The sequence below is a fragment of the Streptomyces sp. A18 genome, assembly GCF_059026065.1.
The window spans coordinates 56,383-111,310 of the sequence record NZ_JBWLKL010000024.1 but is presented as its reverse complement, the minus strand read 5'-3'; the positions used below and the strand labels follow the sequence as shown (position 1 = coordinate 111,310).

Genomic DNA, 54,928 nt, shown 5'->3' with positions numbered 1-54,928 from the left:
TCGGGGCTTTCTTGCGCTGACATCTGGGATGCCTCTTCTCGTTCTTCGTGCTGTGCGCCGGTGTCCCCCTGTGTGCATCTATCCCCGCGGCTGCGCGGTGTCCAGCCGCCGTCGACCGGGTGGTAGCTGCTCATGTCTCCGACTGTACTCCTCGACATGTCCCAGTGAGACATGTGACCCATTGGGACATGTGATCACTGGGACATCGCCAGCCCTGTCCCGCGGCGTGGCCCTGGGCGTGGTTCCGCGCTGCGGATGGCGGGCGCCTTCGGCGTGGTCCGCGGCGACCAGGCGCCCGCCCCGGACTGACGGAGAACCGCCGACGACGACAGCGGGCCCCGACGGATCGAGATCCGCCGGGGCCCGCTGCTCAGATGCTCACGACCCGCACTCAGTCCGTGCCGGACTCCATCGCCGCACGGTCCAGCATCGTCTCCTCGTCCGTCGCGGCACCACGCGAGGCGATCGCCTCGGCGCCGCCGCCGTCCATGGCTCCGATCAGGCCGGTCGATGCCGCCTGCGCGGCACCGATGGGCATCGGGTGGCCGCCGCCGACCAGGCCGAGGCCCGCGTACTGCTCGAGCCGCGCGCGGGAGTCGGCGATGTCCAGGTTCCGCATGGTCAGCTGGCCGATCCGGTCCACCGGGCCGAACGCCGAGTCCTCGGTCCGCTCCATGGAGAGCTTGTCCGGGTGGTAGCTGAACGCCGGGCCCGTGGTGTCGAGGATCGAGTAGTCCTCGCCGCGCCGCAGCCGCAGCGTCACCTCGCCCGTGATCGCCGTGCCGACCCAGCGCTGCAGGGACTCGCGGATCATCAGCGCCTGCGGGTCCAGCCAGCGGCCCTCGTACATCAGCCGTCCGAGGCGCCGGCCCTCGTTGTGGTACGCGGCCAGCGTGTCCTCGTTGTGGATCGCGTTGACCAGGCGCTCGTAGGCGATGTGCAGGAGGGCCATGCCGGGCGCCTCGTAGATGCCGCGGCTCTTGGCCTCGATGATCCGGTTCTCGATCTGGTCGGACATGCCGAGGCCGTGCCGGCCGCCGATCGCGTTGGCCTCCATGACGAGGTCGACCGCGGAGGCGAATTCCTTGCCGTTGATCGTGACCGGGCGCCCCTGCTCGAAGCCGATCGTCACGTCTTCCGTGTCGATCTCCACCGAGGGGTCCCAGAACCGCACGCCCATGATCGGCTCGACGGTCTCAAGACCGGTGTCCAGGTGCTCGAGCGTCTTCGCCTCATGCGTGGCGCCCCAGATGTTGGCGTCCGTGGAGTACGCCTTCTCCGTCGAGTCGCGGTAGGGCAGCTCGTGCGCGAGCAGCCACTCCGACATCTCCTTGCGGCCGCCGAGCTCCGTCACGAAGTCCGCGTCCAGCCAGGGCTTGTAGATCCGCAGGTGCGGGTTGGCGAGCAGCCCGTACCGGTAGAACCGCTCGATGTCGTTGCCCTTGAACGTGGAGCCGTCGCCCCAGATCTGCACCCCGTCCTCCAGCATGGCCCGCACCAGAAGCGTGCCGGTCACGGCACGGCCCAGCGGCGTCGTGTTGAAGTACGGACGCCCGCCCGACCTGATGTGGAAGGCGCCGCACGACAGCGCCGCGAGCCCTTCCTCGACCAGCGCCGCACGGCAGTCGACGAGCCGGGTGATCTCGGCGCCGTACGCGGAGGCACGGCCGGGCACGGAGGCGATGTCGGGCTCGTCGTACTGGCCGATGTCGGCGGTGTACGTGCACGGGACGGCACCCTTGTCACGCATCCAGGCGACGGCGACCGAGGTGTCGAGACCGCCGGAGAAGGCAATGCCGACGCGCTCGCCGGTGGGGAGGGAGGTGAGGACCTTGGACATAGGAAGAGTATGCATCACTTCGCATGACCATGCAACGTCGACCGCACGGCGACGGTCGCCCGTACGCGCCGCCGCGGTCGTCCGTACGCGCCGCCGCGGTCGTCCGTACGCGCCGCCCGCGGTAGTGGCGACGCAGCTTCCGGTCACCCACCGGGCCGCGGGCCGGCTCGACCAGCGGCGCTCCATGGCGGTGGGGCTCGTGCCCATCTCCGTCGGGTTCGCCCTCGTGGTGCTCCTGCCCGGCCGTGACCGGACCGCGGGCGCGTCAGCCGGCTGACGCGCCGGGCATCGCCGGGGCCGTGAGGGCCGCCAACTCCTCCGGGGTGCGCGGCCCTTCGCCCGCCACGGCCAGCAGGCCCTTCGTCCGCAGCAGCTCCGCGACGGCGATCCCCCACGGCAGGCGAAGGCCCGCCTGCGCGAGGAGGTCGCGGTGGGCCAGCATCCGCGCGACCGGCCCGGTGCGCACTCCCGAGGGGGTGAGCAGCGCCGCGTCGTCGGCCCAGTGGAGTGCCAGATCCACGTCGTGGGTGGCCATGACCACGGTCGTCCCCGCGTCCCGCAGGCCTTGCAGGGTCGTCAGGAGCCGTTCCTGCCCGTCGGGGTCGAGCCCCGCGGTCGGCTCGTCGAGGATCAGCACGCGCGGACGCATCGCCACGGCTCCGGCGATCGCCGTCCGCTTCCGCTGCCCGTAGGAGAGCAAGTGGGTGGGGCGGTCAGCCAGTTCGCCGATGTCGAGCGCGGCGAGCGCCTCGGCGACCCGCGCCCGGACCTCGGTGTCGGGCAGCCCGAGGTTCAGCGGTCCGAAGGACACGTCCTGCTCGACCGAGGCGGCGAACAGCTGGTCGTCCGGGTCCTGGACGACCAGCTGAACGGTGGTGCGCAGCCGCGTCAGCCCCTTGCGGTCGTACGTCACGGGCGTGCCCTTGAGCGTCAACCCGCCCTGGTGCGGGCGGAGTCCGCCGCTCAGAAGACGCATGAGGGTGGTCTTGCCGCTGCCGTTGCGCCCGAGCAGCGCCAGGGCGCGGCCCTCGGTGACGTCGAAGTCCAGGCCGCTGAGGACGGTGGGCCCTTCTTCATACGCGTAGGAGGCGGCGCGCAGGGCGACCAAGGACTCGCCCGGCTCGCGAGGAGCGCTCGGCTCGCTCATGGAAGAAGCCTTTCCAGTACGAGGGTGAGGGCCGCGAGGGCCAGGAGGAGCACCGCGCTCGCGGCCACGAAGCGCCGGGAGACGCGGGCCTCGGGCACGAGCACCCGCAGGGTCCCGTCGTAGCCGCGTCCGGCGAGCCCGGCCTGCAGCCTGCTCGCCCGGTCGAAGGCCCGCACGAACGCGGTGGCCCCGAGCCCGCCCAGGGAACGCCAGGTGGCGGCCCGGGTGGTGTGGCCGAGCCGGGCGGCCTGCGCCTGCCGGATCCGGCTCATGGAGTCCAGGAGCAGGAAACTCATGCGGTACATGACCAGGGCCACGTCCACGACCGGTGCCGGGACGCCCGCCTTCACCAGGCGGGGCAGCAGGTCCGACATCGGTGTGGTGAAGGCGAACAGCAGGACGCCGAGCGAGGCCGCCGATGTGCGCAGGAGCAGCCCGCCGGCCCGCGCGGGGCCGCCGTCGGCGAGCGTGACGAACCCTTCGGGGCCGCCGAGTTGGACGATCAGGGTGAGGGCGCCGGTCACGCAGAAGCCGAGCGGTACGCGGTAGGCGCGCCACAGTTTGCGCGGCGGCACCCCCGCGGGGCCGAGCAGCACGGCGAGCGCGGCGATCAGCACCAGGACGGCACCGGGCCAGGGCGGCAGAGAGACGGCGAGGACCGTGAGTCCGAGCCCGAGCACTGCCTTGTCCACGGGGTGGCGGCGGCGCCAGCGACTGCTGTGCGCCGCCGCGTCGATGGGCAGCACGCGGGGTCAGACCTGCTCGCCATCGGGCTGGTCGGCCTCCACGTCGGTGGCCTGCTCAGCGGGCGCTTCCTGCGATCGTGCGCTCTCCGCGCCCTGGCGGCGCCCCCTGCGCAGACCGAAGTAGTACGCGAGGACGCCCGCGCCGAGTGCCGCCTGCAGGGCGAAGAGCGCCGACTCGACCTCCCCGGACGGCGGTTCGTACAGCGGCGAGAACCACGGCTCGTAGTCCGGCTCGATCTCGGTGATCGCGGTCTCGGCCTGGGCATCGGCCCCGGCGAACGGCTCCTTCTCGTCGTCGCCGAGACCGAGCGCCAACGGCAGCACCGCGAGCGCGGCGACGATGAGGAGGAGCAGAGTGTTGATCTTCGCGTTCCGGCTCATCAGGCGCTGGCCCCCGTCTCCGTCGTCTTCGTCGTGTCCGCCGTCTTCGCCGTCTTCGCGTTCGTCGTGTCCGCCGTCTCCGCCGTCTCCACCGCCTTCGTGGCCGACCGCTTGCCCTGCAGCAGGACGCCGAGCCGCGTCAGCTCACCCTTGCTGGACTGCACGAGCAGCCGCATCACCAGGACGGTGAGCAGCCCCTCGCTGACGGCCAGGGGGATCTGCGTGACGGCGAAGATGCCGCCGAACTTGCCGAGCGCGCCCATGAACCCGCTGCTCGGGTCGGGGAAGGCCATGGCCAGCTGGACGCTGGTGACGCAGTACGTGGACAGGTCCGCGACGAACGCGCCGAAGAACACGGCGACCATGAGCGGCGCGCCGTACCGCTTCAGGAGGCGGTAGACGGCGTATCCGGCCCAGGGCCCGACGATCGCCATGGAGAACACGTTGGCGCCCAGCGTGGTGAGCCCGCCGTGGGCGAGCAGCAGGGCCTGGAAGAGCAGGGTGATGGTGCCGAGCACCGCCATGATCGGCGGCCGGAACAGGATGGCGCCGAGCCCCGTTCCCGTCGGGTGCGAGCAACTGCCCGTCACGGAAGGGATCTTCAGCGCGGAGAGGACAAACGTGAAGGCACCGGAGGCGCCGAGAAGCAGGGTGCTCTCGGGGTGCTCCTTGACCTCACGGGTCAGGGAGCGGACTCCGTGGACGACGAATGGCGCGGACGCTACGCCCCAGGCGATCGCGTGCGCCGGCGGGAGGAAACCCTCGGCTATGTGCATGGCTCAGCAGACCCTCTCCAGCACCTCGTGGATGGACAACGCGCCTTGGCCGGTCTCCTGGCTGACGGGTCGTACCGACCGAACTCCGCCTTCCCGGATGCGTGAGCACCCAGTGGCTGCCGCGAGGGCTGGAGCCGGACTTCCCGATCACAGTGGCGAGGGCCGCACCGGCATCACACCGGATTTCCCGTTCACCAAGGCGTGGTGACCCTAGTGCGCAATCGAGTTGCCTGACAACTTGTGGAGCCACCCCACCTGTGGCACGCGCGGGCGCACCCGAACACGGGCGTGCGCCCCTGGTCAGGGCGCGTCTCAGGAGTGTGTGATCTGGTCCGTGGTCGCGAACACCGCGTGACAGAGGCGGCGTCCCGCGGCTGCTGCGGACGGGGCCGTGTCCCACCTCACGGTCCGGGATGTGATCAGTACTGCCCAAGAGGCCGACCAGCCCCTTAGCCTGACCGGTGCAGCTGGTTCGCCCTGTCCGCCAGACAGGAGCGTCGTAAGAGGGAACCCGGTGGGAATCCGGGACTGCCCCGCAGCGGTGAGTGGGAACGACCGCCGTCATGAGCACTGGATCCGAGCGGATCCGGGAAGCGACGGCCAGTAGGAGCCTGTTTCGGCAGGTGTGCCCGCGAGTCCGAAGACCTGCCCGTTGCCTGTACGTGACCCCTCACGTGCGGACATCCCGGTGACCTCGTGGGCGGGTCGGCGTACAGATCAGGTGGGGCACCGCGCCGCAGGCGCGCGTTCGGTCCGCCCGGTTCGTCATCCCTTCGCGTCCGTGTCCCGTCCCCGGGATCCTCAGGAGTCATCTCGCGAAGGAGATTTCCGTGACACCGAAGTCCGCAGCCGCGGCAGCACGAGCCACCGTCTACGGCTACCCCCGCCAGGGCCCCGACCGGGAACTGAAGAAGGCCGTCGAGGGGTACTGGAAGGGCCGCGTCACCGCCCACGCCCTCCGGGACACCGCGGCGCAACTGCGCCGGGCCACCTGGCAGCATCTGGCCGCCTCCGGCATCCATGAAGTGCCGACCGGTGACTTCTCGTACTACGACCATGTCCTGGACACCAGCGTCATGGTCGGCGCGGTCCCGCAGCGGCACCGCGAGGCCGTCGACACCGACATGCTCGACGGCTACTTCGCCATGGCGCGCGGTACCAAGGACGTGGCGCCCCTTGAGATGACCAAGTGGTTCGACACGAACTACCACTACCTCGTGCCGGAGCTCGGCCCCGACACCGTCTTCACCGCCGACTCCGCCAAGCAGGTCGCCGAGCTGAAGGAGGCCATCGCTCTCGGCCTCGCGGCCCGCCCGGTCCTCGTCGGTCCGGTCACCTACCTGCTGCTCGCCAAGCCCGCGCCCGGCGTTGCCGTCGACTTCGAGCCACTCACGCTCCTGGACCGACTCCTGCCGGTGTACGCCGAGGTCCTGGGCGACCTGCGCGCCGCCGGTGCCGAGTGGGTGCAGCTCGACGAGCCCGCCCTGGTGCAGGACCGCAGCCCGGCCGAACTCAACGCCGCCGCCCGTGCCTACCGCTACCTCGGCACCCTCACCGACCGTCCGAAGCTGCTCGTCGGCTCCTACTTCGGCAGGCTCGGCGAGGCACTTCCGGTGCTCGCCAAGGCGCCGGTCGACGGTCTCGCCCTGGACTTCACCGAGGCCGCGGCCAGCCAGCTGGAGGATCTCGCCGCCGTCGGCGGGCTGCCCGGCAAGCGTCTTGTTGCGGGCGTCGTGAACGGCCGCAACATCTGGATCAACGACCTGGAGAAGTCTCTCTCCACGCTGGGCACGCTCCTGGGTCTCGCCGACCGGGTCGACGTCTCCGCGTCCTGCTCCCTGCTGCACGTCCCGCTGGACTCCACCGTCGAGCGCGACATCGACCCGCAGATCGCGCGCTGGCTGGCCTTCGCCCACCAGAAGACCGCCGAGATCTCCACACTGGCCCGCGGCCTGGCCCAGGGTGCGGGCGCCATCGCGGCCGAACTCTCCGCCAACCGTGCTGACTTGGCGTCCCGCTCGGGCTCGGCCCTCACCCACGACCCGGCCGTACGCTCGCACGTCGCCTCCGTCACGGGCTCGGATGCCCGCCGCACGCACGCCTACCCGGAGCGCGCGGCGGCCCAGCGGACCCGCCTCGGCCTGCCCCAACTGCCCACGACCACCATCGGCTCCTTCCCCCAGACCACCGAACTGCGCACGGCACGGGCCGACTTGCGAGCGGGCCGCATCGACACGTCCGGCTACGAGGAGCGCATCAAGAGCGAGATCCGCGAAGTCCTCGCCTTCCAGGAGGAGGCGGGCATCGACGTCCTGGTGCACGGCGAGCCCGAGCGCAACGACATGGTGCAGTACTTCGCCGAGCAGCTCACCGGCTACCTCGCCACGCAGCACGGCTGGGTCCAGTCGTACGGCACCCGCTATGTGCGCCCGCCGGTGCTGGCCGGTGACATCTCGCGGCCCGAGCCGATGACGGTGCGCTGGACCTCGTACGCCAACTCGCTCACCGACCGCCCCGTCAAGGGCATGCTCACCGGCCCGGTCACCATGCTCGCCTGGTCCTTCGTCCGCGACGACCAGCCCCTCGGTGACACGGCGCGGCAGGTGGCCCTCGCCCTGCGGGACGAGGTCAACGACCTCGAGGAGGCGGGCACTTCGGTCATCCAGGTCGACGAGCCCGCCCTGCGCGAGACGCTGCCGCTGCGCGCGGCGGAGCACCCCGCGTACCTGGACTGGGCGACGGAGTCCTTCCGCCTCACGACCAGCGGCGTGCGCCCGGACACCCAGATCCACACACACATGTGCTACGCGGAGTTCGGCGACATCGTCCAGGCCATCGACGACCTCGACGCCGACGTCATCAGCCTGGAGGCCGCCCGCTCGCACATGCAGGTGGCGCGCGAACTGGCCGAGCACGGCTACCCGCGCGAGGCGGGTCCCGGCGTCTACGACATCCACTCCCCGCGCGTACCGAGCACGGAGGAGGCAGCGGCCCTGCTGCGCAAAGGACTGGAAGCCATCCCCGCCGAACGGCTGTGGGTGAACCCCGACTGCGGCCTCAAGACCCGCGGCTGGCCCGAGACACGGGCCGGCCTGGAGAACCTGGTCGCGGCGGCACGCGAGGTGAGGGCGGAGCTGCCGACGCGTTCCTGACCTGAACGGGCGGACCGGGGCGGCCATTTGAAGGAAGTCGGCCGCCCCGGCCCGCCATGATGGACGCACTGGCCGTTCCGTCGCGGAGCCGGTAGGCGACCGGTGGCAAACTCGACCGACCGCTGCGCACGCACACTGTTCGACGCCCCGGACCGACCGCCCCCCCAGGGGCGTCCCCTCAGCCCTCGTCCGTATGCGCCATCCGGGACAACAGCGCATGCAGCACCTCGCGCTCCTCCGGGCCGAGCGGAGCCAGGAGTTCATCGGTGACGCCGCGGGCCACCTCGTCCGAGTCCCTCAGGAAGTCGTGGCCCGCCGGAGCGAGGGCGACGATGCGGCGGCGGCGGTCGTCGGGAGCGGGGCGGCGTTCGACGAAGCCGAGGCGTTCCAAGTCGTCGACCAGGCCGACGATCGCGCTGGGGTCGTATCCGAGCTCCTGGCTCAGCTGACGCTGGGCCGCGCCCTCCACCGTGGCCAGATAGCGCAGCAGCGCGTAGTGGCGCAGGCGTAGGCCGGATCTCTGGAGCGCCGCGTTGAAGAGCTGCCCCGAGCGCAGGCCGAGGCGGTAGAGCAGATACCCCGCGTCGGCGTGGAGTCCCCGCATCCAGGGTGCACCCTCGTCGACGGACCCTTCCTCGACGGGCTCGGCGGTGGTCTTCCGGCTGGTCATGAGGGGCGGTCTCCCTGATCGGTGGTTCGCGGGCACACAGCGGTCGTCGCTGACAGTGTCCAGCATGCCGCATGATCGATGTCACCAACAACCATTGACGTCAACAATGGTTTGTCTTAGCTTCCTTTCCGCGGGCCGAAACAGACTCCCCCACTCCCGCCCACCCATCCCATCTCGCTGCCTCCAAAGGGGTTTCCCAGTGCTGGACTCATACGCCGTGGACCTGCGCGGCAAAGTCGCCGTCGTCACCGGATCGGGGCGCGGCCTCGGCCTCGCCTACGCATCCGCCCTCGCCCGCGCCGGGGCCGCCGTGGTCGTCAACGACGTCGATGCCGAAGCGGCCGAGCGCGCCGTCAAGACCATCACCGAGGCAGGCGGGCGCGCCGTCGCGGAGGTGGCGGCCGTCGGCGGCAGCGAGGCCGCCGACCGACTCGTGGCCCGTGCCGTGGAGGAGTTCGGGCGGCTGGACGCGATGGTGACCAACGCCGGGATCCTGCGCGACCGGGTGCTGTGGAAGATGACCGACGACGACTTCGACGCGGTGGTCACCACCCATCTGCGGGGCACCTTCACCTGCGCCCGCGCCGCCGCCGTACGCATGCGGGAGCAGGGCGAGGGCGGCAGCCTGATCCTGGTCGGGTCCCCCGCCGGACAGCGGGGCAACTTCGGGCAGACCAACTACGCCGCCGCCAAGGCCGGGATCGCGGCCATGGTGCGTACGTGGTCGATGGAACTGGCCAGGGCCGGCATCACCGTCAACGCGATCGTGCCGGTGGCAGCCACCGCGATGACCGAGACCATCCCCGCCTTCGCCCCGTACATCGAGGCCATGAAGGAGGGGCAGCCGCTGCCGGACTTCCTCCGCAAGGGCGAGGGGTTCGGGACGGCCGACGACTGTGCCGCCCTCGTTCCGTTCCTGGCCTCCGGCCTCGCCCGCGACGTGACCGGGCAGTGCGTCGGCATCGGCGGCGACCGGCTCACCCTGTGGTCGCACCCGCAGGAGGCCTCCGTGGCGTACGCGGACGGCGGCTGGACCCCCGAGACCATCGCCGCCGCCTGGCACACCTCGGTGGGCAGCACCCCGGAGCCGGTCGGCATCCCCGCGCCCAAGATCCCCGGGGCATGAGGGAGTTGGACGCGTTGGACCTCTCCGAACTCACCGCGATCGACGTCCACACGCACGCCGAGGTCTCCTCCCAGGGGCACGCCTCCCTCGACGAGGACCTCGACGCCGCGTCCAGCGCGTACTTCAAGGTCGAGGGGCGCAACCGCAAGCCGACGCTTGGGGAGATGGCCGCCTACTACCGCGAGCGCAAGATGGCCGCCGTCGTCTTCACCGTGGACGCCCAGTCGGCCACCGGCACCGCGCCCGTCCCGAACGAGGAAGTCGCCGAGGCCGCCGCCGCCCACCCCGACGTGCTGATCCCGTTCGCCTCCATCGATCCCTTCCGAGGGAAGGCGGGCGTGCGACAAGCCCGCCGGCTCGTGGAGGAGTACGGGGTGAAGGGCTTCAAGTTCCATCCCAGCATCCAGGGCTTCTTCCCCAACGACCGTTCTCTCGCCTACGCGTTGTACGAGGTCATCGAGGAGACCGGCTGCGTCGCCCTCTTCCACACCGGACAGACCGGCATCGGCGCGGGCGTGCCCGGAGGCGGCGGGATCCGTCTGAAGTACTCGAATCCGATGTACGTCGACGACGTCGCCGCCGACTTCCCGCACCTGAAGATCATCCTCGCGCACCCGTCCTTCCCCTGGCAGGACGAGGCCCTCGCCGTCGCCACGCACAAGCCGGGCGTGCACATCGATCTGTCGGGGTGGTCGCCGAAGTACTTCCCGCCCCAACTCGTGCACTACGCCAACACCTTGCTCAAGGACAAGGTGCTCTTCGGTTCCGACTTCCCCGTCCTCACGCCCGACCGCTGGCTCGCCGACTTCGCGAACCTGGCGATCAAGGACGAGGTCCGCCCCAAGATCCTCAAGGAGAACGCCGCCCGCCTGCTCGGGCTCGAATAGAGGGGGCGCCATGCACAACGAAGGACTCGGCTCCTGGCCCGCTCGCCGGGCCCGCAAGACCCCGCACCGCACCGCCCTCACCCACGAGGGCCGCACCATCAGTTACGCCGCCCTGCACGCCCGCGTCCTGCGGCTCGCGCACGCCCTGCGCACCCGAGGCGTCCGGCGCGGGGACCGGGTCGCCCATCTCGGGGCCAACCACCCCGCCTTCCTGGAGACCTTCTTCGCGGCAGGCGCACTCGGCGCGGTGTTCGTGCCGCTCAACACCCGCCTGACCGCGCCCGAACTCGCCTACCAACTGGCCGACGCGGGAGCCCGCACGCTGATCCACTCCTCCGCGCACACCGCGGTCGTGGCGGAGCTGCGGCAGGCGGCCGGGCAGGTGGACCTCTTCGTCGAAGTGGGCTCGGAATACGAGGAGTTGATCGAGCTCGGCGTCGAGGAACCCCTGGACGAGGCGGTCGGCGCCGACGACGTGTGCCTCCTGATGTACACCTCAGGATCTACCGGTCGCCCCAAGGGCGCGATGCTCACCCACGCCAACCTCACCTGGAACGCCGTCAACGTCCTGGTCGACGCCGACCTCACCGCCGACACCGTCGCCCTGGTCTCCGCCCCGCTCTTCCACGCGGCGGCACTCGGCATGCTCACCCTCCCCGTGCTGCTCAAGGGCGGGCACTGTGTCCTCGTCGAGTCCTTCGACCCGGCCGAGGCCCTTGATCTCGTCGAACAGCAGGGCATCAGCGCGATGTTCGGGGTGCCCACGATGTACGAGCGCCTCACCCGCGAGCCACGCTGGCGAGCGGTCGACCTGTCATCGCTGCGGATCCTGATGTGCGGCGGGGCGCCGGTGCCGATGCCGTTGATCGAGGCGTACGCGGAGCGCGGGCTCGCCTTTCAGCAGGGGTACGGGATGACGGAGGCCGCGCCCGGCGTGCTCTATCTCGACGCCGAGCACGCGGAGCACAAGGCAGGCTCGGCGGGGGTGCCGCACTTCTTCACCGACGTACGCGTCGTACGCCCCGACCGGAGTCCGAGTGCCACCGGGGAGACCGGCGAGGTGCTTGTGCGCGGGCCCCATGTCATGGCCGGTTACTGGCAGTTGCCGGACGAGACCGCCGCCGCCTTCGCCGACGGATGGTTCCGCACCGGCGACGCGGCGCGGGTGGACGCCGACGGCTTCGTCACCATCGCCGACCGCCTCAAGGACATGATCATCTCCGGTGGCGAGAACATCTACCCCGCCGAGGTCGAGAGCGCGCTGCTCGCCCACCCCGACGTGGTGGAGTGCGCCGTCATCGGCGTCCCGGACGCGCGCTGGGGTGAAGTACCGCGCGCCGTCGTCGTGCCGCGCGAGGGCGCTGCCCCCGCCCCGGACGACGTACTGGGATTCCTCGTGGGCCGACTCGCCAAATACAAGATCCCCAAGTCCCTTGTGTGCGTGAGCGAGCTGCCGCGCACCGCCTCCGGGAAGCTCCACAAGCCAAGCCTGCGCCGCGAACACGGCGGCGCGGCGAAACCCGATCCTGAAGGAGAACCACCCCAATGACCGTCACCACCAACGGACTTGACGAACTGCACGCCCTCGCCGGCAGCGAACTCGGCGTCACCGACTGGCTGGAGGTCGGCCAGGACCGCATCGACACCTTCGCCGACGCGACCGACGACCACCAGTGGATCCACACCGACCCCGAGAAGGCCGCACAAGGTCCCTTCGGGGCGCCGATCGCACACGGCTACCTCACCCTCTCCCTCTTCATCCCGCTCTTCACCGATCTCCTCGACGTCCAGGGCGTCACCACGAAGGTCAACTACGGCCTGGACAAGGTGCGTTTCCCCTCACCCGTGACGGCAGGCTCCCGGATACGTCTGCGCGCCACGCTCGCCTCCGTCGACGCGGTGCGGGGCGGCGTACAGATCGCGGTCGACGGCACGGTCGAGATCGAGGGCGGCGACAAGCCGGCCTGTGTCCTGCGGAGCCTGTCCCGCTTCTACGCCTGAGGAGCCGACACCATGACACACCCACCCGCCGGCAGGACCAGCCCCGAGGCCGACCCCGCGGAGAGATCCGGACAACTGCGCCGCGTCGCCCTGTCCGGACTGCTCGGCACGGCGATCGAGTTCTACGACTTCCTGGTGTACGGCACCGTCGCCGCGCTCGTCTTCGGTGACCTCTTCTTCCCCGAGGCCGACCCGGCGGTGGGCACGGTGGCCGCCTTCGGCACGTTCGCCGCGGGCTATCTCGCCCGCCCCATCGGCGGCATCGTCTTCGGCCACTTCGGGGACCGGCTCGGCCGCAAGTCGATGATGCTCCTGACCATGGTCCTGATGGGCGCGGGCAGCTTCCTCATCGGCCTGCTGCCCACGTACGACGCGATCGGCGTCTGGGCGCCGGTCCTGCTCGTCCTGCTCCGCGTCGTGCAGGGCATCGCGATCGGCGGGGAGTGGGGCGGCGCCACGCTCATGGTCGCCGAGCACGCGGGCAACCGGCCGCGCGGCCTGTGGACCAGCTTCACCCAACTCGGCGCTCCGCTGGGCACGGTGCTCTCCACCGGGGTCGTCGCGCTGGTGAGCACGCTGCCCGACGACGACTTCCGGGCCTGGGGCTGGCGGGTGCCGTTCCTGCTCTCCTTCCTGCTGCTCGGCGCGGGCCTCTACATCCGCCTCAAGGTCACGGAGAGCCCGCTCTTCGCCTCGCTGTCGCAGCGCCGGGAGCGGGCGCGGATGCCGCTGCTCGAAGTCCTGCGCGCGCCGAAACCGGTGCTGCTCGCCTCGGCGGTCGGCATCGGCCCGTTCACCGCGCAGGCGCTGATGACGAGCTTCATGATCTCGTACGCCGTCGACGAGGGGTACTCGCGCCCGCAGGTGCTCACCGGGGTGACCGTCGCCTCCTGCGTGGCCCTGGTGGTGCTGCCGTGCGCGAACCTCCTCTCCGACCGCTTCGGGCGCCGCCCTCTGGTCCTCGCCGGGGCCCTGCTCTCGGCGGCCACCGCCTTCCCGGTCTTCGCCCTCGTGGACAGCCACCGGCCCGGTCTGCTGATCCTGGCGTGCGTGATCGGGCACGGCATCGCCCAGTCCGTGATGTACGGGCCGCTGGGCGCCCTGTTCAGCGAGATGTTCTCGACCCGGGTGCGCTACACGGGCGCCTCGCTCGGCTATCAGACGGCGACGCTGCTCGGCGCCGGGTTCTCTCCGCTGATCGCGAGCGGGCTGCTCACCACGTACGACTCCAGCGACGCGGTCGCCCTGCTGCTCACGGCCGGCAGCGCGATCACCGTGCTTGCCGTCTGGCGGGTCAAGGAGACCAACACGCGTGACCTCGCCGTACAGGGCCCTCCGCTCGCGGCATCCGCGCCCCCCGCAACCTCCGTACAGGGAGAATCCACATGACACGCACCCCCCGGCAGCCCGTGGTCGGTCTCGCCGCCCTGCTGCTCCTCGTGGCAGCGGCCCCGGCCTCCGCCACGCCGCCGTCCACCGCCCGCCACCTGGAGGGCACCCTCCCCTCCGGCGCCGCGTACATGATCGACACACCGGACCACTGGAACGGCACCGTCCTGCTCTTCAGCCACGGCTACCGCCCCGAGGGCGCCCCCAACCCGGCCGTGAACGCCCCCGATGGTCCCACCAAGAAGCTGCTCCTGAAGGAGGGTTACGCGCTCGTCGGCTCCTCGTACGCGACGAACGGCTGGTCCGTGGAGCAGGCGGTGCCCGACCAGCTGGCCGCCCTCGACGCGTTCACCGGGAAGGTCGGCGAGGCCCGGCGGACAGTCGCCTGGGGCGAGTCGCTCGGCGGTCTGATCACCACGACGATCGCCGAGCGCCATCCGGGACGCGTCGACGGCTCCCTGTCCATGTGCGGCCTCGTGCACGGCGGGGTCGCCAACTGGAACTCCACGCTGGACGCCACGTTCGCCCTCCGCACTCTTCTCACCCCCCGCTCCGGCGACTCCGATATCCCGCTGGCCGGCTTCAAGGACGCCTCCGAAGCCGCCGCCTCGGCCAAGCGGCTCGGCGCGAGTCTGGGCACAGCGCAGAACACCGCCGACGGCCGGGCCCGCATCGCGCTCGCCGCCGCGCTGCACAACATCCCGGGCTGGAACGACCCGGGCACGCCACGGCCGGCCCCGGACGACTACCCCGCCGAGCAGGAGAACCAGTACACGGCGGTACGCGGCCTGGTGGCGCAGCCGGGCTTCGCCTGGCGGGAGGAGGCCGAGCGCCGCGCCGGCGGCAACATGTCCTGGAACACCGGCGTCGACTACTCGGCGATGCTGGCCCGCTCCTCCCACTACAAGGAGGTCAAGGCCCTCTACAAGTCGGCCGGCCTGTCGCTCCGGAGCGACCTGCGCGACCTCGCCCGCGCACCTCGCGTCAGCGCGAAGCCGGGCGCGGTGCGCTACATGGCCGATCACGCCTCCCCCTCCGGCCGTCTGAGCAAGCCCCAGTTCGACATCCACACCACCGGCGACGCCCTCGTCCCCGTCCAGGTGGAGAGCGCATACCGTCGGACGGTGACCGAAGCGGGCCGCACTCCGCTGCTGCGGCAGGCGTACACCGAGAACGCCGGGCACTGCACCTTCAGCCCCGGCGAACAACTCGCCGCCGTCCACACGATCGACCACCGGATCACGACGGGCCACTGGGACGGCACCTCACCGTCGGCCCTCAACTCCCGCGCCCACCAGGCAGACCCGAGCACCCCGGCCCGCTTCGCGACGTACCACCCCGGCCCCTACCCGCGTCCCTACCAGGGGAGGTCACGGATTGTTCAGCAGGACGTAGCATCCGCACATGCGACCAGCCCTGTACAGCCATGAGGATCTCGAACAGCACTCCCTGCGGCGCCGGGTGTCCGACGAGGGGCAGCGGTCCGGGTTCGAGCACGATGTGGACCGGATCCTGTACTCGACCCAGTGGCGTGCCCTCGCGGGCAAGAGTCAGGTGGTGGCGAGCGCGGAGCTGGGCGCATACCACACCCGGCTCACGCACTCGATGAAGGTGGCCCAGCTCGGCCGGCGGATGGCGGAGCGCCTCGAGCGCAAGTACGGCGGGCCGAATCCGGCGCTCGTCGAAGCTGCCTGCATGGCGCACGACATCGGCCATCCGCCCTTCGGGCACGCCGGTGAGCTGGCGCTGCGCGCCACGATGGACGAACTGCACTTCGCGGGCGGTGTCCTGGACAGTTTCGAGGGCAACGCGCAGACCCTGCGGGTGCTTACCTTCCTCGCCGCCCACAAGTACCCGGGCCATCGCGGACTGCACCTGACGCGCGCCTGTCTGGACGCGTCCACCAAGTACCCGTGGGAGCGGGCGCCGGTCGACCAGGATCCGGCGCGGCATGTGAAGTGGGGGGTGTACGTCGCCGACCGGGAGGCGTTCGGGTGGGTGCGGGCCGGCCGCGGCGACACCGCGGTGCCGGTCGAGGAGCAGGTCATGGACTGGGCGGACGATGTCACCTACGCCTGCCATGACGTGGAGGACTTCTACCGTACGGGCCTGATTCCGCTGGCCGCGCTGTTCCCGCCGGACGGAGCCGCGGGCGGCGACACCGAGCGCGAGACCCGCCGTTTCCTGGACTACGTACAGGCCAAGCGGGTGCGCGCGGGCGAGGCGTTCGACCGTGAGGCGGCGCTGCTGCTGATGGCGGACATCGGCAAGCGGCTCGCGGTGCACGCCCCGTACAGCGGCAGCCATGAGGACGCGGTGGCGGTCAACTGGCGCACCGCCGACCTGATCTCGTACTTCACCCGCGGCATCGAGCTGGAGGTGGGCGGCGCCGCGGCGATCCGGTACGGGGCGCGCCTCGTGATCCCGGCCGAGCGTCGGGCCGCCTGCGACCTGCTCAAGGAGCTGGTGTGGTGCTACGTCATCGACCGCCCGGCCCTCGCCACCCAGCAGCACGGAAAACGGCGCGTGGTCGGCGAGCTGCTGCGCTGGAGCCATGACGCGCCCGAGCTGCTTCCGCAGGACCGCGCCGAAGAGCTGGCGCTGCACGGCGACCGGCTGCGGGCCGCCGCCGACCATGTCGCCTCGCTCACCGAGGACCAGGCACTGGCCCTGCACCGCAAGCTTTCCGGCACGGGCCTGGGCTCGGTGAACGACAATGTGTGGCTGTGACTGTGTGTGGCTGTCACGGGGTATGGCTGTGACTGAGTGTGGCCGGCTCAGCTCTCGGCGGGCTTGAGCACCACGAAGTCCGCGTTCGACGGGTCGAGGCAGACGGCGAGCCTGCCGATGCCCTCCGCGTCGTCCGGCCCCATCTGCACGCTGCCGCCGTTCGCGGAGACCTGGGCGACCGCCGCGTCGCAGTCGGCGACGCCGAAGACGGGGTGCCAGTACGGCCGCCCGCCCGCCACCGCGAGGTCCTCCTCCTGGAGCTCCATGAGGCCGCCCTGCATGCGCTCCTCGGGAAGCCCGGCGGGGGTGACCAGGGTGTAGGTGCCGCCGCCGCCCGGCAGTTCCATCTCGCCGAACTGCCAGCCCAGGACGGTGCCGTAGAACTCCTTCGCGGCCTTGACGTCGGTCGTGAACAGCTCGGTCCAGGAGAGCGATCCCGGCTTGTCCGCCAGCTCGAACCCCGAGTTCGTGCCCGGCTGCCAGACGGCGAACTGGCCTCCCAGCGGGTCGCTGTACTGCGCCATCCGACCCCATTCATCGAGGTCCCTCGGCGCCAGCCGCACCGTACCGCCCGCGCGCTCCACGGCCTGTGTCGTGGCGTCCGCGTCCGTGACCGTGTAATAGATCATCCAGGCCGATCGCGCGCCCTCCTCGGTGAGCTTTCCGAGCCCGGCGACGGTCTTCCCGTCCTTCTGGAACATCCCGCCGTCCATGTCCTCCGCCTCGCCCATGGACTCGTACTCCCAGCCGAGCACCGCGCCGTAAAAGGCGGCGGCGGCCGGAACGTCCGGGGCACCGAGGTCGAGCCAACACGGGGAGCCGGGTGTGAGGTCAGTGGTGATCACGACGAATCCCTTCGCAGATCTGCTGTCACTGCTGCTCTGCTGTACGTACAACCAGCGTGACACCCGGCACTGACAGTCGCGCGTCGGCCGCCGGCGGTCCGCTCTGAAGCGACCGGGCTAACGGGCGAAGGGGCGAACGGGAGGGCGTCCCACCCTGGCAAGTCGGCAGGCCCGGCGGTCGACGCACTGTTCAGCGCACGCGCCCCCGCGCCTTCAACGGCACCGGCGGCAGTTCCGGCGCGGGGATCCGGTCGCCGTCGTAGCCCTTCACCTCGCCGAAGCGGGAGCTTTCCATCCAGTCCGCGCGTGCCCGTGCGATGTCCTCGTTCGACCGCCCGATGAAGTTCCACCACATGATCAGTTCCTCGTCGAACGGCTCGCCGCCCAGGAGCATCAGACCCGCGTCCGACTCGGCGTGCAGCGGCAGTTCGGTCCGGCCGCAGCCCAGGTACAGCATCGAGCCGGGCAGGACGGGGACGCCGTCCACGCGGGTCTCGCCGGACATGCACAGGACCGCGTACTCGAAGTCCGGGTTCAGCGGCAGGCGTACGTCCGCGTCGCGGGTCAGGGTGAGGTCCGCGCCGACGATCGGGGTGTAGGTCGTGCCGGGTGAGGTGGTGCCGTCGACCGTGCCCAGCATGAGGGTCGCCGTCAGGCCGGGGGCCGTGACCAGGGGCAGCTCCGCGTGGTGCTCGAAGCGCGGCTCGGTGTTGCGGTGGACGTCGGGCAGGGCCACCCACAGCTGGGCGCCGTGCAGGAAGCGGGCGTGCGACCTGGGGCTCTCCTCGGAGTGCGAGATCGCGCGGCCCGAGGTCATCAGGCCCAGCTCGCGGGGGCGGATCGTCTGGAGGCTGCCCGTGGAGTCGCGGTGCAGGACCTCGCCGTCGTGCAGCCAGCTCACCGTCTGCAGGCCCATGTGCGGGTGGGGGCCCACCTGCATGCCGGGCTCGTCGGCGATGTCGTCCGGACCGTAGTGGTCCACGAAGCACCAGGCGCCGACCATGCGGCGGCCCAGGTTGGGCAGCAGACGGCGGACCTCCGTGGACTCGCCGAGCTTGACCTTGCGGGGGCTGAGGAGTTCCCGGACCGGTTCGGCGACGACGAACCCGCGCCCGCCGCACAGGGCCGGGACCGCCTCGCGATCAAGATTGCTCATGCCGCACAACCTAGACCCGCGGGGCACCGGACGTCAGGCACGCGCTCCGGTCATTCCGGATGAACCGCTGTCCCGGAGGAATTGAGCAGTGGAATTTCTGACTCCCAGGGGTCGTTGGACCGTCTCGAAGGAGGCAGCAGTGGACATGACGTACTACGACCACGGAACCGCGGCGGAGCGCTGGGAGCGCGCGCGGCAGTTCTTCGACGCCAAGGAGTACGCCACGGCGGCGCGCATCCTCGGCACCCTGGCAGCCGAGGTGCCGGAGCAGGTCGCCCCGCGTCTGCTCCTTGCCCGCGCCTACTACCACTCGGCTCAACTGCTGCGCGCGGAGCGCGAGTTGCGTACGGTCATCGAGCTCGACCCCGTCGAGCAGTACGCGCGCCTGCTCCTCGGCCGCACGCTCGAGCGGCAGGGACGGGACGTCGACGCGGCCCCGCACCTGCGGATGGCGGCGGCCCTCGCGGGGGACTTCGCCGAGGCCTGAGCAGTCCCGAGGGGCCGACAGGGAGCTACGGGCCTGTCAGCCCCACACCGCCTCCGCCAACGCGACGCCCACGAAGACCGCGCCGAGCGCCGCGACCACACTGGCCACGACGTTGACGGCCGCGTAGAACCGGGCGCCGCCCTCGGAGAGGCGCAGCGTCTCGTACGAGAAGGTCGAGTACGTCGTCAGGGCGCCGCACAGGCCCGTGCCGAGGAACAGCCGGGTGTGGGAGGAGGCGGCGCCCGCGACGGTCGCACCGGTGAGCACGCCGAGGACCAGGCTGCCCGCCACGTTGACCGCGAACGTCCCCCACGGGAAGACCGTGTCGTGCCTGGCCTGCACGGCACGGTCGGTGAGGAACCGCAGCGGAGCGCCGATCATCGCCCCTGCCACCACGCACAGCCAGTTCACCGGTCGGCCTCGCCCCGGCCCACGTACCGGATGACCTCGCAGTCGTCGAGGATCACAAGGCCCTCGGTGACCAGTTCGTCGAGCTGCGGCAGGAACGCGCGGGCCTTGTCCTCGTCGTCCACGATCACGACCGCGACCGGCAGGTCCTCGCTCAGCGAGAGGAGCCGCTGCGTGTGGATGAGCGACGAGGCGCCGAATCCCTCGATGCCGCGGAAGACGCTGGCGCCCGCGAGGCCCGCCTTGCGGGCCCGGTGGACGATCTCCGAATAGACCGGCTTGTGGTGCCAGATGTCGGCCTCGCCGACGAAGACCGTCACACGCAGGGCCGTGCCCGTCAGTCTGGTCATGGTCGCCTCCACACCACGGCGCGGCGCGTCGCCCACGCCGCGCTCCACACTGCCGCGAGGGCCGCGAGCAGCGTCAGTCCGAGATAGGCCAGGCCCGTGCCGGCGTGGCCGCGCTCCACCAGGCGCTCGATGTCCACCGCGTAGGTGGAGAAAGTGGTGAAGCCGCCGAGAACGCCGGTGCCGAAGAAGGGCCGCAGCAGGCGGTGCGGCGTCCGCATTTCGGTGAGGAGCACCATGAAGACGCCCATGACCGCGCACCCGATGACGTTCACCAGGAGCGTCGTCGTGGGGAAGGTGTCGGGGGCGGTCGGCCAGATCAAGGTCGCGCCGTAGCGCGCCGACGCGCCGATCGCACCTCCGACGGCCACGACCGCCACCACGGGCCACACGCCGTACTCCCTCACCCGTCCGGAATCAATGGGTCCTCATCGAAGATCGCCCTCAGGCTAGCCGCCCTGCGGCACGTCCCGCAGACCGAGGCGCAGGTGCTCGACGTGGAAGAGCGCCTGGTCGAGGAGTTCGGCCACGTGGTGGTCGTAGAGGGCGTAGATCACGGAGCGGCCCTGCCGTTCGCCGGTGATCAGGCCGAGGTTGCGCAGCAGGCGCAGCTGGTGCGAGCAGGCCGACTGCTCCATGCCGACCGCCTCGGCCAGATCGCCGGCCGCGCAGGGGCCTTCCTGCAGACGGGCGAGGATCAGCAGCCGCGAGGGCGTGGCCAGGGCCTGGAGGGTGGCGGCGACGTCGGCGGCCCCCACGCTGTCCAGGCGTTCACGCGTGGTTGCGGTGCTCTTGTCGTCGACTCCGTGGCCCATGGACGTCATCCTATCGATGACACATGAAAAGCTGTTCATTCATTCCTGTACGGTGAGGGCGTTGCCGTTCCCCAGCCCGTGAAGGGTTCCTTCGCCATGCCCACTGCCCTGCTCCCCCGTTCCGACCAAGGGTCTTCCGCCGGTCCCGCTGCGGCTCCGCGCCGCCGCACCCGCGTCCTGGCCCTGGCCGAGGCCCGCTGGGCGGCGGCGGCCACGGCGGCGTTCCTCATCGCGCTGCCGCTCCAGCTGGCGGGTGCCGCATCGTGGACGTGGGGGGTGCTGTACGCCGTCGCTTACCTCGCCGGTGGCTGGGATCCTGCGCTCGCCGGGCTGCGTGCGCTGCGCGAGAAGACCCTGGACGTGGACCTGCTGATGATCGTCGCGGCTCTCGGCGCGGCCTCGATCGGGCAGGTGATGGACGGGGCGCTGCTCGTCGTCATCTTCGCCACCTCCGGAGCGCTGGAGGCCATCGCCACCGCCCGCACCGCCGACTCGGTGCGCGGCCTGCTCGACCTCGCGCCGACCACGGCCACTCGGCTGACCGTCGGAGGTGGTGAACAGACGGTCGACACGGCCGAGTTGACGGTCGGCGACGTCGTCCTCGTACGACCCGGCGAGCGGGTCGGCGCGGACGGCGAGGTGATCGAGGGGGCCAGTGACGTCGATCAGGCGACGATCACCGGGGAGCCGCTGCCGGTCGCCAAGGAGGCCGGGGACGGGGTGTTCGCGGGGACGCTGAACGGGGCGGGCGCGCTGCGGGTGCGGGTCGGGCGTGACGCGTCGGACTCGGTGATCGCACGGATCGTGGCGATGGTCGAGGAGGCGTCTCAGACCAAGGCGCCCACACAACTGTTCATCGAGAAGGTCGAGCAGCGGTACTCGCTGGGCATGGTCGTCGCGACGCTCGCCGTCTTCGCCGTGCCGCTGGCCTTCGGCGACGACCTGACCGGGGCCCTGCTGCGGGCGATGACGTTCATGATCGTGGCTTCGCCGTGCGCGGTGGTCCTCGCCACGATGCCGCCGCTGCTCTCGGCGGTCGCGAACGCGGGGCGACATGGCGTGCTGGTCAAGTCCGCCGTCGTGATGGAGCGTCTGGGGCAGGTCGACGCCGTCGCCCTCGACAAGACGGGCACCCTGACCGAGGGAACTCCCCGCGTGACCGCCGTCCACACACTCCCCGGCAATGGCCTGACCGACGACACCCTCCTCGCGCTCGCGGCGGCGGCCGAGCACCGCAGCGAACATCCCCTGGCCCGCGCCGTCGTGAGCGCGGCGCGCGCCCGCGGCCTGGACATCGCGACGGTGGAGGACTTCGCGTCGGCGCCGGGTGTCGGGGTGAGCGCCACGGTCGGGGGCGCGGCTGTCCGGGTGGGAGCTCCGGCGCGGCTGCTCCGACCGGGGCCGACGGGCGAGGTCGAGAAGACGGCGGGTACCGAAGTCCTCACTCTCGCCCGGAGGTTGGGCGAGGAGGGCCAGACCGCCGTGCTCGTACTGCGCGACGGGACCCCCGTGGGCGTCCTCGGCATCGCCGACCGCCTGCGCCCGGACGCGGCGGCGACCGTCGCCGCCCTGGAGTCCCTGACCGGCACGGCCCCGATGCTGCTCACCGGCGACAACGCGCAGGCCGCGGCCCGACTCGCGGCCGAGGTGGGCATCGATGACGTACGGGCCGGACTGCTCCCGCAGGACAAGGTCGCGGCGGTACGTGAGGCGGAGAGCGCGGGACGCAGGGTCCTCGTCATCGGGGACGGCGTCAACGACGCGCCCGCCCTGGCCGCGGCCCACACCGGCATCGCGATGGGCCGCGCGGGTTCCGACCTCGCCCTGGAGACCGCCGACGCCGTCATCGTGCGGGACGAACTCGCCACCGTCCCGAAGGTGATCGCCCTGTCCCGGCGCGCCCGCGGACTCGTGGTGCAGAACCTGGTGATCGCCGGGGCGTTCATCGCCGTCCTGGTCACCTGGGACCTGGCCGGCAGCCTGCCGCTCCCCCTCGGCGTACTGGGCCACGAGGGCTCCACCGTGATCGTGGGGCTCAACGGCCTGCGGCTGCTGCGGGACGCGGCGTGGCGGGACGCGGGCAGCGGCTGAGCGGACGACCCGTCCGGGGCCCGTCACGGCAGGGGCGACGGGCCCCGGGGGGGGCAGGCGGCACCGGTGCCGCCTGCGCTCACCCCCGATACGTCTCAAGGAGCCGCAGCCACACCTCACTGACCGTCGGATACGCCGGAACCGCATGCCACAACCGGTCGATCGGCACCTCCCCCGCGATCGCCACCGTCGCCGAGTGGATGAGCTCGCCGACGCCGGGGCCCACGAAGGTCACGCCGAGCAGCACCTCACGGTCGAGGTCGACGATCATGCGGGCGCGGCCTTCGTAGCCGTCCGCGTAGAGGCCCGCGCCCGCCACGCCCGACATGTCGTAGTCCACGGCGCGCACGCGGCGCCCCGCGGCCTCCGCCTCCGCGAGGGTGAGGCCCGCCGATGACGCCTCGGGGTCGGTGAAGACCACCTGGGGTACGGCGTCGTGGTCGGCGGTGGCGGAGTGGGCGCCCCAGGGGTCGGTCTCCAGGAGGGGGACGCCCTGGGCGCGCGCGGTGATCGCGGCCCCGGCGATGCGGGCCTGGTACTTGCCCTGGTGGGTGAGGAGCGCGCGGTGGTTGGCGTCGCCCACCGCGTACAGCCAGGTGCTGCCCTGCACCCGGAGGCTCTCGTCGACCGGCAGCCAGGAGCCGGGGTCGAGGCCGATCGTCTCCAGGCCGAGGTCGTCGGTGCGCGGGGCGCGGCCCGTGGCGAAGAGGATCTCCTCGGCTTCGACGGTGCCGCCGCCGCTCAAGGTCGCCGTGACCGTACCGTTCTCCCTGCGCACGGCCGTGACGGAGACCCCGGTGCGGACCTCCGCGCCCGCCTCCGTCAGCGCCTTCACGACGAGCTCCCCGGCGAACGGCTCCATGCGCGGCAGCAGCCCGTCGCCACGCACGAGCATGGTGACCTGCGAGCCGAGCGCCTGCCAGGCCGTGGCCATCTCCACTGCGACGACACCGCCGCCCACCACCGCGAGGCGGTCGGGCACCTGATCCGCGCTGGTGGCCTCACGGCTCGTCCACGGCTTGACGTCGGCAAGGCCGGGCAGGTCGGGCAGCGCGGCGCGGGTGCCCGTGCACACCGCCACCGCGTGGCGGGCGGTCAGGGTCAGCTCGGTCCCGTCGCGGCCCGTGACCGAGACCTGGCGGGTTCCGGCGATGCGGCCGTGGCCGCGGAAGAGGTCGACGCCGATCGATTCGAGCCACCCGACCTGGCCGTCGTCCTTCCAGTGCGAGGTGTAGTCGTCCCGGTGGGCGAGGACCGCCGCCGCGTCCAGCGGACCCTGCACCGACTGGCGCAGTCCGGGCACCTTGCGGGCGTCCGCTCGGGCGATGACAGGGCGCAGCAGCGCCTTGCTCGGCATGCACGCCCAGTACGAACACTCGCCCCCGACGAGTTCGCTCTCCACGATCGCCACGCTCAGGCCCCCGGCGCGGGCCCGGTCCGCGACGTTCTCCCCGACGGGACCGGCACCCAGGACCACTACGTCGTACGTCTTCGAATCCGTCATGGAAGCCAGTGTGGTCGCAGGTGTGCGACGTGGCCACATGGGTACGCGCGCGGAACGAGCCCGGGTGAGCGCGTGGAATACGTCTGCCGCCCGAGCCGTTGTGCACAACGGCTTCGACCGACAGCAGGAAGAGGGAAACACCATGAGCAGCACGACTGTGGAGCTCACCAAGGAAAACTTCGACCAGACGGTCACGGACAACGAATTCGTCCTGATCGACTTCTGGGCGGAGTGGTGCGGTCCGTGCAAGTCGTTCGCGCCCGTCTACGACAAGGCCGCCGAAGCCAACCCCGACATGGTCTTCGGCAAGGTGGACACGGAGGCGCAGCCTGAGCTTGCTCAGGCCTTCGGCATCCAGTCGATCCCGACGCTGATGATCGTCCGCGATCAGGTGGCCGTGTTCGCCCAGCCCGGCGCGCTGCCGGCGGCCGCCCTGGAGGACGTCATCGGGCAGGCCAGGCAGCTGGACATGGACGAGGTCCGCAAGTCCGTCGCCGAGGAGCAGGCCAAGGCCCAGGCGCAGGAGCAGTAGGGAAGACCCACAGACAGACCCACAGACAGACCACAAGCAGCTGGGTCAGCTGGACTCGCGGTGCACTGCCGTTGCACCGAGCACGTCGTGCACCTCGGGCTCCATGCCCGGGTCGCGCACGACCCGGTCGACGAGCTCCGCGAGCTTCTGACCCGACGGCAGCTCGATGCGGACCGTGCTGAGCCGCGGCCGCAGGAGCCTGCCGAGCATCAAGTCGTCGGCGCCGATCATCGCCGTCCCCTCGGGGACGGCGATGCCTTCGTCCTGCAGCGCCCGCATCAGGAGCATCGCGTACTCGTCGTTGTACGTGAACACCCCGTCGACGCCCAGCGTCCGCCAGCTCGCCGCGAGCCGGGCCGCGGACTCCTCGTCGTAGGCCAGGGGCAGCTCGGTCGTCGTGGCGTCCGGGCCGTGCCGGTCCACCGTGCGGCGGACGCCTTCGGCGCGCGGGCGCGCGAAGGGCTCAAGGCCCCGTTCCTCGGGGATCACGACGCCGATGTGCCGGCGGCCGCGCTCCAGGAGATGCGTGGCGGCGCACTCACCCACCAGACGCTGGTCCATGAGCAGGGCGTGGGCGCCCTCGGCCCCCTGCGGGCCCAGCGTGAAGACCGCCTTGGCACCTGACCGCTTCAGGACACTCACACCGCGCGCGCCGAGCCCCGACGCGGCGGGGGCGAGCACCGCGACCGGGCGCAGCTCGGCCCAGGCGCGGGCGGCCTCGTCGCCGGTCAGGCCGAGGCTGCCGTACTGCACGACGGTGTAGTCGAAGCGGCTGAGTGCCCACTGCAGCTCGTTGAAGAACTCGCTGAAGAGCGGACCCACGGGGATCTGCGGCGTGGGCATCAGGACCACGCGGGTGTGCCCGGCGCGCAGGCTGCGGGCCGCGGCGTGCGGGACGTACCCCAGTTCCTTGGCGGCCTCGTGCACGCGGCGGCGGGTGGGTTCGCTGATGCGGACGGCACTGGTGTCGTTCAGGACGTACGAGACGGTCGCGCGTGAGACTCCCGCCAGACGCGCCACGTCGGCGCTCGTCGGCGCGGAGTACTGCGCGGGCTGCTGTGCGGTCTTGTTCGGTATCTGCACCATGGCGTGGCTCATCTTTCCAGACGGCACAGGAGCGCTCCCAGGCGGGCATCGGGGTGCCCGCGGCCCGCGTCGGGCGCTCCGACGCGGCGTGCGAGGCGTGAACTGCCCTGGCCTCGTACCGCGTTCCTGCCGCGCCGGTTAGCGTGCGTGCACCTGCCCGTCGATCAAAGGTGCCCCCACATGACTGCCGACCGTGCCGACGGCCTCGCGCGCACCGCCCGCGCGCTGGCCGATGGAGAAGTGTCCTCGCGTGAGCTGACCGAGCGGACGCTGGCGCGGATCGAGGCCTCGCAGCCCGTCCTCAACGCGTTCAAGCTGGTGCGGGCCGAGGCCGCGCTCGCCGAAGCGGACGCCGCCGACCGGGAGTTGGCCTCGGGCGGACCTGGCAGGACGCTGCTCGGCGTACCGCTGGCCGTGAAGGACGACACGGACGTGGCGGGCGAGCCGACCGCGTTCGGCTGCCGGGGCGACTTCCCGGCGAAGACGGAGGACGCCGAGTCCGTACGCCGCCTTCGGGCGGCCGGAGCCGTGATCGTCGGCAAGACCAACACCTGCGAGCTGGGCCAGTGGCCCTTCACTGAAGGGCCCGGCTTCGGTGACACCCGCAACCCGTGGCACACCGACCACACCCCCGGCGGTTCGTCGGGCGGCTCGGCGGCCGCGGTCGCCGCGGGGCTCGTCCCCGCGGCGCTCGGCTCGGACGGCGCGGGCTCGGTGCGGATCCCCGCAGCCTGGACCCATCTCGTCGGGATCAAGCCGCAGCGCGGCCGCATCTCGACGTGGCCGTGGCCCGAGGCCTTCAACGGCATCACCGTCAACGGCCCGCTCGCCAGGACCGTCGCCGACGCGGCCCTGCTGCTCGACGCGGCGAGCGGCAACCACAGCGGTGACCTGCACCGGCCGCCCGCCATCAGCGCCTCGGACGCGGCGACCCGCGAGCCGGGGCGGCTGCGGATCGCCCTCTCCCTGCGCATGCCGTTCACCGCGACCCCCAAGCGCCTGCACCCCGTGGTGCGCCGGAAGATCATGGTGCTCGCGGACCGTCTCGCCTCCCTCGGCCACGACGTCGAGGAGGCCGACCCGCGCTATGGCCAGATAGGCCTCGACTTCGTGCCGCGCGCCACCGCGGGGATCACCGGCTGGGTCCGCGAGGTCCCCGACCCGCACCTGCTCGACCCGCGCACCAAGGAGGCGGCGCGCCTGGGCCGTCTGCTCGGCGGCGCTCCGTTGCGCCTGGCCCGCCGCTCCGAGGCCGCCCTGCACCGCCGGGTCGGCGCGATCTTCTCGACGTACGACGTGGTCCTGACGCCCACCACCGCCACTCCCCCGCCCCGGATCGGCGCCATGGCCTCCCTCAGCGGCTGGCGCACCGACCAGGCGATGATCGCCGCCTGCCCCTACGCGTGGACGTGGAACGTCCTGGGCTGGCCCGGCGTCAACGTGCCCGCGGGCCAGGTGGGCGACGGACTGCCGGTCGGCGCGCAGCTGCTCGGGCCCGACGGCAGCGAACCGCTCCTGGTGTCGCTCGCCGCGCAGTTGGAGGCGGACCAGCGCTGGTACGAGCGGTGGCCCGCCTCGGTCTCATGAGCCCTTGGCGAGGGTGCCCCACAGCTTCGGGTCCTCGAAGCCGAGGGCCCACAGGACGGTGTGGCGCACGCCGTACTTCTTCAGGACCGGCAGATGTGCCGCCGTCCCGCGCGCGTCCTGGTACCAGACGGTGCGGCGCTTGCCGCCTTCGTCGTACGTGAAGTGGGGCGTGCTCGACTTGGGGTCGATCCGGTAGGGGGCACCGACGCGGCGGCGCAGGGCCTCGGCTTCCTTCCAGGTGACGTGCTTGGCGCGGTCCTTGCTGCCGACCACCCAGTCCCAGCCGTAGCCGGGCAGGCCCATCTCCAGCTTTCCGGCCGGGACTTCGGCGGTGGCGTTGCGCAGGATCTCCTCGTACCAGGCGGGGGATGACAGAGGGCCCGGGGGACCCAGGGACCAGTGCTGGTCGTAGGCCATGATGCGCAACCGGTCGGCGGCGGCGCCCAGTCGGCGGTAGTCCCAGATGCGCCCGCTGATCCGCGTCTTCGGCGACACCGTGACCACGCACTGCTTACGCAGTGCGTGCAGCCGCGCGCACAGGTCGGTGACCATCGTCGCGTAGCCCGCCCGCACTTTCCCGTAGACGGAGTCGCCGGTGGGCGCGATGGACTCGTAGTCCAGGTCGATGCCGTCGTAACCGCGGCTGCGGACGACGCGCAGCAGCTCGTCGATGTGCTCCGTACGCCGGGCCTTGTCGGTGACGACGGCCGCGAGCGCTCCGGGCGGCATCCGCTCCATGACGGTCGGCACGACCTTGATGCCCGCCTTGTGGAGCCCGTCGATGACGCGGCGCGAGCCGGCGCCGGTGTGGCCCGCCACGCGCCCCGCCGACTTCGCCTCGTACCAGAAGGGGCTGACGGTGTGGAGTTGGTCGGCATGGCGCAGGGCGTTCTTGTACGCGGCTTCCTGGTCCCAGTAGGGCAGCCACGCCGAGACGGTGCGCGGCGGCGGCGCGGAGCGGCCGGTGGGCTGCGGGAGCGTGGGGGCAAGTGCCGTGCCACAGAGGGCGAGCACCGCGGTGATCCGGGCTCGGCTGAGGTGTCGTCGATGCGCCATGGACCGAGCCTGCGGTCCATCGGACGGACCCGCCCCGCGGGTTGGGCCAGACAGGTTCTACCGTGGCCCGCGTGACTGCCAACACCGATGACCCGCAGATGTCCGCGCACCCGGGCCGCACGGGCGACGCCGCGACCACCGAGGCCGAGCCGCGCGAGGTCGGCCGGGTCCAGACGACGTACGCACCCGCCCACGACGGCGATCCCGACCCCGGCGAGATCGTCTGGACGTGGGTTCCCTACGAGGAGAACGACGGGCGCGGCAAGGACCGCCCCGTCCTGGTCGTCGCGCGCGAGGCGCGCGGCACGCTGCTCGCCGTGCAGCTGTCCAGCAAGCAGCACGCGAACGACAAGGAGTGGGTGCCGATCGGCAGCGGCCCCTGGGACCGCGAGGGCCGCGACTCCTGGGTCGCCATCGACCGGGTGTTTCGGGTGCACGACGCGGGCATGCGGCGCGAGGCGTGCGCGCTCGACCGGATGCGGTTCAATCTGGTCGTGCGGCGGCTGCAGGAGCGGTACGGGTGGCGGTAGCCGCCACGGGAGGCGCCTGAACGCCGGCCGCTGCTGAGGGCCCTGGGCCGCGCCCCTGGAACTCCGCACCGAACGCCTCCTCGAAGGCGGCCCGCGTCACCGCCCCGCGCGTGCGGTCGAGCACCCCGAAGACGATGTGCTCGAAGTACCCGTGGAACCGGCCGCCTTCGTCGAGCAGTGCCCGGAACGCGCCCGCCACCTGCGCGGGGTCGTTCTGGAACACCCCGCAGCCCCAGGCGCCCAGCACGAGCCGCCGGTAGCCACAGGCGGCCGCGGTCTCCAGGACCCGCTCCGCGCGCCCGGCCAGCGCGGACGGCAGCTCCTTCGCGCGCTCCGGAGCCTGGCGCAGCACGACGCCCGCGTTCGGCGCCGCCGAGGTCAGGAAGCCGACCGTGTACGCGGCGTCGAGGAGCCGACCCCGGTCGTCGCGGAAGACCGGCACGGCCGGGGAGTGGATCACGCGGTCGCTGTAGAAGGGATCGCGGTGGGCGCGGTGGTGGTCGTAGAACTCCCGGGCCGAGCGCACGCAGGTGTACAGGGCCGAGGCGCGGCACAGCGCCTCCTCCTGGGCCTGGGCGCCGTTCAGATAGCCGCCGCCGGGATTGCGTGCGGAGGAGAAGTTCAGGACGGCCACGGGGCCCGTATCCGCGCCGGAGAGGCGGTGCGCGGCCGCCAAGCTGCTCTCGCCGGTGACCTCGACTACCGTGGAGATCAGCTCGGGCGGCGTCACGGGAGTCACGCGCAGGGCCGCCGGACCGAACAGCCGCGTGCCGGAGCGCGCGGCGTCCACGGCATCCGCGATCAGCACCTCGCGGCCACCCGGAGCTGTGTACCGGCCTGCCGCCACGATCGCCTCGGTCTGCTGCGCGATGCCACGCAGTCGCGCGCTCATGCCCGCTCACCCGCCCCGACCTCTGCGGTCCCGTCCCCCGACTCACACATGAACGCATGGTGAGGTCTTCGCGTCGTCCGCCGCAACAGAATTCCCTGGCATCCATTCGACCCCAGGGGCACTCTTGTGCGATGGGCCGACCTGGTCTTGGGTGGAACGAGCGCTGCCAACTCGGTCCATCCCATATCGAGTTGACCGGGTGGTCCACAACCGCTGGACCAGGCAGAACTTGAACAGGAGGACCCCTGCATGCCCGAGGGCGACTGTACGACGTACCGCGCGAAGTACGGCACCGCGGTATCCGAGTCCGAAGCGGAGGCGCTGGTCACCGGCATCTGCTTCAAGACCGGACCCCCACGTGTCACCGGTGTCGAACTGGAATGGCTGATCCACGAGCCGCACCGGCTCCATCTGCCCGTGCCCCCCGCCCGCCTCGAAGCGGCCTACGCCGCGCTGCGGGCCCTGCCCCTGCACTCCCTGATCACCGTCGAACCAGGCGGCCAGCTGGAGCTCAGCTCGCTCCCCGCCGCCTCGCTCATGGAGTGCGTATCCGCCGTATCGGCCGATCTCTCCCTCGTACGTGATCGACTCTCCGCCCTGGATCTGACGCTCACCGGCCTCGGTGCCGATCCCTGGCGTCCGCCGTCCCGCATCCTCCACCGCCCGCGCTATGACGCGATGGAGAGCTATCTCGACCGCGCCGGCCCCGCGGGCCGCCGCATGATGTGCTCCACGGCCTCCGTGCAGATCTGTCTGGACGCGGGGCACGAGGAACCGGGCCCGCTCGGCTACGGCCGGCGCTGGCGGCTCGCGCATCTCCTCGGCCCTGTGCTGGTCGCCGCGTTCGCCAACTCGCCGGTCCAGGACGGGCGTTCCACGGGCTGGCGCTCCACACGGCAGGCCGTGTGGGCGTCGATCGACCCGGGCACGTCCGGCGCGCCGTCGATGGACGCGGAGCCGCGGGCGGCCTGGACACGGCACGCGCTCGACGCGCCGGTCATGTTCATCAGAGGACAGGACGACGGGGACGACGCGCCCTGGACGGTGCCGGAGGGGCTCACCTTCCGCACCTGGGCCCGCTCGGGCGGGCCGCGTCCGCCGACGCGCGACGATCTCGACTACCACCTGACCACCCTCTTCCCGCCCGTACGCCCGCGCGGCCATCTGGAGCTGCGGATGGTCGACGCCCAGCCCGGCGAGCACGGCTGGATCGTGCCGCTCGCCGTGACGAGCGCGCTGTTCGACGACCCACAGGCGTCCGAGACCGCCTACCGCATCCTGAAGCCGCTGGCCGAGCGCGCGTGCCCGCCCGGCGCGCCCGCGGCGCCGCGCAGCCCGCTGTGGCTGGACGCGGCGCGGCACGGGCTCGCCGACCCGGAGCTGCGCGAGGCCGCGGCCGCCTGTTTCGCGGCGGCGGCCGACGCGCTGCCCCGGATGGGCGCGAGCACCGAGGTGCGAGAAGCCGTCGCCGCGTACGCCGAGCGGTATGTCGCGCGGGGCCGCTGCCCGGCGGACGACCTGCTCGACGGGCACCTGGACGGCCACCTCTACGACCACGAGCACGAGAAGGGCATCCTCCGATGACCGGAACCGTCAGCGACCCCGATGCGCTTCGACGGCGCGCCCTGGCGGCGCTCCTCGCCGCCAGGGACCGCACCTCGCTCCTGACCACGTGCGTGGAGGAGCCCGAACTGATCGCCCAGCACTCGCCGTTGATGTCGCCGCTGGTCTGGGACCTGGCACACATCGGCAACCAGGAAGAGCTGTGGCTGCTGCGGGCGGTGGCGGGCCGTGACGCCATGCGGCCCGAGATCGACGGCCTGTACGACGCCTTCGAGCACCCCCGTTCCGAGCGGCCGAGCCTGCCGCTGCTCGCGCCCGCCGAGGCCCGCGGCTACGCGGCCGAGGTGCGCGGGCGGGCGCTCGACGTCCTGGAGAGCACGCCGTTTCGCGGATCGCCGCTGACCGACGCGGGCTTCGCGTTCGGCATGATCGCGCAACATGAACAGCAGCACGACGAGACGATGCTGATCACCCATCAGCTGCGCTCGGGTCCCACGGCGCTCACGGCGCCGGATCCAGCGCCCGCGCCGCCGTTCAAGGGTCTCGCCGAAGTCCTCGTACCCGGCGGCCCGTTCACGATGGGCACGTCCACCGAGCCGTGGGCACTGGACAACGAACGCCCGGCGCACCACCGTCTGGTCCCGCCCTTCTACATCGACACGACGCCGGTGACCAACGCCGACTTCCAGCGCTTCATCGCCGACGGCGGCTATGAGGAACAGCGGTGGTGGGCCCCGGCCGGCTGGGACATGGTCCGCGGCAACGGCCTCTCGGCACCGCTGTTCTGGCGCCGCGAGGGCGGCCAGTGGCTGCGCCGACACTTCGGGACCGTCGAGCCCGTACCGGCCGATGAGCCTGTTCTGCACGTCAGTTGGTACGAGGCGGACGCGTACGCACGCTGGGCCGGACGGCGGCTGCCCACCGAGGAGGAGTGGGAGAAGGCCGCCCGGCACGACCCGGCGTCCGACCGCTCGATGCGCTACCCGTGGGGCGACGCGGACCCCACACCCGAGCGCGCGAACCTGGGCCAGCGCCACCTCCGCCCGGCACCCGCCGGGAGCTACCCGGCCGGTGAATCACCGCTCGGCATACGCCAGTTGATCGGCGACGTGTGGGAGTGGACGTCCAGCGACTTCCTGCCCTATCCGGGGTTCGCAGCCTTCCCCTACCGCGAGTACTCGGACGTCTTCTTCGGCGGCGACTACAAGGTACTTCGCGGCGGGGCGTTCTCCGTGGACGAGGTGGCGTGCCGTGGCACGTTCCGCAACTGGGACCACCCGGTGCGGCGGCAGATCTTCTCCGGGTTCCGCACGGCGCGCGACGCGGGCCCGACGGAGGCCGTCTGATGTGCCGTCACCTGGCGTTCCTGGGCCCTGAGGAGCCGCTCGGCAAGCTCCTCGTGGACCCCTTGCACAGCCTGTTCCGGCAGTCCTGGGCGCCGCGGCAGCAGCGCTACGGCACGGTCAACGCCGATGGTTTCGGGGTGGGCTGGTACGCCGAGGGTGATCCGGTGCCCGCGCGCTACCGCCGCTCCGGGCCGATCTGGGGCGACCAGTCCTTCGCGGATCTCTCCCGGGTCGTGCGGTCCGGGGCGCTGCTCGCGGCGGTGCGCGACGCGACCGAGGCGGGCGCGGACGGGGAAGCGGCGGCGGCGCCTTTCGCCGCCGGGACCTGGCTGTTCAGCCACAACGGCGCGGTCGCGGGCTGGCCGCGCTCGCTCGCCCCGGTGTCCCGGCTGCTGCCGCCGGAGGACCTGCTCTCCATGGCGGCGCGCTGCGACTCCGCGCTGGTGTGGGCGCTCGTCCTGCACCGGCTCCGCAGCGGCGACGACGAGGGCCAGGCCCTCGCGGACACCGTGACCGAGGTCGCGGGCGCGGCCCCCGGTTCGCGCCTCAACCTCCTGCTCACCAATGGCGAGACGATCGCCGCGACCGCCTGGGGCGACACGCTCTGGTATCTCACCGAACCGGGCCGCCGCACCGTCGTGGCCTCCGAGCCCTACGACGACGATCCGCACTGGCGCCAGGTGCCCGACCGCACGCTGCTCGCCGCCAGCCGTACCGATGTTCTGCTGACCCCGCTCAAGGAGCCCACCGCGTGAGCCCGTTCCAGCTGACCCGCACCCTGCCCGTGGACGCCACCGACGCCGCCCTGCGCGCCGACGTCCTGCACGGCCTCACCCGCACGCCCAAGACGCTGCCGCCCAAGTGGTTCTACGACGCGCGGGGCAGCGCGCTCTTCGACGAGATCACCACGTTGCCGGAGTACTACCCGACGCGCGCCGAGCGCGAGATCCTGCAGACCCGTGCCACGGAGATCGCCGACGCGACGGGCGCGCGCACGCTGATCGAGTTGGGTTCGGGCTCATCCGAGAAGACCCGCCACCTGATCGACGCGCTCCCCGGACTGCACACGTACGTCCCCGTGGACGTGAGCGAGAGCGCGCTCACCGGCGCCGCGAACACGCTGATCGCCTCGCGGCCCTCCCTGAACGTGCACGCCCTGATCGCCGACTTCACCCGCGGCCTCGCCCTGCCGGGCACACCGGGCCCGCGTCTGGTCGCCTTCCTGGGCGGCACGATCGGCAACCTCCTTCCGGCGGAGCGCACCGCGTTCCTGACATCGGTGCGCTCCCTGCTCTCCCCCGGTGACGCGCTGCTGCTCGGCACGGACCTGGTGAAGGAGGAGTCGGTGCTCGTCTCGGCGTACGACGACGGGTCGGGCATCACGGCCTCCTTCAACAAGAACGTCCTGACCGTGATCAACCGCGAGCTCGGCGCGGACTTCGACCCCGACGCGTTCTCGCACGTGGCCGTCTGGGACAGCGAGCACGAGTGGATCGAGATGCGCCTGCGCTCGCGGGCGGCCCAGACGGTGAAGATCCCGGCGCTCGACCTGGCGGTCGACTTCGACCGCCACGAGGAGATGCGTACGGAGATCTCGGCGAAGTTCCGCGAGGACGGCGTGCGGTCCGAGCTGTCCGCGGCGGACCTGAAGCTGACCCACTGGTGGACGGACGAGAGGGCGCGGTTCGCGCTGTCGCTCAGCGTGGCGCGCTGAGCGCTCCGCTGGATGTGCGGTGATGCACCCCGCGGGCCGGTGGGGGCTGGTCGCGCCCACGCGGCGGAGCCGCATGTGTCACAGCCCCGTGCCCCTTACGGCCCGCTCACGTCCAGCTCCTTGGTGATCCGGCGGGACGCCAGCCTCGCCTCCGTCGCCGGGTCACCCCCGCCGAGCACCTTCGACATGTACGCCTTGATGGGGTTGTCCGCCTCCACCGCGGCCCACTGCGGAGAGGCGGGCGTCGCCCGGCCCTGTGCGGCGCCCGCGGCCATCGCGGCGACCCCTTCCTCGCCCGAGACGGCCGACGCGAGAGTCGTCTTGTTCGGGACGTAGTTCATGGTCCTTGCCAGGTCCTTCTGCCACTTCTTGCCCGCGAGAGCCTTGATCACGGCGACCGCGCCCCGCCGGTCGTCCGTCTTCCCGCGCACGACGAGGTCGGACCCGCCGGTGAAGACGGCGCCCGGCTTCGCCGCCGTCTTGCCCGGGATCGGGAAGTAGCCGAGTTTTCCCTTCAGTTCGGGGTTCTCCTCCTCGATGGCCCGCGCCGTCCCCGGTACGGCGACGATCTGCGCCACCTTCCCCCCTGCGAACACCCCGGCCTGCGGCGGATGCTCCTCGTCCGCGTCCTGCGGGCCCTCGCCAAGGACCTGCAACTGCCGGTAGAACTCCATGCCCCGCAGCGCCGCGGTCGTGTGCAGGCTGCCCTCCCACACCCCTCTCGTCCCGTTGGCCTCCGTGGCGAGCTCGCCGCCCTCGTCCCAGATGAAGCCGGCCAGGGTGTACCAGTCCTGACCCGCGAGATAGATCCCCTGGTCGCCACCGGAGTTGAGCCGCTTCGTGTCGGCGATCCACCGTGCGCGCGTCTTCGGCGGCTGCTCGATACCGGCCCGCGCGAAGAGGTCCTTGTTGTAGATCACGACGCGGTTGGCGGCGTACCAAGGGATGCCGTACTGGCTGCCGTTGTACTGGCCGGGCTCGGCGAGACCCGGCAGCCAGTCCTTCATGCCCAGGTCGCGCGCGGACTCCAGGGTGAGGTCGTAGAGCCCGCCCTCGTCGACGTACTGGGCGACCTGGGTGTTGCCGACCTCGATGACGTCGGGCCCGTCCTCGGCCTTGAGCGCGGCCTTGACCTTGCCGCCGATGCCGGTCCACTCCTGGAGGCGTATCTCCAGGTCGATGTCTCCGTTGCGCTGCTCGAAGTCCGTGCGGAACCGCTCGATGAATTCCGCCGACGCGCTGCCCCGCATGAGCCACACGGTGACGGTCCGCTTATCCTCTCCGCCGCCCGGCAGGACGCCGCATCCGGGAAGCAGCGCGGTGGCCGCGAGGACGAGGGACAGGGGCATGGCGGCGCGGCGGTGCGGTTTCACGTGGGTCACTTTCTGCCTGCGGACAGGGGAAGGTCGGCCCGACGTGGGGGTGAGCTCCTGGCTCGAACGGGTACGGCTGGATTTTGGTCTGTACCAATGGGTCGGTCAAGGGGGAATGGCACCGGGATCGGAGATTTCGGCCCCGTTCCCCCACCGCCTCGCGCACCGCCGCGTGGTGGGGCACCGTGGAGTGAGGTCACCACACGGCGGAGAGGAACACTCTGATGTCCGACCACACCTACCGGGTCACCGAGATCGTCGGCACCTCGCACGAGGGCGTCGACCAGGCCATCCGCAACGGCATCGCCCGCGCTTCGCAGACGCTGCGCTCGCTGGACTGGTTCGAGGTCACCCAGGTGCGCGGCCACATCGAGAACGGCGAGATCGAGCACTACCAGGTGGGCCTGAAGGTCGGCTTCCGCCTGGAGGACGGGGACAGCGCCTGACCCCGCCGCCCAGCGGTCACGTCCGCCCCTCACGCTCCTGGGCGTCCTTGAGCGCGGCGGACGTGCTCGCCCAGCGCGCCCGTACGACCGTGAAGCCCGCGCGCTCGGCCTCGTGGCACACCAGCTCGTCGTCGTCCACGAGCACCCTGACGTCGCGGGACCTGGAGATCTTCTGGAGGGTCTCCAGCTTGGTGCGGCGTGCGGGCCGCCGATCGTCGTTGCGGCGCATCCAGATCCGCCCCTCGGGAAGGCCCTGCGCCGCGAGCCACGCCACGGTGTCCTTGCGGCACCGCTCGGGCCTGCCCGTGAGGTAGACGACCTCGCACTCCGCCGCGCTCTCCAGGGCGAGCGCCACACCGCGCTCCAGCGGCGGGTCGTCCGGGGCCGCCGCGAAGAAGGCGGCCCAGTCGCGCGGCTTGCGCTCCAGGAAGCGCTGCCGGTGCGCGGTGTCCGCGAGCGTGCCATCCAGGTCGAACACGGCCAGAGGTCTGCTGTCGTCCGTCACGCGCCCAGCGTAGGCAATCCCCGCGTGCGGCTCGTCGTCACGGGATCCGTGCGACGGCGCCCCAGCCCGCACGCGCGGTGGTGGTGTCCGTGTCGGCGTCGGGCCGCCAGTGGGGCCAGGAGACGAAGCCGGGCTCGACGAGGTCGAGGCCCTCGAAGAAGGCGATGGTCACGTCCGGCTCGCGGAAGATGTAGGGAATCGCGCCGGAGTTGTTGTACTCCTCCTGCACCCTGCGGTGTTCCTCGTCCGACGCGGTGGAGTGGCTCAGGGACAGATGGCTCCCGGAGGGGAGCTTCTCCACCAGGCGACGTACGAGGGACAGGGCGTCGTCCCAGTCCACGATGTGGCCGAGGACGTCGTTGATCACCAGGGCGACGGGCCGGGTCAGGTCCAGGGTCTCGGCCGCGCCCCGCAGGACCGTGTCCGTGTCGCGCATGTCCGCGAGCACATAGGCGGTGGCGCCCTCAGGCGTGCTCGTACGCATCGCGTTCACGTGCAGCAGGACGAGCGGGTCATGGTCCACGTAGACCACTCGGGACTCGGGGGCGATGCGCTGGGCCACCTCGTGGGTGTTGTCGGCCGTCGGTAATCCGGCACCCAGGTCGAGGAACTGGCGGATCCCGGCGTCCCGCGCCAGGTGGCTGACGGTGCGCCGCAGGAAGTGCCGTGACTCACGGGCGAATTGCTCGATCAGCGGATACTTGTCGCGGTAGGCGTCCCCTGCCTGCTGGTCGGCGGGGAAGTTGTCCTTGCCGCCGAGCCAGTAGTTCCAGACGCGCGCGCTGTGGGCGACGGTCGTGTCGATCTCCGGGGGCAGCTTCGTCGGTTCGCTCAACGCCAATTCCTCTTTCGACTCGTGGGAGTGGGGACGAGGCGGTGCAGGAGTAGTCCAGCATGCGGCAGGCCGTACGCGGCCCCGAAGAATCACTTTGCCCACGGCCCGCGCGTGACGGATCATGGAGATCACAGAGGAGATCAGAACGCGATCCCCACCCCGGCGAAGGGATCTCGTGTGGCAGCGACCCGGTTCTCGGTCCTCGACCGCTCCCGCACCCGCGAGGGGCACGAAGGACCGCAGGCCCTGCGCGACACGGTGCGCCTGGCCCAGGAGCTCGAAGGACTCGGATACCACCGTCTGTGGGTCTCGGAGCACCACGCGGTGCCCGGCGTCGCGGGCTCCGCGCCGACCGTCCTCGCCGCCGCCGTCGCCGCCGCGACGCGCACGATCCGGGTCGGCACGGGCGGCGTGATGCTGCCGAACCATCAACCCCTGGTCGTCGCCGAGCAGTTCGGGGTTCTCGAGGCTCTCTTCCCCGGGCGCATCGACATGGGGCTCGGCCGCTCGGTGGGGTTCACCGACGGGGTGCGCAAGGCGCTGGGCCGGGACAAGCACGACGCCGATGACTTCGCCGCGCAGCTCACCGAACTCCTCGGCTGGTTCCGCGGCACGTCGGACACCGGAGCGCACGCCCGTCCCTCCGAAGGCATGACCGTCCCACCGTTCGTCCTGGCCATCGGCGAGGGCGCCACCATCGCGGCGCGGGCCGGGCTCCCGATGGTCATCGGCGACATCAAGAGCCGCGAGAAGATGCTCCGCGGCATCGAGCACTACCGCGCGTCCTTCCGGCCCTCCGTCTGGTCGAGCGAGCCGTACGTGGTCGTATCGGGCACGATCGCCGTCGCCGAGACGCCCGAGGAGGCCCGCCGCCTGCTGATACCGGAAGCCTGGTCGATGGCGTACTCACGCACCCACGGCACGTTCCCGCCCCTGCCCCCGGCCGAGCGCATCGAGTCACCTGAGATGCGGATGACCGAGAAGGAACGCGGCTTCTACGAATCGGGGCTCGCCGGTCACATCCACGGCACGGAGGAGCAGGTGGCCGACGATCTCGAGACGCTGATCAAGGAGAGCGGCGCCCAGGAAGTCCTTGTCACGACCAGTACGTACGACCGTGAAGGCCTCATCGACTCCTTCCGGCGCCTGGCCCGGGTCGCGGGTCTGGCCGGGACCTAGAATCGTGGGGTTTGCCCCCGAGCCGCGTACGGAGTCCCCATGCACAGCCCTCACGATCCGTTCGTACGTGTCCGGGGCGCCCGCGAGCACAACCTCCGGGACGTCGACGTGGACATCCCGCGTGACGTCCTCGCGGTCTTCACCGGCGTCTCCGGCTCCGGGAAGTCCTCGCTCGCCTTCGGGACGATCTACGCGGAGGCCCAGCGCCGCTACTTCGAGTCCGTCGCTCCGTACGCCAGGCGGCTGATCCATCAGGTGGGCGCGCCGAAGGTCGGTGAGATCACCGGCCTGCCCCCAGCGGTCTCGCTCCAGCAGCGCCGCGCTGCGCCCACCTCCCGCTCCTCCGTGGGCACGGTCACCAACCTCTCGAACTCGCTGCGCATGCTGTTCTCCCGCGCCGGCACCTTTCCCGAGGGTGCCGAGCGGCTCGACTCGGACGCCTTCTCTCCGAACACGGCCGCCGGTGCCTGCCCTCAGTGTCACGGCCTGGGCCGTGTGCACCGCACGTCCGAGGAACTCCTGGTCCCCGATCCCTCCCTCTCCATCCGCGAGGGCGCGATCGCCGCCTGGCCCGGTGCCTGGCAGGGCAAGAACCTCCGGGACGTGCTCGACGCACTCGGTCACGACGTCGACCGACCCTGGCGCGAGCTGCCGCAGGCGGACCGGGACTGGATTCTGTTCACGGACGAGCAGCCGGTGGTGACGGTGCACCCGGTGCGGGACGCGGGCCGCATCCAACGCCCGTACCAGGGCACATACATGAGTGCCAGGCGCTATGTGATGAAGACGTTCTCGGACTCCAAGAGCCAGACGCTGCGCGCCAAGGCCGAGCGCTTCCTGGCGAGCGCCGACTGTCCTGCGTGCGGCGGCAGCCGGCTGCGTCCGGAGGCGATGGCGGTCACGTTCGCGGGCCGCACGATCGCCGATCTCGCCGCGCTGCCCCTGACGGAACTGGCCACGTCCCTGCAGGGCGCGCCGGGTTCGGAGGCGGCCCGTGTCCTGTCCGACGACCTCCTCTCCCGCATCGCCACGATCACCGAGCTGGGTCTCGGCTATCTGAGCCCGGACCGCGCCACGCCCACCCTCTCCCCGGGCGAGCTCCAACGGCTGCGCCTGGCCACGCAGTTGCGCTCGGGGCTCTTCGGTGTCGTGTACGTCCTGGACGAACCGTCGGCCGGTCTGCACCCGGCGGACACGGAGTCCCTGCTCACCGTCCTGGACCGGCTCAAGGCCGCGGGCAACTCGGTCTTCGTCGTGGAGCACCATCTCGACGTGATGCGCCACGCGGACTGGCTCGTCGACGTGGGTCCACACGCCGGTGAGCACGGCGGCCAGGTGCTGCACAGCGGCCCGGTGGCGGACCTGGAGAGCGTCACGGAGTCCGCGACGGCCCGTTTCCTCTTCGGCCGCGAGCCCGCCCCCGCGCGCGAGGTGCGCGCCCCGCGCGGCCGGCTGAAGGTGGGCCCCGTGAGCCGGCACAACCTGCGCGACGTGACGGCCGAGTTCCCGCTCGGCGCCTTCACCGCGGTCACCGGCGTCTCCGGTTCGGGCAAGTCCACGCTCATCGGCGAGATCACCGAGGAACTCGACGGTGTGGGGCGCCTGGTGTGCGTCGACCAGAGGCCGATCGGCCGCACACCCCGCTCCAACCTGGCCACCTACACGGGCCTCTTCGACGTCGTGCGCAAGGTCTTCGCGGCCACGGACGCGGCGCGAACACGCGGATACGGCGTGGGGCGCTTCTCGTTCAACGTCGCGGGCGGGCGGTGCGAGACCTGCCAGGGCGAGGGGTTCGTGAGCGTCGAGCTGCTCTTCCTGCCCAGCACGTATGCGCCGTGCCCGGACTGCGGCGGCGCGCGCTACAACCCCGAGACACTCCAAGTGGCCTACCACGGACGGAACATCGCGGAGGTACTCGACCTGACGGTGGAGGCCGCCGCGGAGTTCTTCGCCGACACCCCGGCCGTCGCCCGCAGCCTGCGGACCCTCATCGACGTGGGCCTGGGCTATCTGAGCCTCGGCCAGCCCGCGACGGAACTGTCCGGCGGCGAGGCCCAACGCATCAAGCTGGCCGCCGAGCTGCAGCGCGTCCGGCGCGGTCACACGCTCTACCTCCTGGACGAGCCGACGACCGGACTGCACCCGGCCGACGTCGAGGTCCTGATGCGGCAGCTGCACGGCCTGGTCGACGCGGGCCACTCGGTGGTGGTCGTCGAGCACGACATGGCGGTGGTGGCCGGCGCGGACTGGGTGATCGACCTGGGCCCCGGCGGCGGCGACGAGGGCGGTCGCGTCGTCGCTTCGGGGCCGCCCGGCGCGGTGGCGAAGGCCGAGGGGAGCCGGACGGCGCCGTATCTGGCGCGGGCGACGGCCGGGGGCCGCTGAGGTTGGCCGGCATTGGTCCGCACCAACTCCTTGACGGCACGGGGGAGTCTGCCTTAAATCAAGTACTGAACAAAGCGTCGGGGTTGATCGCTCGCCGCGTTCAGTTCTCGATGTCCGTTTGTCATGCGCATGGCCCCCTCGGCAGCTCGTCCCCCCACTCTTTCGCCACCCCCACGTGAAGCGATGTGATGACAGTGCACACCTCTTGGCGCCGCCGTGCGGCGCTCTCCACGGTCGCCCTGGCCTGCTGCGCCTCGGCCCTGGCCGGGCTGCCTGCCGGAGCGTCGGCGGCCCCCTCCCCCGACGACTCTGCCAAGTCCGCCAAGTCCGCCGCGGCCGCCACCTTCACCGACGACTTCAACGGCGCCGCGGGCTCCGCGGTCGACGGCAGCAAGTGGCAGATCGAGACCGGCGACAACGTCAACAACCACGAGCGGCAGTACTACACGTCGGGCAACAACAACGCCGCCCTCGACGGCCAGGGCAACCTGGTCATCACCGCCCGTAAGGAGAACCCCGGCAACTACCAGTGCTGGTACGGCCGTTGCGAGTACACATCGGCCCGCCTGAACACCTCCGGCAAGTTCACACAGACCTACGGCCACGTCGAGGCCCGGATGAAGGTGCCGCGCGGGCAGGGCATGTGGCCCGCGTTCTGGATGCTGGGCGCCGACATCGGCAGCGTGGGCTGGCCGCAGAGCGGCGAGATCGACGTGATGGAGAACGTCGGCTTCGAACCCGGCACCGTCCACGGCACCCTGCACGGCCCCGGCTACTCCGGCTCGGGCGGCATCGGCGCGGGCTACACCCTGCCCGGCGGCGAGGCGTTCGCGGACAAGTTCCACACCTTCGCGGTGGACTGGTCACCGAACAAGGTCACGTGGTCCGTGGACGGCAACGTCTACCAGACCCGCACCCCGGCCGACCTGGGCGGCAAGCAGTGGGTCTTCGACAAGCCCTTCTTCCTGATCCTCAACCTCGCGGTGGGCGGCTACTGGCCGGGCGACCCGGACGGCAGCACGACCTTCCCGCAGCAGCTCGTCGTCGACTACGTCCGCGTGAGCACCAACGACTAGCGTGACCGTCAACCCCTGGTCAGTATCGACTAGTTGAGGCGCGCCAGCCGGTGCGCGGCCTCACGGGTCGCCGGATACAGGTCCAGGTAGAGCCCGTAGAGCTGGTCGTAGACGGTCGAGGTGGTGGCATCGGGGGCCACCACCTCGACCGTCGGGTTCCAGTGCGCGATGTCGCTCGGCTCGGCAAGGCCCGCGCCGACCGCCGCGAGGAACGCGTCGCCGTACGCGGCGCCGATGGTGTGGCGTGGCAGGTGCTGCTCACGCCCGGTCACATCGGAGACGATCCGGGTCCACAGCGCACGCGCGCCACCGCCGACCGCGACCAGGCGCTCGGCGATGGCGCCCGCCTCGGTCATGGCGGCGAGATTGTGCCGCACACCGTACGCGGTGGCCTCCAGGGCGGCCCGGTAGAGGTGCCCGCGGCCGTGCCGCAGCGTGAGGCCGTGGAGCAGCCCCCGGGCATCCGGGTCGAAGAGCGGGGTGCGCTCCCCCGCGAAGTACGGCAGCATGAGGAGACCCTCGGCGCCGGGTGGCAACGCCCCCGCCTCCGCGGTCAGTTGCTCGTACGAAGTACCGGTGAGGTCACGCAGCCAGCCGGTGACGGCGCCGGATGTGGCCATCCCGGCGGCCAGGCAGTACGTGCCGGGGAACGCGCCCGCCGTGCCCCACAGCTTCGGGCTGGTCAGCGGCTCGGGCAGGATCCCGACCAGGAACATCGTCGTCCCGTACATGAGCATGAGGTCCCCGGGCGCGGCGACACCCACACCGGCCGCCTCGGCCCACGCGTCGACCGTCCCCGCGACGACGGGGGTACCCGTCGGCAGGCCCGTGAGGGCCTCGGCCTCCGGGGTCACGGCGCCCACGACATCGGACGGCCAGACCAGTTCGGGCCACTGGAGGCCCGGCGCGATCTCCTCGCAGCGCTCGTCCATCCAGGTCCGGGCGGCCAGGTCGTACAGCGGAGTGCACTGGCTCGCCGAGTGATGGTCCAGGACGTACCGGCCGGTGAGACGGTGCACGAGGTACGAACTGGCCATGTACCAGCGGCGGGTGGACCGGTAGGCCGCCGGTTCGTGACGGCGCAGCCACGCGAGCTTCGGGCCGATCGCCTGGCTGGTCAGGGGCGAGCCGCAGCGGCGGATGATCTCGTCGGGGCCGTAGCGCTCGTTCTGCTCGGCGATCTCGGTTCCGGCCCGGGTGTCGACGCCGTACAGGATAGCCGGGCGGACCGGCGTGCCGTTCTCGTCGACGGGGAGCAGACAGGGGCCGATACCGCTGACGCCGATCGCCGCGAGCGACTCGCCCACAGGCAGTTCGGCCAGCAACTCCCGTGCCAGGGACCGGAATTCGGCCCACCACACGCCGTCCGCGTCGTGCTCGAACCAGCCGGGGTGCGGCGTGGACGTCGTGTGCTCGCGCTGGGCCTGGGCGACGAGGGTGCCGTCGGGCCGGACGAGGACGCCCTTGGAGGAGGACGTCCCGATGTCGACGCCGAGCAGGAGACCGGTGGGGGGCGGCGCGGCTGAGGTCATGGCTGAGGAGGTCACGGGTATGAGGGTCGTCGCTATGGGGGTCGTCGCCTTGGAGGTCATCGCTACGGGACGATCGAGTCCACGTAGCCGCCGTCGACACGGACCGCGCCGCCGGTCGTGGCGGAGGCCAGCGGGGAGCTGAGGTAGACCACCATGTGCGCGATCTCCTCCGGCTCGATGAGCCGCTGGATCAGGGACTGCGGGCGGTGCTTGACCATGAACTCCCGCTGTGCCTCGTCCCAGGGCAGGGACGAGTCGACCAGCTCGTACACGAAGTCCTCCACGCCGCCGGTGTGCGTGGGGCCCGCGATCACGGAGTTGACGGTCACGCCCGACCCGGCGGCTTCCTTGGCGAAGCCTCGTGAGACCGCGAGGAGCGCGGTCTTCGACGTGCCGTAGTGGATCATCTCGGCGGGGATGACGAGCGCCGAGTCGCTGGCGATGTTCTGGATCCGACCCCAGGAGCGTTCCTTCATGCCGGGCAGGTAGTGCCGGATCATGCGGACGGCGGTCAGGACGTTCACCTCGAAGTAGCGGCGCCATGCGTCGTCGCTGATGTCGAGGGCCGGTTCGGCGCCGAAGATGCCGAGGTTGTTGATGAGGATGTCCACGTGAGGGACTGCCGCGAAGACCTGCGCGGCGCCTTCGTCGGTGGAGATGTCACCCGGGGCCGGGAGGAATTCGGCACCGCCGTGCTCCTCCTTCAGCCGCTCGACGGCCTTGTCGACGGAAGCGGCGGACCGTCCGTTGACGGCGACCCGGGCGCCCGCCCTGGCCAGGCCGACCGCGATGGCCGCCCCGATCCCCTGGGTCGATCCGGTGACGAGGGCGGTCTTTCCGGAGAGATCGACGAGCATGCTGCGTACCTCCTGCTGCGGTGCGAGTAAAACGGCCCCCCGTGCGTGCCCCCCGCCTTGCCTGCGATGCCCAGTAGATCATTCCGCCGGGCTCGGCGGGCCTTCTGCGGTCCTGCGGTGTGGGTCTCCTTCGGGTCAACCGTGCTGCTTTCTGTAGGCGGTCGGGGTGACTCCCACCTCCCGTCGGAAGATCGCCCGGAAGTTGGCTGCCGAGCCGAACCCCGTCGCCCCCGCGATCCTCTCGACGGACAGGTCCGAGCCCTCCAGGAGCCGGCGCGCACGGAGAATCCGCTGGAGGGCGACCCACTGCATGGGCGGCAGCCCCGTCTCGCGCACGAAACGACGGACGAGGGTCCGCCGCGAAACCAGGCTGCGCTCGGCCAACTGCTGCACGGTGATCGAGCTGCCCAGGTTGTCGTGCACCCACTCCCGCGTCGCCCGCAGGCTGTCGCGAGGGGGCATGGCGACGTCCCTGTTCTGCGGTTCGTTGTACTGCGGTTCGTTGTACTGCGGTTCGTTCGCGCCGCGAGACGAGGAGAAGACGAGGTCCTTCGCCACTGCGTCCGCGACCGTCACGCCGAAGTCCGTCTCGACGACATGAAGACACGCGTCGATTCCGGCGCCTCCGCCCGCGCACGTGAGAATGGCCCCGTCCTCGACGAACAGCCGATTGTCGACGACGTCGACGCGCGGATACGCCAGGCGGAGTTCATCGGTGTGGCGCCAGTGCGTCGTGGCCGACTTCTCATTCAGGATTCCGCAGGCGGCGAGAGCGAACACACCCGTGCAGATGGCCACCACACGGGCACCCCGTTCGACGGCTATCCGCAGCGCTTTCAGATATTCGTCCGGGACCGGGACGTGCGGATCCTCATAGCCGGGTACGACGACGATGTCGGCGGATTCCACATCGGCGAGCCGCGCCCCGCCGCCCACGTCTCCGCGCACCACGACCCGATACCCCGGATGCCGCCCGAAGACATGCTCCGGGATGCTGACGTCCAGCGCGTACACACGGGGCATCGCCAGGATCGCCACAACTTTCCTCACTGGCACGATCCTTGCTCTTGGTGGCACAACCGATTCTGGTCCACGCATGCCCCGTCCCATAGCGTCCGAGAGGTGTCGAGAAACTATCTCCGAGGATCGGAACGCCATGAACAACACACGTGAGGTGCAAAGCTTCGGAGTCCCGTGGGAAGAGAATTACGGATACGTCCAAGCGGTCAAACGCGGCGACACCATCTACCTCTCCGGCCAAGTGGCGCACAGCGGGACGGAACTCGTCGCCCCCGCCCCCGTCAATGATGCCGGACGCGTCACCGACTTCTCCCGCACGGGCGAGCAATTGCGCCAGGCCTACGCCAACGCGGCGGAACTGCTCCGTCGCTTCGGCGCTTCGCTCGACGACGTCGTCGACGAAGTCATCTACGCGATCGATGTCAGCGCGGCCGACGCCGCCGCGGGGCCGGTGCGCAAGGAGGCATACGGCCGGCCGGACCCCCAGGTGGCGAGCACCATGGTCGGCACCCCTCGGCTCGCCTTCCCGGAGCTCCTGGTCGAGGTCAAGCTCGTGGCCCGGGTCTGACGGACCGACGGCTCCTCAAGCGGCGAGGGTCTGCTTCAGGGCGGCGAGACCGTCGCTGAAGATGCCGTGGAACAGGGCCACGACCTCGTCGTCCCCGACACCCACCGGCGTGAAGACGCCGGACCACTCCACCCGGGACGCCTCCTGCCCCGGCACTTCGTGCACCGTGAGGGTGGCGACGTAATCGGTGGCGGGGAAGGGGGCCTTCAGGATCGAGTAACTGTAGGTACGCGCCTTCTCGTCGAATGTCAGGAGGCGCTCGACGATCACGCCGCCGTCCTCGCTCGTCAGGCTGCGCACCCGGCCGCCCTCGCTGGACTCGCTTACGGGGATGAACGGAAGCCAGTCGGGCAGCGAGTCGAAGCCACCGATGAGCTGCCAGACACGATCGGCCGGTACGGGGATCTCGATGGAAGCGAAGGTGGAAGCCACGGTTTCTCCTTGGGGGTTGGGGGTTGGGGGTTCCTTGTGGACTGTATGGGTGCGAGGGGCGTACGGCTGCGAGGGGCTCGCGGGAGGAAGAGGTGGGCGGGCAGGGGCAGTTGGCGGGTCAGGCGCTGGGCACCGGTGCGTCGGCCGCGATCAGCTTCTCCTCGCGCAGGTCCGCCCAGAACGCGGCAGGGACACTCTCGCCGAGCGCGGCGACATCCTCGGCGATCCGGCTCGGCTTGGTGGCTCCGGGGATCGCCGCCACCGTCGCCGGGTGGGCGAGGGAGAACTGCAGGGCTGCGGCCTTGATGCCGACCTGGTGGCGCTCGGCGAGCGCCTTGATGCGCTCGACCTTGGCGACGATCTCCGCGGGCGCCTTCTGGTACTCGAAGTGCTGACCGCCCGCGAGGATGCCCGAGCTGTAGGGCCCGCCCACGACGATGTCGACGTGCTGGGCGGCGGCGGCCGGCAGCAGGCGCTGCAGGGCGCGGTCGTGGTCGAGGAGGGTGTACCGGCCCGCGAGGAGGAAGGCGTCGGGCTTCGGCTCGTCCAGGTCGAGGGTGAGTTCGAGCGGCTCCACGCGGTTGACGCCCAGGCCCCAGGCCTTGATGACACCCTCGTCGCGCAGCCGGTCCAGGGTGCGGAAGGCGCCCGTGCGCGCCGTCTCGTACGCGGCGAGCCATTCATCGCCGTAGAAGTCCTGCGCGATGTCGTGCACCCACACGATGTCGAGCCGGTCCGTCCTGAGTCGCTTGAGGCTGTCCTCGATGGAGCGGAGGGTGGCCTCGGCCGTGTAGTCGTTGACCATCTTGTTCGGGCGGCCGTGCTCGAAGAGGCCGCCCTTCTCGCCGAGGTCGCGGGCGGCCGGGTCCTCGGCCTCGTCCAGGATGACGCGGCCGACCTTCGTGCTCAGGACGTAGTCGTCGCGGGGGTGGCCCGCGAGGACGTCGCCGAGGCGGATCTCGGAGAGCCCCGCGCCGTAGAAGGGGGCGGTGTCGAAGTAGCGGATGCCCTGGTCCCAGGCGGCCTCGACGGTGGCCGCGGCCTCCTCGTCGGGGATGGCGCGGAACATGTTGCCGAGCGGGGCGGTGCCGAAGCCGAGCGCTCCGGGGAGGAGGGACGTGATGCTCATGGTGAGTCCTCGCGGTGTGCGGTGGATTTCCGACGGTTTCGGCTGTGACCGGCCGATCCGTCGGCCTTGCGAGTTCGAGGTTAGGATCGATGCTTGAGACTGTCCAAGACTCGCTTGGGCACACTTGAGTCCTCAGAGGTCTTACATGATTGACCTGCGACAACTCCGCTATTTCGTGGCCGTCGCCGAGACGGAACACGTCGGCCGGGCGGCTGAAGCCCTGCACATCTCCCAGTCGCCGCTCAGCCGCCAGATCGCCCAGCTGGAGAAGCAGCTCGGTCTCGCCCTGTTCGAGCGCAGCCAGCAGCGCATCCGCCTCACCTCCGACGGCCGTATCTTCCTGAGCGAGGCCCGCGCCCTGCTGCGGCACGCGGACCGCCTGGAGAACCTCGGCCGCCGGCTCGGCCGCGGCGAGGAGGGCGGCCTGTGCATCGGATACGTGGGCGACGCCATGCACACCGGCGTCCTGCCGGGCGCGCTGCGCACCCTGCAGGAGGAACGCCCCGGAATCCATGTCGCCCTCTACAGCCTCTCCGCGGCGGAGCAGTTCGAGGGTCTGCGGCAGCGCAGCCTCGACATCGCCCTCGTCCAGGAACCGCCGCCCCAGGACGACCCGGACCTCCTGGCCGCACCGCTCCTGGAAGACCCGCTCCTTCTCGCACTGCCCGCCTCCCATCCGCTCGCCACGCAGGCCGAGTTGACGCCGGGCGACCTGGACGGCCAGGCGTGGATCGGGGTCGAGAACTCCCGGGACCCGGCCTGGCGTGACGCCTTCCTCGCCTCGTGCGTGGCGTCCGGCTTCACCCCGGACATCCGCCTCGCCGCCGCCGAGCCGCTCACCGCGCTCGGCCTGGTCGCCTCCGGTCTGGGCATCGCGCTCATCCAGAAGAGCATGGTGCGCGGCACGACCGACGGCGTCGCCGTACGTGAACTGCCCTGGCACAAGGCGTCCGTTCACCTCTGGGCGGCCTGGCACGCCGTCGACCTGCGGCCGGTGGTCGCGTCCTTCCGTGCGACGGTCCTGGCGAGCGGCGAGATCGATTGACCCGACTGATGCCTCACGCTCACTCCCAGTACGACCTGCGCAGCGAGGACTTGGCCAGCTTGCCGGTGGGCGTCCGGGGCAGCGAGTCCGCGAAGTCCACGGAGCGCGGGGCCTTGTAGTGGGCGATACGCTCGCGCACGAACGCGACCAGCTCCCGCTCCAGTTCGGGCCCGGCGGCCACTCCGGCGGCCGGCTGCACCACCGCCTTGACCGCCTCCCCCATCTCCCCGTCCGGCACCCCGATCACCGCGACGTCCTCGACCGCCGGATGCAGCACGAGACAGTCCTCGGCCTCCTGCGGGTAGACGTTCACCCCACCCGAGATGATCATGAAGGCCTTGCGGTCCGTGAGGAAGAGGTAACCGTCCTCGTCCACGTGCCCGATGTCCCCCGTGGTGGTCCAGTTGGGGTGCTCGGGGTGCTGGGCCTCGCGGGTGCGGGCGTCGTCGTTGTGGTAGCGGAAGGAGAGCTCCTCGCGCTCGAAGTAGACCGTGCCGGTCTCGCCCGCCGGCAGCAGCGCGCCCGTCTCGTCGCAGATCCGCAGTTCGCCCAGGAGCCCGTCCTTGCCCACGGAACCCGGCTTGCGCAGCCACTCCTCGGGCGAGATGAACGTGATGCCGTTGCCCTCTGTCGACGAGTAGTACTCGTACAGGACGGGCCCCCACCACTCCAGCATCCGCTGCTTGACCTCGACGGCGCAGGGCGCGGCGGCGTGAATGGCGATCTTCATCGAGGACAGGTCGTGGCGCTCGCGCACCTCGGCGGGCAGCTTCAGCATCCGGACGAACATGGTCGGCACCCACTGGCTGTGCGTGACCCGATGGCGTTCGATGGCCGCCAGAGCACCCTGTGCGTCGAAGGCGTCCATGAGGACGACTGTGCCGCCGAGTGCCGTGACGACTCCGCAGAAGCGCAGTGGGGCCGCATGGTAGATCGGGGCGGGCGAGAGGTAGACGGTGTCCTCTCCGAAGCCGTACATGGCCTGGAAGATCAGTACGTAGGTGCTCGGCTCCTCGCGCACGTCACCTTCGGGCAGTGCGGGCTTGATGCCTTTGGGGCGGCCCGTGGTGCCGGAGGAGTAGAGCATGTCGGTGCCGCGCGGCTGGTGGGCGGGCGGCTGCGCGGACGCGGACTCCAGGGCCTTCTCGTACGTTCCGTCGTCGAGGCCGAGCTGGATCGGCGGGCCGCCCGCCAACTCCGTGACCGCCACGCCGAGTGCGGTGAGCGAGCCGGAGACGATCAGCGCCTTCGCGCCGCAGTCGCGGACGATGTACGCGGCCTCGTCCGTCGTGAGGTGGTGATTGACGGCGGTGAGGTAGAGGCCCGAGCGCAAGGCCGCCCAGTAGACCTCCAGGGCGCGCGGGTCGTTGTCGCAGAGGAGGGCGAAGTGGTCGCCCCGACGCAGACCTGCGGCCCGCAGATGATCCGCGAGCCGCAGGGAGCGTTCTTCGAGTTGTCCGTAGGTGAGGGACCTTGTGCCGTCGGCGGTGACGACGGCCGTCCTGGCGGGGTCGTACGCTCCCGGATGCATGCGGCGACGGTACAGGAGCGCCTTGACGGAGCGTCAGACCCCGTGCAGGGCCAGGTGGTTCGGCTAGCGGCTGACCTTCCGCGTCGCCCGCAGCCACTCCTTGTTCATCGCGGAGATGGACGGCAGCGGGATGCCCTTCGGGCAAGCGGTGGCGCACTCGCCGGTAAGCGTGCAGCCGCCGAAGCCCTCCTCGTCCATCTGCGCGACCATGTCCAGGACACGGGTCTCCCGTTCGGGAGCACCCTGCGGCAGGACATTGAGGTGGTTGATCTTGGCCGAGGTGAAGAGCATCGCCGAGCCGTTGGGGCAGGCGGCGACGCACGCGCCGCAGCCGATGCACTCCGCGTGCTCGAACGCGAAGTCCGCGTCCGGCTTCGGTACGGGCGCCGCGTGCGCCTCAGGGGCGGCGCCGGTCGGGGCGCTGATGTAGCCGCCGGACTGGATGATCCGGTCGAAGGAAGAGCGGTCGACCACCAGGTCCTTGACGACCGGGAAGGCGGAGGCGCGCCACGGCTCGACGTCGATCGTGTCGCCGTCCTTGAAGGACCGCATGTGCAGCTGGCAGGTGGTGGTGCGCTCGGGCCCGTGCGCGTCGCCGTTGATGACGAGCGAGCACGCGCCGCAGATGCCCTCGCGGCAGTCGTGGTCGAAGGCGACGGGGTCGTCGCCCTTGACGATGAGCTCTTCGTTGAGGGTGTCCAGCATCTCCAGGAAGGACATGTCGGACGAGATGCCGTCCACTTCGTAGGTGGACATGGCGCCTTCGGCTTCGGCGTTCTGCTGGCGCCAGACGCGCAGGGTGAGCTTCATGCGTAGCTCCGCTGAGTGGGGTGGACGTACTCGAAGACGAGGTCTTCCTTGTGGAGGGTGGGAGCCTCACCGGTGGCAGTGAACTCCCAGGCGGCGGCGTACGAGAACTCCTCGTCCACGCGCGCCGCTTCGCCGTCCGGCGTCTGCGACTCCTCGCGGAAGTGGCCGCCGCAGGACTCGGCGCGGTGCAGGGCGTCGAGGCACATCAGCTCGGCGAGCTCCAGGTAGTCGACGATGCGGTTCGCCTTCTCCAGGGACTGGTTGAACTCCTCGCCGGTGCCCGGCACCTTGAGCCTTCGCCAGAACTCCTCGCGGATCTGCGGGATGCGCTCCAACGCCTTGCGCAGCCCCGTCTCCGTACGGGCCATGCCGCAGAACTCCCACATCAGTTCGCCGAGTTCACGGTGGAAGGAGTCGGGGGTGCGGTCGCCGTCGACGGCGATGAGCCGGGTGATGCGCTCCGTAGTCTCGTCCAACACCTCGCGTACGACCGGGTGTTCGTCGGACAGCGCGTCATCGGAGGCACGGTGCGGATTGCGCGCGAGGTAGTCGTTGATCGTGGACGGCAGCACGAAGTAGCCGTCGGCGAGGCCCTGCATCAGGGCCGACGCGCCGAGGCGGTTGGCGCCGTGGTCGGAGAAGTTGGCCTCGCCGACCGCGAACAGGCCCGGGATGGTGGTCTGCAGGTCGTAGTCGACCCAGAGCCCGCCCATCGTGTAGTGCACGGCGGGGTAGATCCGCATCGGCGTCTTGTACGGGTCCTCGTCGGTGATCCGCGCGTACATGTCGAAGAGGTTGCCGTACTTGGCCTCGACCGCCTTGCGGCCCATGCGCTTGATGGCGTCGGCGAAGTCCAGGTAGACGCCCTGGCCGCCGGGGCCGACACCGCGGCCCTCGTCGCACACGTTCTTCGCGGCGCGCGACGCGATGTCGCGGGGCACCAGGTTGCCGAAGGCAGGGTAGATGCGCTCCAGGTAGTAGTCGCGCTCGTCCTCGGGGATCTTGTTCGCGGGGCGGTCGTCCCCCTGGGCCTTGGGCACCCAGATCCGGCCGTCGTTGCGCAGCGACTCGCTCATCAGGGTCAGCTTCGACTGGTGGTCGCCGGTGCGCGGGATGCAGGTGGGGTGGATCTGCGTGAAGCACGGGTTGGCGAAGTACGCGCCGCGCCGGTGGGCCCGCCACACGGCCGTCGCGTTGGAGTTCATGGCGTTCGTCGACAGGTAGAAGACGTTGCCGTAGCCGCCGGACGCGAGGACAACCGCGTCGGCGAAGTACGTCTCGATCTTGCCGGTGATCAGGTCGCGGGCCACGATGCCGCGGGCGCGCCCGTCCACCACGATGACGTCAAGCATCTCGGTGCGCGGGTGCATCTCGACGTTGCCGGCCGCGATCTGCCGCGAGAGCGCCTGGTAGGCGCCGAGAAGGAGCTGCTGGCCCGTCTGGCCGCGCGCGTAGAACGTCCGGGAGACCTGTACGCCGCCGAAGGAGCGGGTGTCGAGCAGACCGCCGTACTCGCGTGCGAAGGGCACGCCCTGCGCGACGCACTGGTCGATGATCTCCACCGAGATCTGCGCGAGGCGGTGGACGTTGGACTCGCGGGCGCGGAAGTCGCCGCCCTTGACGGTGTCGTAGAAGAGGCGGTGGACGGAGTCGCCGTCGTTGCGGTAGTTCTTCGCGGCGTTGATGCCGCCCTGAGCGGCGATCGAGTGGGCGCGGCGCGGTGAGTCCTGGTAGCAGAACTGCACGACGTGGTAGCCCTGTTCGGCGAGCGTGGCGCCCGCGGAGCCGCCCGCGAGTCCGGTGCCGACGACGATCACGGTGTGCTTGCGGCGGTTGGCGGGGTTGACCAGCTTGGCCTCGAAGCGGCGCGTGTCCCAGCGTTCGGCGACGGGACCTGCCGGGGCCTTGGTGTCGACGACCGGCTCCCCGGTCGCGTAATCGGCGTACTCACGAGAGGAGTACTCACGGGAGGAATTCATCTGCTAGCTCACCACTCCGGTCATGACGGCCACGGGGACGACGACGAAGCCCGCCGTCAGGACCAGCGCGAGGCCATTGGCGATGATCTTGAGGGCGCGGTCGCGGGTCGCCTTGCCCGCTCCGAGGGTCTGCGCGGCACTCCACAGGCCGTGGCGGACGTGGAAGCCGAGTGCGGTGACGGCGACGATGTAGATGACGTTGCCGTACCACGTGGAGAACGTGTCGATGATGTTCTGGTACGGGTGCAGGTGCTCGTAGCCGCCCGGGTGCACGGTGCCGGTCGTCAGGTCCAGGATGTGCCAGACGATGAACAGGGCGAGGATGATCCCGCCCCAGCGCATCGTGCGCGTGGCGAAGCTCTTACCCGCCTTCTTGTTGACGTACTTGGCGGGGCGCGCCCTGATGTCGCGGCGGCTCAGCTGGTAGGCGGAGACGGCGTGCGCGACCACGGCGACGACGAGGACGACGCGGATCAGCCAGAGCGTCCACTCGTAGTGCATGAACGGCTCGCCGACCGTGCGCAGCCAGTGGGCGTAGTGGTTGAGCTCCTCGGGCCCGAAGAAGATCTTCAGGTTTCCGATCATGTGGGCGATCAGGTAGAGCAGCATGATCAGGCCGCTCACTGCCATCACTGTCTTCTTGCCGACGGACGAGTCCCAGATCGTGCGCGTCATCGACGGCCGTCGGTCCGTCCGCGTTGCCAGAGCCATGGGACCGACGCTAAGGCCGAAGGTCCCGATCGGTCCAAGAGATGGATCAGCTCATCTCGATAGCGAGCGGCTATCATCGGCCGTACGCTGCTGTGTATGCAATTCCAGCAGCTCCTCTACTTCGTCGCTGTGGCCGAGACCAGGCACTTCACGCGGGCCGCGGAGCAGGTGCACGTCTCGCAGCCCTCGCTCTCCCAGCAGGTCCGCGCCCTGGAGAAGGAGCTCGGCGCAGAGCTGTTCAGCAGGGCCCGCGGCAACATCGCGCTGACCGACGCCGGCGAGGCGCTGCTCCCGCTGGCCCGCCGGATCCTCGCGGACGCCGACACCGCCCGCATCGAGGTCCAGGAGCTGGCCCAGCTGCGCCGCGGCCGGATCCGGCTGGGAGCCACGCCCAGCGTCTGCACGGGCCTGCTTCCCGATGTGCTTCGCGCCTTCCACGACCGGCACCCGGGCATCCAGCTCCTCCTTGAGGAGGGCGGCTCCCACGACCTCGTACGTGAACTGGCGCGCGGCGCCCTGGACCTGGCACTCGTCGTGCTTCCGCTGCCGTCGCCCTCCCCGGCGCTGACGACCGTGGAGCTGCTGCGTGAGGACCTGGTCGTGGTGTCGTCGCCGGACGGGCACAAGTTCGGCGGCAGGTCGGTGCGGGTCGCCGATCTCCAGCGGGAGCGCCTCGTGATGTTCCGGCACGGCTACGACCTGCGTGAGCTG

General features: G+C 71.1%; 53 protein-coding genes and 2 riboswitches (1 of these 55 cut by a window edge). Of the genes, 25 read left to right on the top strand and 28 right to left on the bottom strand.

Annotation, left to right across the window (positions count from 1 at the left end):
- Positions 1-391 precede the first annotated feature (391 nt).
- Positions 392-1,840: an argininosuccinate synthase gene (gene argG / locus AC5P1C_RS29680; RefSeq protein WP_493869013.1), complete on the bottom strand. Its 1,449-nt coding sequence runs from the start codon at positions 1,838-1,840 to the stop codon at positions 392-394.
- Positions 1,841-1,964: 124 nt separating this feature from the next.
- Between argG and AC5P1C_RS29675 the strand changes: the two genes are divergently transcribed.
- Complete coding sequence (locus AC5P1C_RS29675) at positions 1,965-2,117, top strand: hypothetical protein (RefSeq protein WP_493869012.1); 153 nt, start codon at positions 1,965-1,967, stop codon at positions 2,115-2,117.
- On the opposite strand, the gene AC5P1C_RS29670 is transcribed toward AC5P1C_RS29675, so the two are convergent.
- From AC5P1C_RS29670 to AC5P1C_RS29655, 4 genes are read right to left on the bottom strand one after another with little or no spacing between them, the layout of a single operon-like run.
- Positions 2,106-2,987 carry an energy-coupling factor ABC transporter ATP-binding protein gene (locus AC5P1C_RS29670; protein ID WP_493869011.1) on the bottom strand — a complete coding sequence of 294 codons (882 nt, stop codon included), beginning with the start codon at positions 2,985-2,987 and terminating at the stop codon, positions 2,106-2,108. The genes AC5P1C_RS29675 and AC5P1C_RS29670 overlap by 12 nt on opposite strands.
- Positions 2,984-3,733, bottom strand: coding sequence for a cobalt ECF transporter T component CbiQ (gene cbiQ, locus AC5P1C_RS29665; protein WP_493869010.1), 750 nt, complete (start codon positions 3,731-3,733; stop codon positions 2,984-2,986). Before cbiQ ends, AC5P1C_RS29670 begins: the two co-directional genes overlap by 4 nt.
- Before the next feature lie 6 nt (positions 3,734-3,739).
- A complete protein-coding gene (locus AC5P1C_RS29660; RefSeq protein WP_493869009.1) occupies positions 3,740-4,114 on the bottom strand; it encodes an energy-coupling factor ABC transporter substrate-binding protein in 375 nt (124 codons plus the stop codon).
- Positions 4,114-4,890, bottom strand: coding sequence for an energy-coupling factor ABC transporter permease (locus tag AC5P1C_RS29655; protein WP_493869008.1), 777 nt, complete (start codon positions 4,888-4,890; stop codon positions 4,114-4,116). The genes AC5P1C_RS29660 and AC5P1C_RS29655 overlap by 1 nt, the downstream gene beginning before the upstream one ends.
- A gap of 30 nt (positions 4,891-4,920) precedes the next feature.
- A riboswitch (cobalamin riboswitch) is annotated at positions 4,921-5,118 on the bottom strand.
- A gap of 223 nt (positions 5,119-5,341) precedes the next feature.
- Positions 5,342-5,557, top strand: a riboswitch (cobalamin riboswitch).
- 163 nt (positions 5,558-5,720) lie between these two features.
- On the opposite strand from AC5P1C_RS29655, the gene metE reads away from it, so the two are divergent.
- On the top strand, positions 5,721-8,042 hold the full coding sequence (metE, locus tag AC5P1C_RS29650) for a 5-methyltetrahydropteroyltriglutamate--homocysteine S-methyltransferase (RefSeq protein WP_493869007.1): 2,322 nt from the start codon (positions 5,721-5,723) through the stop codon (positions 8,040-8,042).
- A 178-nt stretch (positions 8,043-8,220) separates the two neighbouring features.
- On the opposite strand, the gene AC5P1C_RS29645 is transcribed toward metE, so the two are convergent.
- On the bottom strand, positions 8,221-8,712 hold the full coding sequence (locus tag AC5P1C_RS29645; protein ID WP_493869006.1) for a MarR family winged helix-turn-helix transcriptional regulator: 492 nt from the start codon (positions 8,710-8,712) through the stop codon (positions 8,221-8,223).
- Between the two features lie 202 nt (positions 8,713-8,914).
- Here AC5P1C_RS29645 and AC5P1C_RS29640 point away from each other — a divergent pair, with 202 nt between their 5' ends.
- Genes AC5P1C_RS29640 through AC5P1C_RS29610 form a run of 7 tightly spaced genes read left to right on the top strand, consistent with a single transcriptional unit; the run spans position 8,915 to position 16,845 of the window.
- Positions 8,915-9,838, top strand: coding sequence for an SDR family NAD(P)-dependent oxidoreductase (locus AC5P1C_RS29640; RefSeq protein WP_493869030.1), 924 nt, complete (start codon positions 8,915-8,917; stop codon positions 9,836-9,838).
- Positions 9,839-9,852: 14 nt separating this feature from the next.
- Positions 9,853-10,725: an amidohydrolase family protein gene (locus AC5P1C_RS29635; RefSeq protein ID WP_493869029.1), complete on the top strand. Its 873-nt coding sequence runs from the start codon at positions 9,853-9,855 to the stop codon at positions 10,723-10,725.
- A gap of 10 nt (positions 10,726-10,735) precedes the next feature.
- A complete protein-coding gene (locus AC5P1C_RS29630; RefSeq protein ID WP_493869005.1) occupies positions 10,736-12,274 on the top strand; it encodes an acyl-CoA synthetase in 1,539 nt (512 codons plus the stop codon).
- The gene (locus AC5P1C_RS29625) at positions 12,271-12,726 is read left to right on the top strand and encodes a MaoC family dehydratase (RefSeq protein ID WP_493869004.1); all 456 of its coding nucleotides are present in this window, start codon (positions 12,271-12,273) and stop codon (positions 12,724-12,726) included. The genes AC5P1C_RS29630 and AC5P1C_RS29625 overlap by 4 nt, the downstream gene beginning before the upstream one ends.
- Positions 12,727-12,738: 12 nt before the next feature.
- Positions 12,739-14,115, top strand: coding sequence for an MFS transporter (locus AC5P1C_RS29620; protein WP_493869003.1), 1,377 nt, complete (start codon positions 12,739-12,741; stop codon positions 14,113-14,115).
- A complete protein-coding gene (locus tag AC5P1C_RS29615; RefSeq protein WP_493869002.1) occupies positions 14,112-15,545 on the top strand; it encodes an alpha/beta hydrolase family protein in 1,434 nt (477 codons plus the stop codon). The genes AC5P1C_RS29620 and AC5P1C_RS29615 overlap by 4 nt, the downstream gene beginning before the upstream one ends.
- A complete protein-coding gene (locus tag AC5P1C_RS29610) occupies positions 15,520-16,845 on the top strand; it encodes a deoxyguanosinetriphosphate triphosphohydrolase family protein (protein WP_493869001.1) in 1,326 nt (441 codons plus the stop codon). Before AC5P1C_RS29615 ends, AC5P1C_RS29610 begins: the two co-directional genes overlap by 26 nt.
- 47 nt (positions 16,846-16,892) lie before the next feature.
- On the opposite strand, the gene AC5P1C_RS29605 is transcribed toward AC5P1C_RS29610, so the two are convergent.
- Both AC5P1C_RS29605 and AC5P1C_RS29600 read right to left on the bottom strand, forming a co-directional pair.
- Positions 16,893-17,690 carry a VOC family protein gene (locus AC5P1C_RS29605; RefSeq protein ID WP_493869000.1) on the bottom strand — a complete coding sequence of 266 codons (798 nt, stop codon included), beginning with the start codon at positions 17,688-17,690 and terminating at the stop codon, positions 16,893-16,895.
- A gap of 190 nt (positions 17,691-17,880) precedes the next feature.
- Complete coding sequence (locus AC5P1C_RS29600) at positions 17,881-18,846, bottom strand: pirin family protein (RefSeq protein ID WP_493868999.1); 966 nt, start codon at positions 18,844-18,846, stop codon at positions 17,881-17,883.
- Between the two features lie 139 nt (positions 18,847-18,985).
- On the opposite strand from AC5P1C_RS29600, the gene AC5P1C_RS29595 reads away from it, so the two are divergent.
- Positions 18,986-19,333 (top strand): tetratricopeptide repeat protein, encoded by a 348-nt coding sequence (locus tag AC5P1C_RS29595; RefSeq protein WP_493868998.1) that lies wholly within the window; start codon positions 18,986-18,988, stop codon positions 19,331-19,333.
- Between the two features lie 36 nt (positions 19,334-19,369).
- Here the strand turns inward: AC5P1C_RS29595 and crcB (AC5P1C_RS29590) are convergent, their stop codons facing one another.
- The 4 genes from crcB (AC5P1C_RS29590) to AC5P1C_RS29575 are packed head-to-tail and all read right to left on the bottom strand — an operon-like array spanning position 19,370 to position 20,903.
- Positions 19,370-19,744 carry a fluoride efflux transporter CrcB gene (gene crcB / locus AC5P1C_RS29590; protein ID WP_493868997.1) on the bottom strand — a complete coding sequence of 125 codons (375 nt, stop codon included), beginning with the start codon at positions 19,742-19,744 and terminating at the stop codon, positions 19,370-19,372.
- Positions 19,741-20,091, bottom strand: coding sequence for a DUF190 domain-containing protein (locus AC5P1C_RS29585; protein WP_493868996.1), 351 nt, complete (start codon positions 20,089-20,091; stop codon positions 19,741-19,743). Before AC5P1C_RS29585 ends, crcB (AC5P1C_RS29590) begins: the two co-directional genes overlap by 4 nt.
- On the bottom strand, positions 20,088-20,510 hold the full coding sequence (gene crcB / locus AC5P1C_RS29580; protein ID WP_493869028.1) for a fluoride efflux transporter CrcB: 423 nt from the start codon (positions 20,508-20,510) through the stop codon (positions 20,088-20,090). The genes AC5P1C_RS29585 and crcB (AC5P1C_RS29580) overlap by 4 nt, the downstream gene beginning before the upstream one ends.
- Positions 20,511-20,537: 27 nt before the next feature.
- Entirely contained in the window at positions 20,538-20,903 is a 366-nt protein-coding gene (locus AC5P1C_RS29575; protein WP_493868995.1) for an ArsR/SmtB family transcription factor, read from the bottom strand.
- Positions 20,904-20,999: 96 nt separating this feature from the next.
- Here AC5P1C_RS29575 and AC5P1C_RS29570 point away from each other — a divergent pair, with 96 nt between their 5' ends.
- Positions 21,000-22,994, top strand: a complete 1,995-nt coding sequence (locus tag AC5P1C_RS29570; RefSeq protein WP_493868994.1) for a heavy metal translocating P-type ATPase — start codon at positions 21,000-21,002, stop codon at positions 22,992-22,994.
- 79 nt (positions 22,995-23,073) lie between these two features.
- On the opposite strand, the gene AC5P1C_RS29565 is transcribed toward AC5P1C_RS29570, so the two are convergent.
- A complete protein-coding gene (locus AC5P1C_RS29565; RefSeq protein WP_493868993.1) occupies positions 23,074-24,498 on the bottom strand; it encodes a dihydrolipoyl dehydrogenase family protein in 1,425 nt (474 codons plus the stop codon).
- Positions 24,499-24,640: 142 nt separating this feature from the next.
- Here AC5P1C_RS29565 and trxA point away from each other — a divergent pair, with 142 nt between their 5' ends.
- On the top strand, positions 24,641-25,030 hold the full coding sequence (gene trxA, locus AC5P1C_RS29560; RefSeq protein ID WP_493868992.1) for a thioredoxin: 390 nt from the start codon (positions 24,641-24,643) through the stop codon (positions 25,028-25,030).
- A gap of 45 nt (positions 25,031-25,075) precedes the next feature.
- Here the strand turns inward: trxA and AC5P1C_RS29555 are convergent, their stop codons facing one another.
- Entirely contained in the window at positions 25,076-26,116 is a 1,041-nt protein-coding gene (locus tag AC5P1C_RS29555) for a LacI family DNA-binding transcriptional regulator (protein ID WP_493868991.1), read from the bottom strand.
- Between the two features lie 180 nt (positions 26,117-26,296).
- Here AC5P1C_RS29555 and AC5P1C_RS29550 point away from each other — a divergent pair, with 180 nt between their 5' ends.
- Complete coding sequence (locus tag AC5P1C_RS29550; protein ID WP_493868990.1) at positions 26,297-27,703, top strand: amidase; 1,407 nt, start codon at positions 26,297-26,299, stop codon at positions 27,701-27,703.
- Here AC5P1C_RS29550 and AC5P1C_RS29545 read toward each other — a convergent pair.
- Positions 27,698-28,759, bottom strand: a complete 1,062-nt coding sequence (locus AC5P1C_RS29545) for a glycosyl hydrolase family 18 protein (protein WP_493868989.1) — start codon at positions 28,757-28,759, stop codon at positions 27,698-27,700. The genes AC5P1C_RS29550 and AC5P1C_RS29545 overlap by 6 nt on opposite strands.
- A 71-nt stretch (positions 28,760-28,830) precedes the next feature.
- On the opposite strand from AC5P1C_RS29545, the gene AC5P1C_RS29540 reads away from it, so the two are divergent.
- Complete coding sequence (locus AC5P1C_RS29540; protein WP_493868988.1) at positions 28,831-29,289, top strand: type II toxin-antitoxin system PemK/MazF family toxin; 459 nt, start codon at positions 28,831-28,833, stop codon at positions 29,287-29,289.
- On the opposite strand, the gene AC5P1C_RS29535 is transcribed toward AC5P1C_RS29540, so the two are convergent.
- Complete coding sequence (locus AC5P1C_RS29535) at positions 29,243-30,181, bottom strand: TIGR02452 family protein (RefSeq protein WP_493868987.1); 939 nt, start codon at positions 30,179-30,181, stop codon at positions 29,243-29,245. The two genes, AC5P1C_RS29540 and AC5P1C_RS29535, sit on opposite strands and share 47 nt — an antisense overlap.
- Positions 30,182-30,430: 249 nt before the next feature.
- On the opposite strand from AC5P1C_RS29535, the gene egtA reads away from it, so the two are divergent.
- Genes egtA through egtD form a run of 4 tightly spaced genes read left to right on the top strand, consistent with a single transcriptional unit; the run spans position 30,431 to position 34,804 of the window.
- On the top strand, positions 30,431-31,765 hold the full coding sequence (gene egtA, locus AC5P1C_RS29530) for an ergothioneine biosynthesis glutamate--cysteine ligase EgtA (protein WP_493868986.1): 1,335 nt from the start codon (positions 30,431-30,433) through the stop codon (positions 31,763-31,765).
- Complete coding sequence (egtB, locus tag AC5P1C_RS29525; protein WP_493868985.1) at positions 31,762-33,090, top strand: ergothioneine biosynthesis protein EgtB; 1,329 nt, start codon at positions 31,762-31,764, stop codon at positions 33,088-33,090. The genes egtA and egtB overlap by 4 nt, the downstream gene beginning before the upstream one ends.
- Positions 33,090-33,845, top strand: a complete 756-nt coding sequence (gene egtC / locus AC5P1C_RS29520) for an ergothioneine biosynthesis protein EgtC (RefSeq protein WP_493868984.1) — start codon at positions 33,090-33,092, stop codon at positions 33,843-33,845. Before egtB ends, egtC begins: the two co-directional genes overlap by 1 nt.
- Positions 33,842-34,804 carry an L-histidine N(alpha)-methyltransferase gene (gene egtD, locus AC5P1C_RS29515; RefSeq protein ID WP_493868983.1) on the top strand — a complete coding sequence of 321 codons (963 nt, stop codon included), beginning with the start codon at positions 33,842-33,844 and terminating at the stop codon, positions 34,802-34,804. Before egtC ends, egtD begins: the two co-directional genes overlap by 4 nt.
- Before the next feature lie 95 nt (positions 34,805-34,899).
- Here egtD and AC5P1C_RS29510 read toward each other — a convergent pair whose 3' ends face one another.
- Entirely contained in the window at positions 34,900-36,153 is a 1,254-nt protein-coding gene (locus AC5P1C_RS29510) for an extracellular solute-binding protein (RefSeq protein WP_493869027.1), read from the bottom strand.
- 248 nt (positions 36,154-36,401) lie between these two features.
- Here AC5P1C_RS29510 and AC5P1C_RS29505 point away from each other — a divergent pair, with 248 nt between their 5' ends.
- On the top strand, positions 36,402-36,623 hold the full coding sequence (locus tag AC5P1C_RS29505; RefSeq protein WP_160509111.1) for a dodecin: 222 nt from the start codon (positions 36,402-36,404) through the stop codon (positions 36,621-36,623).
- A gap of 16 nt (positions 36,624-36,639) precedes the next feature.
- Here AC5P1C_RS29505 and AC5P1C_RS29500 read toward each other — a convergent pair whose 3' ends face one another.
- Positions 36,640-37,128 carry a phosphatase domain-containing protein gene (locus AC5P1C_RS29500; protein WP_493868982.1) on the bottom strand — a complete coding sequence of 163 codons (489 nt, stop codon included), beginning with the start codon at positions 37,126-37,128 and terminating at the stop codon, positions 36,640-36,642.
- A gap of 37 nt (positions 37,129-37,165) precedes the next feature.
- On the bottom strand, positions 37,166-37,963 hold the full coding sequence (locus tag AC5P1C_RS29495) for an SAM-dependent methyltransferase (protein WP_493868981.1): 798 nt from the start codon (positions 37,961-37,963) through the stop codon (positions 37,166-37,168).
- 177 nt (positions 37,964-38,140) lie between these two features.
- On the opposite strand from AC5P1C_RS29495, the gene AC5P1C_RS29490 reads away from it, so the two are divergent.
- The 3 genes from AC5P1C_RS29490 (at position 38,141) to AC5P1C_RS29480 (ending at position 42,603) form a co-directional block, all read left to right on the top strand.
- Complete coding sequence (locus AC5P1C_RS29490; RefSeq protein ID WP_493868980.1) at positions 38,141-39,142, top strand: LLM class flavin-dependent oxidoreductase; 1,002 nt, start codon at positions 38,141-38,143, stop codon at positions 39,140-39,142.
- 39 nt (positions 39,143-39,181) lie between these two features.
- Positions 39,182-41,527 carry an ATP-binding cassette domain-containing protein gene (locus AC5P1C_RS29485; protein ID WP_493868979.1) on the top strand — a complete coding sequence of 782 codons (2,346 nt, stop codon included), beginning with the start codon at positions 39,182-39,184 and terminating at the stop codon, positions 41,525-41,527.
- A gap of 188 nt (positions 41,528-41,715) precedes the next feature.
- Complete coding sequence (locus AC5P1C_RS29480; protein ID WP_493868978.1) at positions 41,716-42,603, top strand: glycoside hydrolase family 16 protein; 888 nt, start codon at positions 41,716-41,718, stop codon at positions 42,601-42,603.
- 29 nt (positions 42,604-42,632) lie between these two features.
- On the opposite strand, the gene AC5P1C_RS29475 is transcribed toward AC5P1C_RS29480, so the two are convergent.
- The 3 genes from AC5P1C_RS29475 to AC5P1C_RS29465 form a co-directional block, all read right to left on the bottom strand.
- A complete protein-coding gene (locus AC5P1C_RS29475) occupies positions 42,633-44,135 on the bottom strand; it encodes an FGGY-family carbohydrate kinase (protein WP_493869026.1) in 1,503 nt (500 codons plus the stop codon).
- A 62-nt stretch (positions 44,136-44,197) separates the two neighbouring features.
- On the bottom strand, positions 44,198-44,992 hold the full coding sequence (locus tag AC5P1C_RS29470) for an SDR family NAD(P)-dependent oxidoreductase (protein WP_493868977.1): 795 nt from the start codon (positions 44,990-44,992) through the stop codon (positions 44,198-44,200).
- Positions 44,993-45,127: 135 nt separating this feature from the next.
- Positions 45,128-46,042, bottom strand: coding sequence for a GlxA family transcriptional regulator (locus AC5P1C_RS29465; RefSeq protein ID WP_493868976.1), 915 nt, complete (start codon positions 46,040-46,042; stop codon positions 45,128-45,130).
- A gap of 106 nt (positions 46,043-46,148) precedes the next feature.
- Here AC5P1C_RS29465 and AC5P1C_RS29460 point away from each other — a divergent pair, with 106 nt between their 5' ends.
- Positions 46,149-46,580 carry a Rid family hydrolase gene (locus AC5P1C_RS29460; protein ID WP_493868975.1) on the top strand — a complete coding sequence of 144 codons (432 nt, stop codon included), beginning with the start codon at positions 46,149-46,151 and terminating at the stop codon, positions 46,578-46,580.
- Between the two features lie 15 nt (positions 46,581-46,595).
- Here the strand turns inward: AC5P1C_RS29460 and AC5P1C_RS29455 are convergent, their stop codons facing one another.
- A complete protein-coding gene (locus AC5P1C_RS29455; protein ID WP_493868974.1) occupies positions 46,596-47,012 on the bottom strand; it encodes an SRPBCC family protein in 417 nt (138 codons plus the stop codon).
- Between the two features lie 118 nt (positions 47,013-47,130).
- Positions 47,131-48,141 (bottom strand): aldo/keto reductase, encoded by a 1,011-nt coding sequence (locus AC5P1C_RS29450; RefSeq protein WP_493868973.1) that lies wholly within the window; start codon positions 48,139-48,141, stop codon positions 47,131-47,133.
- 145 nt (positions 48,142-48,286) lie between these two features.
- On the opposite strand from AC5P1C_RS29450, the gene AC5P1C_RS29445 reads away from it, so the two are divergent.
- Positions 48,287-49,186, top strand: a complete 900-nt coding sequence (locus AC5P1C_RS29445; RefSeq protein ID WP_493868972.1) for a LysR substrate-binding domain-containing protein — start codon at positions 48,287-48,289, stop codon at positions 49,184-49,186.
- Between the two features lie 19 nt (positions 49,187-49,205).
- On the opposite strand, the gene AC5P1C_RS29440 is transcribed toward AC5P1C_RS29445, so the two are convergent.
- From AC5P1C_RS29440 to AC5P1C_RS29425, 4 genes are all read right to left on the bottom strand, one after another.
- Positions 49,206-50,717 (bottom strand): acyl-CoA synthetase, encoded by a 1,512-nt coding sequence (locus tag AC5P1C_RS29440; protein WP_493868971.1) that lies wholly within the window; start codon positions 50,715-50,717, stop codon positions 49,206-49,208.
- Between the two features lie 63 nt (positions 50,718-50,780).
- The gene (locus tag AC5P1C_RS29435; RefSeq protein WP_493868970.1) at positions 50,781-51,527 is read right to left on the bottom strand and encodes a succinate dehydrogenase/fumarate reductase iron-sulfur subunit; all 747 of its coding nucleotides are present in this window, start codon (positions 51,525-51,527) and stop codon (positions 50,781-50,783) included.
- On the bottom strand, positions 51,524-53,506 hold the full coding sequence (locus AC5P1C_RS29430) for a fumarate reductase/succinate dehydrogenase flavoprotein subunit (RefSeq protein WP_493868969.1): 1,983 nt from the start codon (positions 53,504-53,506) through the stop codon (positions 51,524-51,526). Before AC5P1C_RS29430 ends, AC5P1C_RS29435 begins: the two co-directional genes overlap by 4 nt.
- 3 nt (positions 53,507-53,509) lie before the next feature.
- Positions 53,510-54,181 (bottom strand): succinate dehydrogenase, encoded by a 672-nt coding sequence (locus AC5P1C_RS29425; protein WP_493869025.1) that lies wholly within the window; start codon positions 54,179-54,181, stop codon positions 53,510-53,512.
- Between the two features lie 132 nt (positions 54,182-54,313).
- On the opposite strand from AC5P1C_RS29425, the gene AC5P1C_RS29420 reads away from it, so the two are divergent.
- On the top strand, positions 54,314-54,928 hold the 5' portion of the coding sequence (locus AC5P1C_RS29420; protein WP_493868968.1) for a LysR family transcriptional regulator. 264 nt of this gene lie beyond the right edge of the window; only the first 615 of its 879 coding nucleotides appear in the window; the start codon lies at positions 54,314-54,316; its stop codon lies beyond the right edge, outside the window.

What these genes read in the sequence shown, in the direction of transcription:
- AC5P1C_RS29505 (WP_160509111.1), top strand. Translation starts at nt 36,402, where the DNA reads ATGTCCGACCACACCTACCGGGTCACCGAGATCGTCGGCACCTCGCAC.
- AC5P1C_RS29655 (WP_493869008.1), bottom strand. Translation starts at nt 4,890, where the DNA reads ATGCACATAGCCGAGGGTTTCCTCCCGCCGGCGCACGCGATCGCCTGG.
- trxA (WP_493868992.1), top strand. Translation starts at nt 24,641, where the DNA reads ATGAGCAGCACGACTGTGGAGCTCACCAAGGAAAACTTCGACCAGACG.
- AC5P1C_RS29470 (WP_493868977.1), bottom strand. Translation starts at nt 44,992, where the DNA reads ATGCTCGTCGATCTCTCCGGAAAGACCGCCCTCGTCACCGGATCGACC.
- AC5P1C_RS29630 (WP_493869005.1), top strand. Translation starts at nt 10,736, where the DNA reads ATGCACAACGAAGGACTCGGCTCCTGGCCCGCTCGCCGGGCCCGCAAG.
- AC5P1C_RS29440 (WP_493868971.1), bottom strand. Translation starts at nt 50,717, where the DNA reads ATGCATCCGGGAGCGTACGACCCCGCCAGGACGGCCGTCGTCACCGCC.
- AC5P1C_RS29460 (WP_493868975.1), top strand. Translation starts at nt 46,149, where the DNA reads ATGAACAACACACGTGAGGTGCAAAGCTTCGGAGTCCCGTGGGAAGAG.
- AC5P1C_RS29570 (WP_493868994.1), top strand. Translation starts at nt 21,000, where the DNA reads ATGCCCACTGCCCTGCTCCCCCGTTCCGACCAAGGGTCTTCCGCCGGT.
- AC5P1C_RS29645 (WP_493869006.1), bottom strand. Translation starts at nt 8,712, where the DNA reads ATGACCAGCCGGAAGACCACCGCCGAGCCCGTCGAGGAAGGGTCCGTC.
- AC5P1C_RS29535 (WP_493868987.1), bottom strand. Translation starts at nt 30,181, where the DNA reads ATGAGCGCGCGACTGCGTGGCATCGCGCAGCAGACCGAGGCGATCGTG.
- AC5P1C_RS29660 (WP_493869009.1), bottom strand. Translation starts at nt 4,114, where the DNA reads ATGAGCCGGAACGCGAAGATCAACACTCTGCTCCTCCTCATCGTCGCC.
- AC5P1C_RS29585 (WP_493868996.1), bottom strand. Translation starts at nt 20,091, where the DNA reads ATGACCAGACTGACGGGCACGGCCCTGCGTGTGACGGTCTTCGTCGGC.
- egtA (WP_493868986.1), top strand. Translation starts at nt 30,431, where the DNA reads ATGCCCGAGGGCGACTGTACGACGTACCGCGCGAAGTACGGCACCGCG.
- argG (WP_493869013.1), bottom strand. Translation starts at nt 1,840, where the DNA reads ATGTCCAAGGTCCTCACCTCCCTCCCCACCGGCGAGCGCGTCGGCATT.
- AC5P1C_RS29545 (WP_493868989.1), bottom strand. Translation starts at nt 28,759, where the DNA reads ATGGCGCATCGACGACACCTCAGCCGAGCCCGGATCACCGCGGTGCTC.
- AC5P1C_RS29445 (WP_493868972.1), top strand. Translation starts at nt 48,287, where the DNA reads ATGATTGACCTGCGACAACTCCGCTATTTCGTGGCCGTCGCCGAGACG.
- AC5P1C_RS29435 (WP_493868970.1), bottom strand. Translation starts at nt 51,527, where the DNA reads ATGAAGCTCACCCTGCGCGTCTGGCGCCAGCAGAACGCCGAAGCCGAA.
- egtC (WP_493868984.1), top strand. Translation starts at nt 33,090, where the DNA reads ATGTGCCGTCACCTGGCGTTCCTGGGCCCTGAGGAGCCGCTCGGCAAG.
- AC5P1C_RS29555 (WP_493868991.1), bottom strand. Translation starts at nt 26,116, where the DNA reads ATGGTGCAGATACCGAACAAGACCGCACAGCAGCCCGCGCAGTACTCC.
- AC5P1C_RS29425 (WP_493869025.1), bottom strand. Translation starts at nt 54,181, where the DNA reads ATGACGCGCACGATCTGGGACTCGTCCGTCGGCAAGAAGACAGTGATG.
- AC5P1C_RS29430 (WP_493868969.1), bottom strand. Translation starts at nt 53,506, where the DNA reads ATGAATTCCTCCCGTGAGTACTCCTCTCGTGAGTACGCCGATTACGCG.
- AC5P1C_RS29620 (WP_493869003.1), top strand. Translation starts at nt 12,739, where the DNA reads ATGACACACCCACCCGCCGGCAGGACCAGCCCCGAGGCCGACCCCGCG.
- AC5P1C_RS29450 (WP_493868973.1), bottom strand. Translation starts at nt 48,141, where the DNA reads ATGAGCATCACGTCCCTCCTCCCCGGAGCGCTCGGCTTCGGCACCGCC.
- AC5P1C_RS29485 (WP_493868979.1), top strand. Translation starts at nt 39,182, where the DNA reads ATGCACAGCCCTCACGATCCGTTCGTACGTGTCCGGGGCGCCCGCGAG.
- AC5P1C_RS29610 (WP_493869001.1), top strand. Translation starts at nt 15,520, where the DNA reads ATGCGACCAGCCCTGTACAGCCATGAGGATCTCGAACAGCACTCCCTG.
- AC5P1C_RS29615 (WP_493869002.1), top strand. Translation starts at nt 14,112, where the DNA reads ATGACACGCACCCCCCGGCAGCCCGTGGTCGGTCTCGCCGCCCTGCTG.
- AC5P1C_RS29565 (WP_493868993.1), bottom strand. Translation starts at nt 24,498, where the DNA reads ATGACGGATTCGAAGACGTACGACGTAGTGGTCCTGGGTGCCGGTCCC.
- egtB (WP_493868985.1), top strand. Translation starts at nt 31,762, where the DNA reads ATGACCGGAACCGTCAGCGACCCCGATGCGCTTCGACGGCGCGCCCTG.
- AC5P1C_RS29575 (WP_493868995.1), bottom strand. Translation starts at nt 20,903, where the DNA reads ATGGGCCACGGAGTCGACGACAAGAGCACCGCAACCACGCGTGAACGC.
- AC5P1C_RS29670 (WP_493869011.1), bottom strand. Translation starts at nt 2,987, where the DNA reads ATGAGCGAGCCGAGCGCTCCTCGCGAGCCGGGCGAGTCCTTGGTCGCC.
- AC5P1C_RS29625 (WP_493869004.1), top strand. Translation starts at nt 12,271, where the DNA reads ATGACCGTCACCACCAACGGACTTGACGAACTGCACGCCCTCGCCGGC.
- AC5P1C_RS29550 (WP_493868990.1), top strand. Translation starts at nt 26,297, where the DNA reads ATGACTGCCGACCGTGCCGACGGCCTCGCGCGCACCGCCCGCGCGCTG.
- AC5P1C_RS29475 (WP_493869026.1), bottom strand. Translation starts at nt 44,135, where the DNA reads ATGACCTCAGCCGCGCCGCCCCCCACCGGTCTCCTGCTCGGCGTCGAC.
- AC5P1C_RS29480 (WP_493868978.1), top strand. Translation starts at nt 41,716, where the DNA reads ATGACAGTGCACACCTCTTGGCGCCGCCGTGCGGCGCTCTCCACGGTC.
- AC5P1C_RS29600 (WP_493868999.1), bottom strand. Translation starts at nt 18,846, where the DNA reads ATGAGCAATCTTGATCGCGAGGCGGTCCCGGCCCTGTGCGGCGGGCGC.
- AC5P1C_RS29510 (WP_493869027.1), bottom strand. Translation starts at nt 36,153, where the DNA reads ATGCCCCTGTCCCTCGTCCTCGCGGCCACCGCGCTGCTTCCCGGATGC.